Origin of the sequence: Pseudomonas sp. QTF5 (assembly GCF_000512695.2) — a bacterium.
In the GTDB taxonomy this organism is placed as follows: Bacteria; Pseudomonadota; Gammaproteobacteria; order Pseudomonadales; family Pseudomonadaceae; genus Aquipseudomonas.
The window spans coordinates 1-56,479 of sequence record NZ_AZRW02000034.1 but is presented as its reverse complement, the minus strand read 5'-3'; the positions used below and the strand labels follow the sequence as shown (position 1 = coordinate 56,479).

The 56,479-nt window shown below is 58.3% G+C and carries 51 protein-coding genes and 4 pseudogenes (1 of these 55 cut by a window edge); 32 read left to right on the top strand and 23 right to left on the bottom strand.

What is annotated here, in order from left to right; all coding sequences use genetic code 11:
* Both IC37_RS22245 and IC37_RS22240 read right to left on the bottom strand, forming a co-directional pair.
* Window positions 1-65 (bottom strand): annotated as a pseudogene (locus IC37_RS22245) (PIN domain-containing protein) (its annotated part extends 61 nt beyond the left edge of the window); the annotation flags it as partial.
* Window positions 62-529: a helix-turn-helix domain-containing protein gene (locus IC37_RS22240; RefSeq protein ID WP_030131751.1), complete on the bottom strand. Its 468-nt coding sequence runs from the start codon at window positions 527-529 to the stop codon at window positions 62-64. The pseudogene IC37_RS22245 and the gene IC37_RS22240, both read right to left, overlap by 4 nt.
* Before the next feature lie 263 nt (window positions 530-792).
* Between IC37_RS22240 and IC37_RS22235 the strand changes: the two genes are divergently transcribed.
* Window positions 793-1,005 carry a type II toxin-antitoxin system HicA family toxin gene (locus IC37_RS22235; protein WP_030131750.1) on the top strand — a complete coding sequence of 71 codons (213 nt, stop codon included), beginning with the start codon at window positions 793-795 and terminating at the stop codon, window positions 1,003-1,005.
* A complete protein-coding gene (locus IC37_RS22230) occupies window positions 1,005-1,409 on the top strand; it encodes a type II toxin-antitoxin system HicB family antitoxin (protein ID WP_030131749.1) in 405 nt (134 codons plus the stop codon). Before IC37_RS22235 ends, IC37_RS22230 begins: the two co-directional genes overlap by 1 nt.
* A 98-nt stretch (window positions 1,410-1,507) precedes the next feature.
* Here the strand turns inward: IC37_RS22230 and IC37_RS22225 are convergent, their stop codons facing one another.
* The 9 genes from IC37_RS22225 to gcl all read right to left on the bottom strand — a co-directional run bounded on the left by IC37_RS22225 (window position 1,508) and on the right by gcl (window position 12,491).
* A complete protein-coding gene (locus tag IC37_RS22225; protein ID WP_030131748.1) occupies window positions 1,508-2,713 on the bottom strand; it encodes an MFS transporter in 1,206 nt (401 codons plus the stop codon).
* A 191-nt stretch (window positions 2,714-2,904) separates the two neighbouring features.
* Window positions 2,905-3,903, bottom strand: a complete 999-nt coding sequence (locus IC37_RS22220; protein ID WP_030131747.1) for a sulfate ABC transporter substrate-binding protein — start codon at window positions 3,901-3,903, stop codon at window positions 2,905-2,907.
* A 107-nt stretch (window positions 3,904-4,010) separates the two neighbouring features.
* Window positions 4,011-4,835 (bottom strand): ion transporter, encoded by an 825-nt coding sequence (locus tag IC37_RS22215; RefSeq protein WP_030131746.1) that lies wholly within the window; start codon window positions 4,833-4,835, stop codon window positions 4,011-4,013.
* Window positions 4,836-4,856: 21 nt separating this feature from the next.
* The gene (locus IC37_RS22210) at window positions 4,857-5,771 is read right to left on the bottom strand and encodes an urea transporter (protein ID WP_030131745.1); all 915 of its coding nucleotides are present in this window, start codon (window positions 5,769-5,771) and stop codon (window positions 4,857-4,859) included.
* A gap of 129 nt (window positions 5,772-5,900) precedes the next feature.
* The gene (gene pyk / locus IC37_RS22205) at window positions 5,901-7,316 is read right to left on the bottom strand and encodes a pyruvate kinase (protein ID WP_030131744.1); all 1,416 of its coding nucleotides are present in this window, start codon (window positions 7,314-7,316) and stop codon (window positions 5,901-5,903) included.
* The gene (locus IC37_RS22200; RefSeq protein WP_030131743.1) at window positions 7,306-8,586 is read right to left on the bottom strand and encodes a glycerate kinase; all 1,281 of its coding nucleotides are present in this window, start codon (window positions 8,584-8,586) and stop codon (window positions 7,306-7,308) included. The genes pyk and IC37_RS22200 overlap by 11 nt, the downstream gene beginning before the upstream one ends.
* A gap of 161 nt (window positions 8,587-8,747) precedes the next feature.
* Window positions 8,748-9,638, bottom strand: a complete 891-nt coding sequence (locus IC37_RS22195; protein ID WP_030131742.1) for a 2-hydroxy-3-oxopropionate reductase — start codon at window positions 9,636-9,638, stop codon at window positions 8,748-8,750.
* A gap of 149 nt (window positions 9,639-9,787) precedes the next feature.
* Window positions 9,788-10,567, bottom strand: a complete 780-nt coding sequence (gene hyi, locus IC37_RS22190; protein ID WP_030131741.1) for a hydroxypyruvate isomerase — start codon at window positions 10,565-10,567, stop codon at window positions 9,788-9,790.
* A 148-nt stretch (window positions 10,568-10,715) separates the two neighbouring features.
* Window positions 10,716-12,491 carry a glyoxylate carboligase gene (gcl, locus tag IC37_RS22185; protein ID WP_030131740.1) on the bottom strand — a complete coding sequence of 592 codons (1,776 nt, stop codon included), beginning with the start codon at window positions 12,489-12,491 and terminating at the stop codon, window positions 10,716-10,718.
* Between the two features lie 266 nt (window positions 12,492-12,757).
* Here gcl and IC37_RS22180 point away from each other — a divergent pair, with 266 nt between their 5' ends.
* Both IC37_RS22180 and IC37_RS22175 read left to right on the top strand, forming a co-directional pair.
* Complete coding sequence (locus IC37_RS22180; RefSeq protein ID WP_030131739.1) at window positions 12,758-13,198, top strand: heme-binding protein; 441 nt, start codon at window positions 12,758-12,760, stop codon at window positions 13,196-13,198.
* A gap of 209 nt (window positions 13,199-13,407) precedes the next feature.
* Window positions 13,408-13,866 (top strand): annotated as a pseudogene (locus tag IC37_RS22175) (transposase).
* 133 nt (window positions 13,867-13,999) lie between these two features.
* Here the strand turns inward: IC37_RS22175 and IC37_RS22170 are convergent.
* Window positions 14,000-14,605, bottom strand: a complete 606-nt coding sequence (locus IC37_RS22170) for a TetR/AcrR family transcriptional regulator (protein ID WP_030131738.1) — start codon at window positions 14,603-14,605, stop codon at window positions 14,000-14,002.
* A 134-nt stretch (window positions 14,606-14,739) separates the two neighbouring features.
* Here IC37_RS22170 and IC37_RS22165 point away from each other — a divergent pair, with 134 nt between their 5' ends.
* Complete coding sequence (locus IC37_RS22165; protein WP_030131737.1) at window positions 14,740-15,654, top strand: DUF808 domain-containing protein; 915 nt, start codon at window positions 14,740-14,742, stop codon at window positions 15,652-15,654.
* Window positions 15,655-15,830: 176 nt separating this feature from the next.
* Here IC37_RS22165 and IC37_RS22160 read toward each other — a convergent pair whose 3' ends face one another.
* Window positions 15,831-16,619 (bottom strand): VacJ family lipoprotein, encoded by a 789-nt coding sequence (locus IC37_RS22160; protein ID WP_030131736.1) that lies wholly within the window; start codon window positions 16,617-16,619, stop codon window positions 15,831-15,833.
* Window positions 16,612-17,910, bottom strand: coding sequence for a serine/threonine protein kinase (locus IC37_RS22155; protein ID WP_030131735.1), 1,299 nt, complete (start codon window positions 17,908-17,910; stop codon window positions 16,612-16,614). Before IC37_RS22155 ends, IC37_RS22160 begins: the two co-directional genes overlap by 8 nt.
* A gap of 223 nt (window positions 17,911-18,133) precedes the next feature.
* Between IC37_RS22155 and IC37_RS22150 the strand changes: the two genes are divergently transcribed.
* Both IC37_RS22150 and IC37_RS22145 read left to right on the top strand, forming a co-directional pair.
* A complete protein-coding gene (locus IC37_RS22150) occupies window positions 18,134-18,502 on the top strand; it encodes a hypothetical protein (RefSeq protein ID WP_030131734.1) in 369 nt (122 codons plus the stop codon).
* Window positions 18,503-18,649: 147 nt separating this feature from the next.
* On the top strand, window positions 18,650-19,705 hold the full coding sequence (locus tag IC37_RS22145) for an RHS repeat-associated core domain-containing protein (protein ID WP_051414872.1): 1,056 nt from the start codon (window positions 18,650-18,652) through the stop codon (window positions 19,703-19,705).
* A 28-nt stretch (window positions 19,706-19,733) separates the two neighbouring features.
* On the opposite strand, the gene IC37_RS22140 is transcribed toward IC37_RS22145, so the two are convergent.
* Window positions 19,734-21,332, bottom strand: a complete 1,599-nt coding sequence (locus tag IC37_RS22140) for a beta-1,6-glucan synthase (protein WP_030131732.1) — start codon at window positions 21,330-21,332, stop codon at window positions 19,734-19,736.
* A gap of 286 nt (window positions 21,333-21,618) precedes the next feature.
* Between IC37_RS22140 and IC37_RS22130 the strand changes: the two genes are divergently transcribed.
* The 4 genes and pseudogenes from IC37_RS22130 (at window position 21,619) to IC37_RS22110 (ending at window position 26,123) form a co-directional block, all read left to right on the top strand.
* Complete coding sequence (locus IC37_RS22130) at window positions 21,619-22,470, top strand: glycine betaine ABC transporter substrate-binding protein (RefSeq protein ID WP_030131731.1); 852 nt, start codon at window positions 21,619-21,621, stop codon at window positions 22,468-22,470.
* 297 nt (window positions 22,471-22,767) lie between these two features.
* Complete coding sequence (locus IC37_RS22125) at window positions 22,768-23,079, top strand: DUF485 domain-containing protein (RefSeq protein ID WP_030131730.1); 312 nt, start codon at window positions 22,768-22,770, stop codon at window positions 23,077-23,079.
* Window positions 23,076-24,734, top strand: coding sequence for a cation acetate symporter (locus IC37_RS22120; protein ID WP_030131729.1), 1,659 nt, complete (start codon window positions 23,076-23,078; stop codon window positions 24,732-24,734). The genes IC37_RS22125 and IC37_RS22120 overlap by 4 nt, the downstream gene beginning before the upstream one ends.
* Window positions 24,735-25,308: 574 nt before the next feature.
* Window positions 25,309-26,123: pseudogene (locus tag IC37_RS22110) on the top strand (reverse transcriptase domain-containing protein).
* Between the two features lie 295 nt (window positions 26,124-26,418).
* On the opposite strand, the gene gltA reads toward IC37_RS22110, so the two are convergent.
* Window positions 26,419-27,708 carry a citrate synthase gene (gltA, locus tag IC37_RS22105; RefSeq protein WP_007898998.1) on the bottom strand — a complete coding sequence of 430 codons (1,290 nt, stop codon included), beginning with the start codon at window positions 27,706-27,708 and terminating at the stop codon, window positions 26,419-26,421.
* A 363-nt stretch (window positions 27,709-28,071) separates the two neighbouring features.
* Here gltA and sdhC point away from each other — a divergent pair, with 363 nt between their 5' ends.
* From sdhC to IC37_RS22040, 12 genes are all read left to right on the top strand, one after another.
* A complete protein-coding gene (sdhC, locus tag IC37_RS22100; RefSeq protein ID WP_030131728.1) occupies window positions 28,072-28,446 on the top strand; it encodes a succinate dehydrogenase, cytochrome b556 subunit in 375 nt (124 codons plus the stop codon).
* Window positions 28,440-28,808, top strand: a complete 369-nt coding sequence (sdhD, locus tag IC37_RS22095) for a succinate dehydrogenase, hydrophobic membrane anchor protein (protein ID WP_003446906.1) — start codon at window positions 28,440-28,442, stop codon at window positions 28,806-28,808. Before sdhC ends, sdhD begins: the two co-directional genes overlap by 7 nt.
* A 3-nt stretch (window positions 28,809-28,811) precedes the next feature.
* Window positions 28,812-30,584 (top strand): succinate dehydrogenase flavoprotein subunit, encoded by a 1,773-nt coding sequence (gene sdhA / locus IC37_RS22090; protein ID WP_030131727.1) that lies wholly within the window; start codon window positions 28,812-28,814, stop codon window positions 30,582-30,584.
* Between the two features lie 11 nt (window positions 30,585-30,595).
* Entirely contained in the window at window positions 30,596-31,300 is a 705-nt protein-coding gene (locus tag IC37_RS22085) for a succinate dehydrogenase iron-sulfur subunit (RefSeq protein WP_007898989.1), read from the top strand.
* A gap of 262 nt (window positions 31,301-31,562) precedes the next feature.
* On the top strand, window positions 31,563-34,394 hold the full coding sequence (locus IC37_RS22080) for a 2-oxoglutarate dehydrogenase E1 component (protein ID WP_030131726.1): 2,832 nt from the start codon (window positions 31,563-31,565) through the stop codon (window positions 34,392-34,394).
* 42 nt (window positions 34,395-34,436) lie between these two features.
* A complete protein-coding gene (gene odhB, locus IC37_RS22075; RefSeq protein ID WP_030131725.1) occupies window positions 34,437-35,651 on the top strand; it encodes a 2-oxoglutarate dehydrogenase complex dihydrolipoyllysine-residue succinyltransferase in 1,215 nt (404 codons plus the stop codon).
* Window positions 35,652-35,761: 110 nt separating this feature from the next.
* Entirely contained in the window at window positions 35,762-37,198 is a 1,437-nt protein-coding gene (gene lpdA / locus IC37_RS22070) for a dihydrolipoyl dehydrogenase (protein WP_030131724.1), read from the top strand.
* A 179-nt stretch (window positions 37,199-37,377) separates the two neighbouring features.
* Window positions 37,378-38,544, top strand: coding sequence for an ADP-forming succinate--CoA ligase subunit beta (sucC, locus tag IC37_RS22065; RefSeq protein ID WP_007898980.1), 1,167 nt, complete (start codon window positions 37,378-37,380; stop codon window positions 38,542-38,544).
* Complete coding sequence (sucD, locus tag IC37_RS22060; protein ID WP_007898976.1) at window positions 38,544-39,425, top strand: succinate--CoA ligase subunit alpha; 882 nt, start codon at window positions 38,544-38,546, stop codon at window positions 39,423-39,425. The genes sucC and sucD overlap by 1 nt, the downstream gene beginning before the upstream one ends.
* A gap of 405 nt (window positions 39,426-39,830) precedes the next feature.
* Window positions 39,831-41,144 (top strand): branched-chain amino acid transport system II carrier protein, encoded by a 1,314-nt coding sequence (gene brnQ, locus IC37_RS22055; RefSeq protein WP_030131723.1) that lies wholly within the window; start codon window positions 39,831-39,833, stop codon window positions 41,142-41,144.
* Window positions 41,145-41,421: 277 nt separating this feature from the next.
* A complete protein-coding gene (locus IC37_RS22045) occupies window positions 41,422-42,159 on the top strand; it encodes a DUF599 domain-containing protein (RefSeq protein ID WP_030131722.1) in 738 nt (245 codons plus the stop codon).
* Complete coding sequence (locus tag IC37_RS22040; protein WP_030131721.1) at window positions 42,159-42,560, top strand: MAPEG family protein; 402 nt, start codon at window positions 42,159-42,161, stop codon at window positions 42,558-42,560. Before IC37_RS22045 ends, IC37_RS22040 begins: the two co-directional genes overlap by 1 nt.
* Before the next feature lie 66 nt (window positions 42,561-42,626).
* On the opposite strand, the gene IC37_RS22035 is transcribed toward IC37_RS22040, so the two are convergent.
* Entirely contained in the window at window positions 42,627-42,896 is a 270-nt protein-coding gene (locus IC37_RS22035) for a hypothetical protein (protein ID WP_030131720.1), read from the bottom strand.
* Between the two features lie 157 nt (window positions 42,897-43,053).
* On the opposite strand from IC37_RS22035, the gene IC37_RS22030 reads away from it, so the two are divergent.
* From IC37_RS22030 to htpG, 3 genes are all read left to right on the top strand, one after another.
* The gene (locus IC37_RS22030) at window positions 43,054-43,530 is read left to right on the top strand and encodes a PaaI family thioesterase (protein WP_030131719.1); all 477 of its coding nucleotides are present in this window, start codon (window positions 43,054-43,056) and stop codon (window positions 43,528-43,530) included.
* Entirely contained in the window at window positions 43,527-43,979 is a 453-nt protein-coding gene (locus IC37_RS22025) for a PaaI family thioesterase (RefSeq protein ID WP_030131718.1), read from the top strand. Before IC37_RS22030 ends, IC37_RS22025 begins: the two co-directional genes overlap by 4 nt.
* An 81-nt stretch (window positions 43,980-44,060) precedes the next feature.
* A complete protein-coding gene (gene htpG, locus IC37_RS22020; protein ID WP_030131717.1) occupies window positions 44,061-45,965 on the top strand; it encodes a molecular chaperone HtpG in 1,905 nt (634 codons plus the stop codon).
* A 257-nt stretch (window positions 45,966-46,222) separates the two neighbouring features.
* Here htpG and IC37_RS22015 read toward each other — a convergent pair whose 3' ends face one another.
* Together IC37_RS22015 and IC37_RS22010 are read right to left on the bottom strand one after the other, a co-directional pair.
* Complete coding sequence (locus tag IC37_RS22015; RefSeq protein ID WP_030131716.1) at window positions 46,223-47,083, bottom strand: pirin family protein; 861 nt, start codon at window positions 47,081-47,083, stop codon at window positions 46,223-46,225.
* A 61-nt stretch (window positions 47,084-47,144) separates the two neighbouring features.
* The gene (locus IC37_RS22010) at window positions 47,145-47,561 is read right to left on the bottom strand and encodes an OsmC family protein (RefSeq protein ID WP_030131715.1); all 417 of its coding nucleotides are present in this window, start codon (window positions 47,559-47,561) and stop codon (window positions 47,145-47,147) included.
* Window positions 47,562-47,735: 174 nt separating this feature from the next.
* On the opposite strand from IC37_RS22010, the gene IC37_RS22005 reads away from it, so the two are divergent.
* Window positions 47,736-48,200, top strand: a complete 465-nt coding sequence (locus IC37_RS22005) for a DUF3859 domain-containing protein (RefSeq protein WP_030131714.1) — start codon at window positions 47,736-47,738, stop codon at window positions 48,198-48,200.
* A gap of 127 nt (window positions 48,201-48,327) precedes the next feature.
* Here the strand turns inward: IC37_RS22005 and IC37_RS22000 are convergent, their stop codons facing one another.
* Genes IC37_RS22000 through purM form a run of 3 tightly spaced genes read right to left on the bottom strand, consistent with a single transcriptional unit; the run spans window position 48,328 to window position 50,758 of the window.
* Entirely contained in the window at window positions 48,328-49,041 is a 714-nt protein-coding gene (locus tag IC37_RS22000) for a DUF3108 domain-containing protein (RefSeq protein ID WP_030131713.1), read from the bottom strand.
* 8 nt (window positions 49,042-49,049) lie between these two features.
* Window positions 49,050-49,700, bottom strand: coding sequence for a phosphoribosylglycinamide formyltransferase (gene purN / locus IC37_RS21995; protein WP_030131712.1), 651 nt, complete (start codon window positions 49,698-49,700; stop codon window positions 49,050-49,052).
* Window positions 49,700-50,758 carry a phosphoribosylformylglycinamidine cyclo-ligase gene (gene purM, locus IC37_RS21990; RefSeq protein WP_030131711.1) on the bottom strand — a complete coding sequence of 353 codons (1,059 nt, stop codon included), beginning with the start codon at window positions 50,756-50,758 and terminating at the stop codon, window positions 49,700-49,702. Before purM ends, purN begins: the two co-directional genes overlap by 1 nt.
* Before the next feature lie 390 nt (window positions 50,759-51,148).
* Between purM and IC37_RS21985 the strand changes: the two genes are divergently transcribed.
* From IC37_RS21985 to IC37_RS21965, 5 genes are all read left to right on the top strand, one after another.
* The gene (locus IC37_RS21985) at window positions 51,149-52,207 is read left to right on the top strand and encodes a DUF2066 domain-containing protein (RefSeq protein WP_030131710.1); all 1,059 of its coding nucleotides are present in this window, start codon (window positions 51,149-51,151) and stop codon (window positions 52,205-52,207) included.
* 30 nt (window positions 52,208-52,237) lie between these two features.
* Window positions 52,238-53,311 carry an AI-2E family transporter gene (locus IC37_RS21980; protein ID WP_030131709.1) on the top strand — a complete coding sequence of 358 codons (1,074 nt, stop codon included), beginning with the start codon at window positions 52,238-52,240 and terminating at the stop codon, window positions 53,309-53,311.
* Between the two features lie 230 nt (window positions 53,312-53,541).
* Window positions 53,542-54,246, top strand: a complete 705-nt coding sequence (hda, locus tag IC37_RS21975; RefSeq protein ID WP_007898944.1) for a DnaA regulatory inactivator Hda — start codon at window positions 53,542-53,544, stop codon at window positions 54,244-54,246.
* A 228-nt stretch (window positions 54,247-54,474) separates the two neighbouring features.
* Complete coding sequence (locus tag IC37_RS21970) at window positions 54,475-55,125, top strand: C40 family peptidase (protein ID WP_030131708.1); 651 nt, start codon at window positions 54,475-54,477, stop codon at window positions 55,123-55,125.
* A gap of 164 nt (window positions 55,126-55,289) precedes the next feature.
* Entirely contained in the window at window positions 55,290-55,826 is a 537-nt protein-coding gene (locus tag IC37_RS21965; protein WP_030131707.1) for a C40 family peptidase, read from the top strand.
* 280 nt (window positions 55,827-56,106) lie between these two features.
* Here the strand turns inward: IC37_RS21965 and IC37_RS30005 are convergent.
* Window positions 56,107-56,479, bottom strand: a pseudogene (locus IC37_RS30005) (lipase family protein); the annotation flags it as partial.

Here is a 56,479-nt window from a genome sequence, read left to right as displayed (position 1 = left end):
TCTCTCAAGGGAGCGGGGTACAAAACACATGCGTCATATACAGCGGTAAAAGGGGAATGCCTCACTCGTATCCTGTCCTTAACGCTTGTGCTTGCTCGGCGAGAAGCGTCATTGCTTGCTCGCTGGCGGTGTCGCGCCGGTTTTTATAGTCCATCAAATCGGCAAAGCGCACACGTCGGTGCTTGCCGGTTTTGTGGTAGGACAACTCGCCGCACTCCAGCAGTTTGATCAGGTGCGGGCGTGAGACATTGAGCAAGTCCGCCGCTTCCTGGGTGGTCAGTTCCGCGTGAACCGGGACGACCTTTACCGCATTGCCTTCTGCCAATGCAGCCAGTATGTCGACCAGCAATCGAAGGGCTGAAGTGGGCAGTTCGACGCTGTGAGCTTCATTTTGCTCGTCGAAAATCTGGATGCGTTGGGTTTCGAATTGAGTCGCGAGATAGGCCGCGAGCGCGCGTTGGCCTTCGATTGCGGCCTGAACTTCGCGCGCCATGGGCAGGTTGATCGGTGGGTGGATGATTAAGGACATGATGAAATTCCAACATTCTGAGTAACAATGCTGGAAGGCTATTCGAATCAAACGAAAATCGCAATAAACGAAAATCGAGCTTGTTTATGACTCTTTTGCCAGCAAGATCCAGAGGAAATTGACAAATGTCCGAGTCTTCGAGCTGATTACGACCCGATTATCAACACCCTGTAAAACAACCGAACGTCGCACTCCGAATTTTTGTGCTTGAGTAAATATAACCCTAGGGTTATTTTTGTTGGGCCGGAGCAAGGAGGCTGGTGGTGCAGAGCAGGTTATTGATCAAAGAGCTGATAGAGGCGGGCTGGGCACTGGACCGGGTCACCGGCAGTCATCACATCTTCACTCACCGTTACAACCCTTACACGATACCCGTCCCTCATCCGAAGAAGGGTTTGCCGATCGGGACGGTCAAAAGCATCAGGAGGCGAGCCGGGCTTTATTGCCCGGGAGCCAGTTTGGCAGGAGATCCATAATGCAATACCCAATCTGTATCGAGTGGGGCGACGAGAACACCGCCATCGGTATTCAGATCCCCGATATTCCTGGTGCCGTTACGGCCGGGGATACGTTTGAAGATGCTTACAACGCGGCGGTCGAAATTGCCCACATCATGCTGCAGGAGATCATGGCAGACGGGGAGTCAATTCCGATGCCGACCTCAGCGGCTGCGCACCGCGAGAATCCGGAATTTGCCGAGATGGGGTGGGGGATGCTGGAACTCGACATCTCGCCCTACCTGGGCAAGACCGAAAAGGTCAACGTGACGCTGCCTGGCTACGTTATCCAGCGCATTGACCGCTATGTGCGAGAGCACAATGTCAAAAGCCGCTCCTCCTTTCTCGCGGATGCGGCGATGGAGAAACTGGTTCGGCATTGAGGGGTATCAGTCGAATCGCCTTCGCGGGCAGGCCTTGCTCCTACAGGGATAATGCAAGACGTGTAGGAGCGAGGCTTGCCCGCGAAGCTTTTAGCGTCCTAAGCCGTCGCCAACGAACGCCTCTCTGAAACGCTCAAAAACCGCAACAACGCCAGCAACGGAAACGCACTACCCACAATCACGATCCACAACCAGCCACCATGTTCATACACCGCACTGGCCACCGATGAACCGAATGCACCACCGATAAAGATGCTGGTCATGTACAGCGCATTCAGACGGCCGCGGCTTTTGGCGTCGAGGGCGTAGACCGCGCGCTGGCCGAGGACCATGTTCATCTGCACACAGAAGTCGAGCACCACGCCGGTGACGGCAAGGCCGATGACACTGTAAATCGGATGGATGAACGCTGGCAGGAAACTCAGGCTGGCGAATAGCAGGGCCAGCAGCGAGGCGATGCGGGTATGGCCGGCATCGGCCAGTCGACCGGCGATGGGGGCGGCAATCGCGCCGATGGCGCCGACCAGGGCGAAGATCGCGATCTGGGTTTGCGACAAGCCATGATTGCGCGACAGTTCCAGCGGCACAGCAGTCCAGAACAGGCTGAAGGTGGCGAACATGCAGGCTTGGTAAAACGCGCGCTGACGCAACACTGGCTGCTGACGCAACAGCGTCCAGAGCGAAGCCAACAACTGGCCATAAGAAGCGCTGTGATCAGGCTGGCGCTTGGGAATGGTCAGGGCCAGCACGATGCTGATCGCCGCCATCAATGTCGCGGCGATGACGAACATCGCACGCCAGCCGAAGTGGTCGGCTATTACGCTGGATACCGGTCGAGCCAGCAGAATCCCCAGCAGCAAACCACCCATGATGCCGCCGACCACGCGGCCGCGCGATTCTTCCGGCGTCAGGTGGGCGGCCAGTGGAATCAGGATCTGCACCGACACCGAGCTGAACCCCACCAGCAACGAGATCAGCAGAAACACGTTCGGCTGATCGGTGAACGCCGCGCCCAGCAAACTGGCAATCGCCACCACGGTGGTGATAATCATCAAGCGGCGGTTTTCCAGCAGATCACCCAACGGCACCAGGAAGAACAAACCCAACGCATAACCAATCTGCGTCAGCGAAACGATCAGGCTGGCCATGGTGTCGGTCAGGCCGATGTCCGGCGCGATCAGGCCGATGATCGGCTGGGCGTAGTAGATATTGGCCACGATGGCGCCACAGCAGAAGGCGAAGAGCAGCACCATGCCTCGGGTCATTGTCGCAGTGCCGTGGGGCACCTGAGTCACTGGGTTCATAACGTGCTCGCTGAAGAAGAGTGCGCAGAGGGTAATCGGCGAGTTAGAGCGGCGGAAGAGGGTTTGGAGTGATAGTAATTATTCATTTACGCAGCAGTTATCGGGGCCGCTTCGCAGCCCAGCGGGAGCAAGCTCCCTCCCACAAAAAAAGGCGACCTTCGCAAGTCGCCTTTTTCATTGCAGCTCAGCGATTACTGACCGCTGTAAATCTGATCAAAAACCCCACCATCATTGAAGTGGGTCTTCTGCACAGTGCGCCAGTCACCAAAGGTCTTCTCCACCGAAAGGAAATCCACTTTCGGGAAGCGATCAGTGTACTTGGCCAATACCGCCGGATCACGCGGACGCAGGTAATTGGCAGCCGCAATCTCCTGACCTTCCGGCGACCACAGGTACTTCAAATATTCCTCGGCGGCAGCGCGAGTACCTTTTTTCTCGACCACTTTGTCGACCACGGACACCGGCGGTTCAGCTTCAGCGGAAACACTCGGGTAAATCACTTCAAACTGATCACGACCAAACTCACGCGCAATCATTTCCGCTTCGTTTTCGAAAGTCACCAGCACGTCGCCGATCTGGTTGGTCATGAACGTGGTGGTGGCGGCACGGCCGCCGGTATCCAGCACTGGCGCTTGTTTGAACAGTTTGCCGACGAAGGCTTTTGCCTTGTTCTCGTCGCCGCCGTTTTTCAGCACATAGCCCCAGGCCGAGAGGTAGGTGTAGCGGCCGTTGCCCGAGGTTTTCGGGTTGGGGACGATCACTTGTACGCCGTCCTTGAGCAGGTCCGGCCAGTCTTTCAGGGCTTTCGGGTTGCCTTTGCGCACGATGAACACGGTGGCCGACGTGAACGGTGCGCTGTTGTTTGGCAGGCGCGTGACCCAGTTGTCCGGGACCAGTTTGCCGTTGTCCGCCAAGGCGTTGATGTCGGTGGCCATGTTCATGGTGATGACATCGGCCGGCAGGCCATCGATTACTGAGCGTGCCTGCTTGCTGGAGCCGCCGAAGGACATTTGCAGCGTGATGTTTTCGTTGTGCTCGGCTTGCCAGTGTTTCTGGAAGGCGGCGTTGTAGTCCTTGTAGAAATCTCGCATCACGTCGTAGGAAACGTTAAGCAGGGTCGGTGCAGCCTGAACCGCGCTGCTTAAGGCCAGGCCAGCGGCGAGAAGTGAGGCGCCAAAGAGTTTTTTCACTGCGCATTCCTTGTTTTATCAACCATGTTCTATGGTAAGTGTTGGCAATTTGCCAGCGACTATAGCCCGGGCTCGCATAGTCCTTTAAAGATTAAAAAGCACTTTGCTTATTCCAGTTTCTTGAACAGCGCATTGCCGCAACGGGAGCAAAATGCTGCGCCGTGTTCGTGACTGTTTTTCTGGCAGGTCGGGCAATCGTGTTGCAATTGTTCGCCGCGCATGGCGTTGGCCAGTTCCGCGGTAAAAATCCCCGTCGGGACGGCGATGATCGAGTAACCGGTGATCATCACCAGCGACGAAACCACCTGACCCAATGGCGTCTTGGGCACGATATCGCCAAAGCCCACGGTGGTCAGTGTGACGATGGCCCAATAGATGCCTTTGGGAATGCTGGTGAAGCCGTGTTCCGGGCCTTCGATCACGTACATCAAGGTGCCGAACACCGTCACCAGAGTGCTGACGCTGAGCAGAAACACCACGATCTTCTGCTTGCTGCCGCGCAGCGCCGTCATCAAATAGTTGGCTTGCTTCAGATAGGGGCTGAGCTTGAGCACGCGGAAAATCCGCAGCATCCGAATGATTCGAATGATCAGCAGGTACTGCGCATCGCTGTAATACAGCGCGAGAATGCCGGGCACGATCGCCAGCAAATCCACCAGCCCATAAAAGCTGAACGCGTAGCGCAGCGGCTTGGGCGAGCAGTACAGGCGCAGGCCGTATTCGATGGCGAAAACGATGGTGAAGCCCCATTCGATGTACGCCAGTATGTCGGCGTAGTTCTGGTGAACGCTGTCGATGCTGTCCAGAATCACGATCACCAGGCTGGCGAGGATGATCAACAGCAGAATGCTGTCGAAGCGGCGACCGGCCGGGGTATCGGATTGGAAGATGATGACGTAAAGGTCTTCACGCCAGTTTTTATTGCTGTCCATGGAAAACGCCTGAACCAAGAATCAGCGAAGCCTAGGTCGATTCTCCCCGGTAGCGCAAGGCGCGCTGTCCATGGCGGCCTGACGCAGCACCCGGATGCCTGCGCGAATCAGCCAGCAGGCGAGGATAAAGGGCGCCGTCAGCGTTGCCAGCCCCAGTGCGGCGAACCCCGGTGTGAGCAACACCGCCAGCAGGATTGCCAACAATGGCAGCCAAGGTTGGCGACGATTCTGGCTGAAGGCGAGGGCGGCGAGCACGGCGTTGTAGCCGCTCAAACCCAGAAGCGCGGTTGATGTTTCGTGATGCAGCAGGGCGAAACCGAGACCGGCAACGGAGCCGAGCAGCGCCCACAGGAAGGCGCGACGGTCAGCGATCAGCAAACCCGTGGCAATCAGAGCACCGGCCAGCGGATGACCGAGAAACAGCACCTGACCGAGCCCTTTCAATGACGCGGCGAGCAAGTTGAATGTGGTCATTTCGATCAGCGGCGCGGGTTGCTGGGGTGCGGCAAAGCCGAGCAACAACCAACTCAACCCAACGAAAGGTGCGGTGTAGGCCGGTAGACAATGATGATCACGGGCGCCTTTGAGCCATTGCTGAGTGAGCATCGCGCTCAGGCCCCCAGCGGCAATGATCAGCGGTGGCAACAGCACCGACCACGGGAAATAAAGGCTCAGCAGCAGACCAAGCAGAATTCCGTTGTAACTGAACAGCCCGGCCTGACGATCAGCCTTGGCGTACCCGCGACGTTGCGCGGTGAGCAACCCGGCAACCCCTCCCAGCAACGCACCGCCGAGCAGGGCCGGCGCGCTGAACAGAATCGCCAACAGACACAGCAGGCCGCACAGCGGATGGCACTGGAGAAAGATCTGGCTGAAGCCGTTGAGCAGGGCAGTGGCCCAGTCGGGGCAGTGGGTGTTGAAGTGGTTGGCGGGCATGATGGGGTCTGTGTGTCTGGGGGGACCGAGTTGCCTGCTTCGCGAGCAAGCCCGCTCCCACATTTAATCTGTGATCGACGCAAGACTAATGTGGGAGCGGGCTTGCTCGCGAAGAGGCCGGTACAGGCGCTAAATCAACGTCTCAATGCGCAACGAATTGGTCGAACCCGGCTGCCCAAACGGCACTCCCGCCGTGATCAACAACGTATCGCCCCGCTGAGCCATCCCCTGTGCCTGGGCAATCTCCAACGCCGTCGAGCACACTTCATCCACCTGGCGCAGCCGATCATTGACCACCGAATGCACGCCCCACGCCACCGTCAATCGCCGCGCGGTTTGTAGGTTCGGCGTCAGGTTGAGGATCGGCACCGTCGGCCGTTCCCGCGCCGCACGCAGACTCGACGTGCCCGACTCGCTGTAGTTCACCAGCACCGCCACCGGCAGCACGTTGCTGATGCGGCGGATGGCGCAACTGATCGCGTCCGACACCGTGGCCTCGGCTTTCGGTCGGCTCACGTCCAGTTGGGCCTGATAGTCCGGGCCGTTTTCCACCTGACGGATAATCTTGCTCATCATCTGCACGGCTTCCAGCGGATACTCGCCGGACGCGGTTTCCGCCGACAGCATCACCGCGTCCGCGCCTTCGGCCACCGCGTTGGCGACGTCGGTGACTTCAGCGCGGGTCGGCGCCGGGGAGAATCGCATCGACTCCAGCATCTGCGTCGCCACCACCACCGGTTTGCCGAGTTGGCGGCAGGTGCTGATGATGTTTTTCTGAATCTGCGGCACGCTTTCGGCCGGGACTTCCACGCCCAGGTCACCGCGAGCGACCATGATCGCATCGCTCAATTCGGCGATTTCCCGCAGTTGAGTCACGGCCGATGGCTTCTCGATCTTCGCCATCAAATACGCCTTGTCGCCGATCAGTGCGCGAGCTTCGCGGATGTCTTCCGGGCGTTGCACGAACGACAGCGCAACCCAATCCACACCCAGCTCCAGACCGAAGCTCAAATCGCGACGATCCTTGGCGGTCAGGGGGCTCAGATCCAGCACTGCTTGCGGCACGTTGACGCCTTTGCGATCCGACAGCTCGCCGCCATTGAGCACCGTGGTGTCGATGGCGTCGGCATACTTGGTCACCACCCGCAGGCGCAGCTTGCCGTCGTCCAGCAGCAGGTCCATGCCTGGCTCCAGTGCTGCGATGATTTCCGGGTGAGGCAGGTTGACCCGGCGCTCATCGCCCGGCGTGGTATCCAGATCAAGGCGCAAGGCCTGGCCGCGATGCAGCTGCACTTTGCCTTGAGCGAATTTGCCGACCCGCAGTTTCGGGCCTTGCAGGTCCATCAGAATTCCCAGCGGGTAATTCAGCTGGCGCTCGACTTCACGAATCCACTGATAGCGCTGTGCATGGTCGGCATGATCGCCGTGGCTGAAGTTCAGGCGAAAGATATTGACTCCGGCCTGCACCAGCTCACGGATGTCGTCGATCCCGTTGGTGGCCGGGCCAAGGGTGGCGAGGATTTTGACCTTCTTGTCAGGTGTCATGTTTAGGGCTCTCGAGAATCAGGATGGCGCGGAAGTCGTTGACGTTGGTGCGGGTCGGCTCGGTGACGATCAGCGCATCCAGCGCGGCGAAATAGCCGTAGCCATTGTTGTTGTCCAGTTCATCGCTGGCGCTCAGGCCGAGGGCGGCGGCGCGGGCGTAACTGCCTGGGGTCATGATGGCGCCGGCATTGTCTTCGGAACCGTCGATACCGTCGGTGTCACCGGCCAGCGCGTAGACGCCGGGCAGGCCTTTGAGGCTGTCGGTCAGGCTCAGCAGGAATTCGGCGTTGCGCCCGCCACGGCCATTGCCGCGCACGGTGACGGTGGTTTCGCCGCCGGACAGAATCACGCACGGTGCTGCCAGCGGCTGGCCGTGCTGGACGATCTGCCGCGCAATGCCGGCGTGGACTTTTGCCACGTCCCGGGATTCGCCTTCCAGATCGCCGAGAATCAATGGACTGAAGCCGGCCTGACGGGCTTTCACCGCTGCTGCTTCCAGCGATTGCTGTGGGCGGGCGATCAATTGGAAATGACTGCGGGCCAGGCTCGGATCGCCGGGTTTGACCGTTTCCGATTCCGGGTTTTGCAGCCAGTTGCGCACCGAGACCGGGACTTCAATGCCATAACGCTTGAGGATCGCCAGCGCTTCGGCCGAGGTGCTCGGGTCGGCCACGGTGGGGCCGGACGCGATGACCGTGGCGAGATCGCCCGGTACATCGGAAATCGCATAGGTATAAACCGTGGCCGGCCAGCAGGCTTTGCCCAGACGTCCACCCTTGATCGCCGAGAGGTGCTTGCGCACGCAATTCATCTCACCGATGGTCGCGCCGGATTTGAGCAGGGCTTTGTTGATCGACTGTTTGTCGGTGAGGGTGATACCGGCGGCCGGCAGTGCCAACAATGCCGATCCACCGCCCGAGAGCAGGAAGATCACGCGGTCGTCTTCGCTCAGGTCGCTGACCAGTTCCAGTACTCGTTTCGCGACAACCAAACCAGCCGCATCCGGCACCGGGTGAGCGGCTTCGACCACTTCGATTTTTTCGCACGGGGCGCCGTGGCCGTAACGGGTCACCACCAGGCCGGACACTTCGCCCTGCCAGCAGCGCTCGACCACCTGGGCCATGGCGGCTGCGGCTTTACCGGCGCCGATGACGATCACCCGACCGCTGCGATCTTTGGGCAAATGGGCTTCGAGAACGTGCTGCGGATGGGCCGCATCGATGGCTGTGGCAAACAGCTCGCGCAGCAGTTGTTGCGGATCGACCGACATGGCGGGCTCCCAATTTTATTGTTCTTGGTTTAAGCAGATGATCGTTCCCACGCTCCGCGTGGGAATGCATCTATGGACGCTCCGCGTCCGCTTTGGGACGCAGAGCGTCCCGGGCTGCATTCCCACGCGGAGCGTGGGAACGATCAGTGCCGAGGCAGGGTTTACTTATCGCGAATCGAGAAATTCGCCATGTGTTCCAGGCCCTTGATCAGCGCCGAGTGGTCCCAGTTGCTGCCACCAATAGCCGCGCAGGTGCTGAACACCTGCTGGGTATTGGCGGTGTTCGGCAGGTTGATGCCCAGTTCGCGAGCGCCGGCCAGGGCCAGGTTCAAGTCCTTCTGGTGCAGGCTGATGCGGAAGCCCGGGTCGAAAGTGCCCTTGATCATGCGTTCGCCGTGAACTTCAAGGATCTTCGACGACGCGAAACCGCCCATCAGCGCTTCACGCACCTTGGCTGGATCGGCACCGTTTTTCGAGGCGAACAGCAGCGCTTCGGCCACAGCCTGGATGTTCAGCGCGACGATGATCTGGTTCGCCACTTTCGCGGTTTGACCGTCGCCGTTGCCACCGACCAGGGTGATGTTTTTGCCCATGGCCTGGAACAGCGGCAGGGCGCGTTCGAACGCATCGGCATCGCCGCCGACCATGATGCTCAGGGTCGCAGCCTTGGCGCCGACTTCGCCACCGGACACCGGCGCGTCGAGGTACTGCGCGCCTTTCTCGTTGATCTTGGCCGCGAAGGCTTTGGTGGCAGTTGGCGAGATCGAGCTCATGTCGATCACGACTTTGCCTTTGCTCACGCCTGCCGCAACACCGTCGGCGCGGAACAGCACGTCATCGACCTGCGGGGTATCCGGGACCATGACGATGATGAATTCAGCTTCCTGGGCCACTTCTTTCGGGTTTGCCAGCGCGACGGCGCCAGCGGCGATCAGGTCGGCAGGGGCTGGGTCGTGGTGCGCCGACAGGAACAGGCTGTGACCGGCTTTCTGCAGGTTCAACGCCATTGGGTGGCCCATGATGCCGGTGCCGATAAATCCGATTTTAGCCATGAGAAAATCCTCTTGTTTTTGTATTGCTCAAGCAAATAGGGGAGCGCTTTTGGTGGGAGCGGGCTTGCTCGCGAAGAGGCCATAACATTCAGCATCTATGTGACTGTTACACCGCTTTCGCGAGCAAGCCCGCTCCCACATGGATTGCGTCAAATCGCGTTATGGGTTTTCAACCATCCCAGACCCGCTTCAGTGGTGGTCAGCGGCTTGTATTCACAGCCAACCCAACCCTGATAACCGATTCGGTCCAGGTGTTCGAACAGGAAGCGGTAGTTGATTTCACCCGTGCCCGGTTCGTTGCGCCCTGGGTTGTCGGCCAACTGGATGTGGTTGATCTCGCCCAGGTGCGCAGCCATGGTCCGGGCCAGGTCGCCCTCCATGATTTGCATGTGATAGATGTCGTATTGCAGGAACAGATTGGCGCTGCCGACCTGTTCGCGAATCGACAGGGCTTGCGCCGTGTTGTTCAGGTAGAAGCCTGGAATGTCACGGGTGTTGATCGCTTCCATCACCAGTTTGATGCCCGCCGCTTGCAGCTTCTCGGCCGCGTACTTGAGGTTGGCGACAAAGATCTCCACGGTGGCATCGTCGACGCCTTGTGGACGAATACCGGCCAGGCAGTTGATCTGGGTATTGCCCAGCACTTTGGCGTAAGCGATGGCCAGATCGACACCAGCGCGGAATTCTTCGACCCGATCCGGCAAGCACGCAATACCGCGCTCGCCCTTGGCCCAGTCACCGGCTGGCAGATTGAACAGCACCTGGGTCAAGCCATTGGCATCGAGCTTGGCCTTGATTTCGGCGGAGCTGAAATCGTAGGGGAACAGGTATTCGACACCACTGAAGCCGGCCTTGGCGGCAGCGTCGAAACGGGCAAGAAAATCCTGCTCGGTGAACAGCATGGACAGGTTGGCTGCGAAACGCGGCATGGTGGTCTCCCGTATAGGTGTAGTCGTCGTTCCCAGATCCCTGTGGAAGCGGGCTTGCTCGCGAAAGCGGTGTGTCAGGCGATATCAATGTTGACTGTGCCGCCGCCTTCGCGAGCAAGCCCGCTCCCACACTGGGAGCGATCAGCAGTTAATCGAGCAACGAAATCGCCGTTGGCGCATCGTTGCCGACCAGCGCCAGGTCTTCGAATTCGTTGACGGCGTTGATCTCGGTGCCCATGGAAATGTTGGTCACGCGCTCCAGAATGATCTCGACGATCACCGGCACCTTGAACTCCTCAATCAGTTCCTGAGCCTTGCGCAGGGCAGGCTGGATCTGAGCCGGTTCGAACACCCGCAGTGCCTTGCAACCCAGGCCTTCGGCGACAGCCACGTGGTCGACACCGTAACCGTTGAGTTCCGGAGCGTTGAGGTTGTCGAAGGACAGCTGCACGCAGTAGTCCATGTCGAAACCGCGCTGGGCCTGACGGATCAGCCCCAGGTACGAGTTGTTCACGACAACGTGGATGTACGGCAGCTTGAACTGCGCGCCCACCGCCAGTTCTTCGATCATGAACTGGAAGTCATAGTCGCCCGAGAGCGCCACCACTTTGCGGGTCGGATCAGCCTTGACCACGCCCAGTGCTGCCGGAATGGTCCAGCCCAACGGGCCGGCCTGGCCGCAGTTGATCCAGTGACGCGGTTTGTAGACGTGCAGGAACTGCGCGCCGGCAATCTGCGACAGACCGATAGTGCTGACGTAGCAGGTGTCCTTGCCGAATACCTGGTTCATCTCTTCGTAAACGCGTTGCGGCTTGACCGGCACGTTGTCGAAGTGAGTTTTGCGCTGCAGACTGGCTTTGCGTTGCTGGCAGTCTTGCAGCCAGGCGCTGCGGTTTTTCAGCTTGCCGGCGGCTTGCCATTCGCGAGCGACTTCGATGAACACAGTCAGCGCGGCAGCGGCGTCGGACACGATGCCCAGGTCCGGGGTGAACACGCGGCCGATCTGGGTCGGTTCGATGTCGACGTGAATGAACTTGCGGCCTTCGGTGTAAACGTCGACCGAACCGGTGTGGCGGTTAGCCCAACGGTTACCGACGCCCAGCACCAGGTCCGACTTCAACATCGTGGCATTGCCATAACGGTGCGAGGTTTGCAGACCGACCATGCCAACCATCAGCGGGTGATCGTCCGGGATGGTGCCCCAGCCCATCAGGGTCGGGATCACTGGAATACCGGTCAGCTCAGCGAACTCCACCAGCAACTCGCTGGCGTCGGCATTGATGATGCCGCCACCGGCGACCAGCAATGGACGTTCAGCCTGATCGAGCATGACCAGAGCCTTCTCGATTTGCACGCGGTTAGCGGTCGGCTTGGCCAGTGGCAGCGGTTCATAGGCGTCGATGTCGAATTCGATTTCAGCCATCTGCACGTCGAACGGCAGGTCGATCAGCACTGGGCCTGGGCGGCCGGAGCGCATTTCATAGAAGGCTTTCTGGAACGCGTAAGGCACCTGGCCCGGCTCCATAACGGTGGTCGACCACTTGGTGACCGGCTTGACTATGCTGGTGATGTCGACGGCCTGGAAGTCTTCCTTGTGCATCCGGGCCCGCGGTGCCTGACCGGTGATGCACAAGATCGGGATCGAGTCGGCCGAGGCGCTGTAGAGCCCGGTGACCATGTCGGTGCCGGCCGGGCCGGAGGTGCCGATGCAAACGCCGATGTTGCCGGCCTTGGTGCGGGTGTAGCCCTCGGCCATGTGCGAGGCGCCTTCAACGTGGCGAGCGAGGACGTGATCGATGCCACCGACCTTCTGCAAGGCGGAGTACAGCGGGTTGATCGCAGCGCCGGGGATGCCAAAAGCGGTATCAACCCCTTCACGGCGCATCACCAGAACGGCGGCTTCGATTGCTCTCATTTTGCTCATTGTTTTGTGCCTCTTACGTTTTGTAATTGTATACAAGTGGCTTTGCGCAGAGTGTATTCACGGCGGACGGCGCAGGTCAATCCATTTTCTCAAGCAGCTGTTTCATTCGTCGGAAGCCCGAAGGACTGTGGCTTTTCGTCGCATGTGGCGCTTTTCTAGAATTATTGTATACAAAAAAATAATTCATTGTGTTCTATTTGTTGCATTGGATTGCGCAACAGAAAGCAATCCCACGGCTTTCCCAATAACTAAATGAGGACGGCACCATGAGCGCTTTAACCTTGAACGTCGCAGTCAACCTGGCCAATCAGGCCCTCTCCGCAGGCCGCGCAATCTCCGCCGCGCCCTTGACCGTTGCCGTGCTGGACGCCGGTGGGCATTTGATAACGCTGCAACGCGAAGACGGCGCCAGCCTGCTGCGCCCGCAGATCGCCATTGGCAAAGCGTGGGGCGCGATTGCCCTGGGCAAGGGCTCACGCCTGTTGGCCCAGGATGCCCAACAACGCCCGGCTTTCTTCGCCGCACTGAATAGCCTGGGGCAGGGCAGCGTCGTCTCGGTACCGGGCGGCGTGCTGATTCGGGATCAGGACGGGAATGTGTTGGGGGCGGTGGGCATCAGCGGTGATTTGTCTGATGTTGATGAGCAATGTGCGATCACGGCGGTTGAGGCGCAGGGGTTGAGGGCGGATGCTGGGGTGACGGCTTGATTATTTGGTGACTGATCTACCGCTTTCGCGAGCAAGCCCGCTCCCACACTGATCGTCGATGGACACAGTGTGAACACCGCAGATCAACGGTGGGAGCGGGCTTGCTCGCGAAGGCGATGTTCCAGACACATCCAGCTAAAAGTCTGCCCCACTGTCCGGTATTCGCTGATCTAGCCTTTTCATGATTTCATCCATGAAGGGGCAAAGGAATGCCTGAACTGTCAGCATCACATCGCCTGCGCATTGGTCGCTATGCAGAGCAAAACCGCATCTACCTACTGACGGCCAATACCCTTGGGCGGGAGCCTGTTTTCAAGGATTACACTTTGGGCAGGATGGTCGTACATCAATTCAAGCAAGCACAGAACGAGGGTTTTGCCGACTCATTGGCCTGGGCTGTCATGCCCGATCATTTTCATTGACTTGTTCAATTGCAAAAGGGGTCGCTGGGTCAGTTGATGTGTCAGGCGAAATCCTTGAGCACTCGATCAATCAATTCGGCGACTGGACGGACAGGTAGTCTTTGGCAGCAGAGCTTTCATGATCATGCACTGCGGCAAGAGGAGAGTTTGGTGAGAGTGGCCCGGTATGTCGTTGCCAACCCATTACGGGCGGGACTGGTTGAGAAGTTGGGTGACTATCCGTTGTGGGATGCCATTTGGGTTTGATGGGGAATCGAGTTGCCCCATTCGCGAGCAAGCCCGCTTCCACAGTTGATCTCGGTTGCTCACGGATTTTGTGTACGCAGTAGATCCAATAATGTGGGAGCGGGCTTGCTCGCGAAGGCCGCACCGCGGTCTTTCAGTCCAGCTCGCACCCCTTGAGCACCAACCGGATAATCGTCTGCGCCGCCGCTTCATAGTCGGCCTCATCCAGTTTGGCCTTGCCGGTAACCGCAGAGATCTGCCAGTCGAAATCGGCGTAGGTCTGGGTTGCGGCCCAGATGCTGAACATCAGGTGGTTGGGGTCGATCGGGGCTATCTGGCCGCGGTCGATCCAGGTCTGGATGCAGTCGATGTTGTGCCTGGCCTGGCCGTTGAGTTGCTCGACCAGGTCGGGGCTCAGGTGCGGGGCGCCGTGCATGATTTCGCTGGCGAATACCTTGGAGGCGAAAGGCAGGTCACGGGAGATGCGGATTTTCGAGCGAATGTAACCGCTCAGCACTTCGCTGGGCACGCCATCGGCGTTGAACGGCGTCGAGGCCTGCAGGATCGGCTCGATGATGCTTTCCAGGACCTCGCGGTAGAGATTTTCCTTGGATTTGAAGTAGTAGTAGACGTTGGGCTTGGGCAGCCCGGCCTTGGCCGCGATGTCACTGGTTTTGGTCGCAGCGAAGCCCTTGTCGGCAAATTCTTCACTGGCGGCACGCAGGATCAGTTCTTTGTTGCGCTCGCGGATAGTGCTCATAAACCAAGGGGTTCCTTGCCTGTTCTGGCGGTTGCGCATGGTAGCACCGGCCTCGCGCGGCGCTCAAGAATGCCCCGTGTGGCCTCGGGTCGCGCTATGCTGCGCAGCATTCATTCAAGAAGGAAACCTGATTCATGGCAGGAAGCAGTTTGCTGGTGCTGATCGACGACATCGCCACCGTACTGGACGATGTGGCGTTGATGACCAAAATGGCCGCGAAGAAGACCGCCGGTGTGCTTGGCGACGATCTGGCGCTCAACGCCCAGCAGGTTTCCGGCGTGCGTGCCGAGCGGGAAATCCCGGTGGTATGGGCGGTGGCCAAGGGTTCGTTCCTCAACAAATTGATCCTGGTGCCATCGGCCTTGGCCATCAGCGCGTTCATTCCGTGGCTGGTCACGCCGTTGTTGATGGTCGGTGGCGCTTACCTGTGCTTCGAAGGCTTCGAGAAACTCGCCCACAAATTTCTGCACAGCAAAGCTGAAGATCAGGCCGAACACGCAGAGCTGGTCGAGGCCGTGGCCAACCCGGCGGTCGATCTGGTGGCGTTCGAGAAGGACAAGATCAAAGGTGCGATTCGTACCGACTTCATTCTCTCGGCGGAAATCATCGCCATCACCTTGGGCACCGTGGCTGCCGCTTCGCTGACCCAGCAAGTGATCGTGCTTTCGGGCATCGCCATCGTCATGACTATTGGTGTCTACGGCCTGGTGGCCGGCATCGTCAAGCTCGATGACCTCGGTCTATGGCTGACCCAGAAGCCCGGCCAGATGGCCAAAAGCATCGGCGGCGGGATTCTGCGTGCGGCGCCGTACATGATGAAAAGCCTGTCGGTGATCGGCACAGCGGCGATGTTTTTGGTCGGCGGCGGGATTCTGACCCACGGCGTGCCGGTGGTTCATCACTGGATCGAGAGTGTCAGCGCGGGTGCTGGTGGGGCCGGGTTTATCGTACCGACGTTGCTGAATGCGGTGGCCGGGATTGTGGCGGGTGCGGCGGTGTTGGTTGTGGTGATGGCTGTCAGCAAGGTTTGGAAAACGGTGAAGGGCTGAACTTGTGGGAGCGGGCTTGCTCGCGAAAGCGGTGTGTCAGTCAACATTGATATTGGATGTGATGGCCTCTTCGCGAGCAAGCCCGCTCCCACAGTTGATTGGTGGTGTTTGAGACACCGCGCATAAAAAAGGCCATTCGATCTGCATCGAATGGCCTTTTTTGTTTGCCGTCGGAGTTACTCGGCAACCTGCAGCTTGCGTGACTCGGTGTACACGTAACGCACTTTTTCATATTCGAACGGCGTGTTCAGCTGGCCGTAGCGGAAGCTGTTCTGATAGCGCTTGTCGATGACGCGCAGTGCCAAGACTTCCGGGTGGTTGGAGCTGACTTCGGAAACGTTCAGGAAGTTGATCGCCGATTCGGCCGTGTAATCGACCGCCAGGCCTGCGGTGTCACGCAGGTTTGACGGGCCGAGGATCGGCAGCACGAAGTAGGCGCCGCCCGGTACGCCGTAGAAGCCTAGCGTCTGGCCGAAGTCTTCGCTCTGACGCGGTAGCCCCATGGCGGTGGCCGGGTCCCACAGACCAGCGACACCGATGGTGGTGTTGAGCAGCAAGCGCGCGGTGGTTTCCATCGAACGCTGACCCTTGAATTGCAGCAGGCTGTTCATCAGGTTCGGCACATCACCGACGTTGTTGAAGAAGTTGCTGACGCCGGTACGCAGGAGGCCTGGGGTGACGTAGCGATAGCCGTTGACCACGGGCAGAAACACCCATTGGTCGAAACGGTAGTTGAAGTGGTAGACGCGGCGGTTCCATTCTTCCAGTGGGTCGTAGACATTCAGCGCGTTGAGCGTCGAGCGTTCGAACTCGCGCTGATCCAGTCCGGGGTTGAATTTGAGTTTGCTCAGCGGTTCCTTGAAGCCGTCACTATCGACCACCACAGGTGCATTGGCTTTGCTGTTGTCGGCGTTGGCGACGCCTGCACAGAGTAACGCTGCGATCAGCAGGGGGTATTTAGCCACGGAAAAACTCCAGCATGGCGTCGCTGTTGACGCGATAGTTGAGGTTGCCGCAATGGCCGCCCAATGGATAAACAGTCAAACGGTCGCCGAAGGTCCGGCGCAGAAACCCCAGGTCGCCAGGGCCGAGGATCACGTCGTCGGCGTTGTGCATGACGGCGATTTTCGGGCTGTCGTGCAGGTAGTCCTTGAGTGCATACAGGCTGACTTGATCGATCAGTTGCAGCAGGCTGCCGCCGTCGGTGCGGGCGCGCCACATCGGAATGACCTGTTCGGTCAGGTAGCAGTCGAAGTCGCATTGCAGCGCGCGTTTGAGGAACGGCGTGAGGGTGGTGCCTTCGGTGATCGGGTATTTCGGTGGCGTGATCAGGCCGCGGCGGTTGATCAGGTCCGAGGTGAAGGCGATGTCCGCTGCCGAGAAACGGAACGAAGTGCCAATCAGCATGGCCATCTGTTCGTTGCTCAAGTGCTGCTTGGACTGCTGGAAGTCGTAGAGCAGGGCATCGTTGAGGTCGATGTAGCCCTTCTGCTGGAAGTAGCGGGTCAGTTTGTCCAGCACCAGCTCATAGAAGGTGGTGCTGTTGTTGATGCCCTTCACCTCTGTTTGAACCAGCTTGTCCAGGTTGGTGATCGAGGTGTAAAGGTTGACCGGCGGGTTGAGCAGCAAGACTTTCTTGAAATTGAAGCTGCGACGGGTTTCATCCAGGTGCGCCACAAAGGCCGCATCCAGGGCGCCGAGGCTGTAACCGCTCAGGAAATAGTCGGTGACCGGCAGTTTCGGGTTTTGCGCCCGCACAGCCTGCATCACCCGGTACATGTCTTCGGCATCTTCCTTGGTCACGCCGGGGGTGGCGAAACGCGAAGCGGCGGTCATGAAGTCGAAGCTGGTCGGCGACGACAGCTGCACCACGTGATAGCCGGCTTTGTAGTAGAGCTTTTTCAGGTATTCGTTGAGGGTACTGTCATAGCGTGCACCCGTGCCGGAGATCAGGAAGATCAACGGTGCCGCTTGATCTTGTGTGGCGATGCGGTAGGTGAGTTTCTTAACCGGCCAGAAGTTGTCCGGCAGGCTGAACTCACGCTCGGGGCGCAACGTGACGCTGCGGTCCGACTGATTGATGTCGTCGTCCAGCGGCAGTTCCGGGCGTAACTCCGGCGGTGTCGTGGCGATGGTCGCCTCGAACGGGTTGGTCAGGGGGTAGCCGTAACTGGCGGCATCAATGTCGGCCGCCAGTGCGGACGCACTTAAAATCAAGCCGCCAAACAGGGCGGCGCAGCGCAAGGAACGGAGCATGACTAGATCCCTTAGAGGAAGGTGCCGAATGAAGTTCGCAGGCTATGACCACAGGATTTGCGCCAAAGTGCCATGATGAACACTAAACAGGCCAGATTTCGGAGCAACGGTAGCGGGACGATACACTTTGCAGTGATTGGCTGACCAGTTAACTGTTGTTAGCGCTTGCGTAAGGCTGTCGGGGGATTAAGCTGGCCGCCGATTTCGTTTATTGGAGTGCTTCATGTCCCGCCGTCTGCCCGTGATTCTGCTGCTCGTTCTTCTACCATTGTGGCTGGCCGCCAGTTATGGCGCGCGTTATGGCTTCATGGAGGATGCTCAATGGGTCGGCATTTGCGTTGATGAGGCCAGTCGCTGGGAGTGCCAGATGCGTTCGAGTCTGGGCTTGATGATTCACTTCAAGGTGTTGGGCTGGTCGGCACTGGTCGCGGCCATTATCGGTTTCGTGGTTCCGGGCCGGGCAGGGTGGTGGTTGGCGGTATTGGCGCTGGTGTTCGGGTTTCCGGCGTTGGCGTTGTACAACACCACGTTGGCGGTGTTTGCGGTGGTGATTGCTGCTTTGCGGTTGGTCCGGGCTTCTCGTAGCGCTTGATAGTCCGTCATCGCGAGCAGGCTCGCGATGAGGCCGGCAAGGTTGCCGAAGTTTCTTCTGTCTACCTAGCAGTTTTGATAGTAGACAGTCATCTTGATAACTCCGAATCTAACGGTCCAGGCTTTTGGATACAAAACGGAGTAAGCCATGGGTGTCCGGCGTGAGACGTTGCTCTGCCGCTATCAATACGACCCGTTGGATAGGGTTGCGAATTGGGCGCCGCTGAATCAGGAAAGCGTTCAGCGTTATTACCGAAAAAAACGTTTGGCCACAGAGATACAGGGTCAGGTGCAATACTCGGTATTTGAGCACGAGGCGCAGCTATTGGCTCAGCAACAGCGTGAGGCGGGTGAAGTTGACTCCGCTTTACTGGCCACTGACCTGCAACGTTCGGTTTTGCACTCCCTTGCCATCGGTCAGCACCAACGACCTGTTTATTCCCCCTACGGTCATCACTCCCCCGAAAGTGGCTTGCTCAGTCTGCTGGGTTTCAATGGTGAGCGTCGGGATCCGGTCACTGGGCATTACCTGCTCGGGAATGGGTATCGGGCGTTCAATCCGGTGTTGATGCGGTTCAATAGCCCGGACAGTTTGAGCCCGTTTGGGAAGGGGGGGGTGAATGCGTATGCGTATTGCCTGGGGGATCCGGTAAATCGGGTGGATCCGACGGGACATCATTTTGCCGTAGTACTTTTCTCGGGGGTGACTCCACGGGTGTTGGCGCAACGTGTCTATAGTATCGTGGACTCAACCGCGCGCAGGTGGATAGGCGAGACGGTCAATGCTTTTAGCAAGCTTCGCCCGTCCTATCGAGCTGCCAAGGTTGATGAGCTAATTCAGACTACCAATACTGAAAGACTTGCTCGCATTGATGAATACAACAAAATTCGCAGTCATATGACGGATCATCCACCTTTTACCGCGACCAAAAACCATGTCTCGGCCCAGAAGTCTGCGGTTGAAAATTTTGTGGGACCGCGCAACCTGGAAAATCGCCCAACCCAGGATTTCAATCAGTTACTTGAGCGCTCGGCTTTGGCAGATGCAACACTGAAAAGGGTTTATACGGATAATCAGGCGCTTCAACATGCACGAGTTCGAATGGATGAGGCCGTTCAAAAATGGCAGGGTGCCACGGGGTTTGGGGCGGAGGAATTCAAGCGCATTGGTCAGCTAGCGCAAACTGTCCGAAGGACATCCTGATTTTCCTTCGGATGGCCCGGTGCCGGTTTCAGCCCTTGCGAACCCGCAAACACCGCCACAACGCCGCCACCATCATCAACCCACTCACCAGCGCCCACCCCCAAGCCTGCTGGTTCTGCAAACCTTCTTGATACAGCTGCGGCGCAATACCGGCGCCGATGATGAAGGTCAGCAGGGCAATTTCTCGGCGCGGCACGCTCACCGGACGGCACAGATACACCAGCGCCGGCACGATGAACGCCACGCTCGGGAAACTGCGATAACGCGGGTCGAACACCAGTTCCAGCATCGTCACGGCCGCGGCAAAACCGGTCACCGCGACCAGCCATCCAGCCCTGCGCTCAAAGGCGTTGAATGCCTGTGCACGCCAACCAGTGCGAGTGCTCAAGGTCAGCGCAGCATGGGCCAGCACCAATAGATTCAACCCCGTCAGCAACGCCACCCACAACCATTCACTAGCAAATCGCGTGGTGACCCGAGCCAGATCGCCCCAGGCACCAATTGAGCAGGCCGCCAACGCACCGAGCAATGGCAGAACCAACGCCGCGCGGGTGCTGCGAACGCGACCGCCGAGGATCAGCGTACCGATGAAGATCAAGCCTCCCACCACCAACCACTGCGACCAGTACGGCACGTTCGACACCGGACCGGCTAGCACGCCCTTGTCTTGGCGATCGGCGTCGAACAGTCCCCAATACCCCCCGACCGCACCTTCGCTGGCGCGTTTCCACGGTTGGTCGAAAGCCTCGATCAGGTTGTAGTGCCAGCCTTGCTGCTCGGCCATGGCGACAAAACCGCGAATGAACTTGGCTTCATTGACCCGGCTCGGCAGCGCTGTTTCGCGCTGACGGCCTTCGCTCGGCCAACCGGTTTCGCCAATCATCACGTCCTTGGGCGCAAATTTGTTGCCGAACACCTGACGCACTTCGGCCACATGCTGCAGCGCGGCGTCGATGTTCGACGGATCGTCTTCCCAGTACGGCAGCAAATGGATGGTCAGGAAGTCCACCGCCGGAGCGATTTCGGGGTGCTTGAGCCAGAATTCCCAGACGTCGGCGTAGGTCACCGGTTGCTTGACCTGGCTTTTTACTTTGTTAATCAGTATCGCTAACTGTGCGCCGGTGACTTCCTTGCGCAGCAGGGTTTCATTACCTACGATCACCGAGGTCACTACATCGGCGTTGGCATTGGCCGAGGCGATCAGCAGGTCGACTTCCTTGGCGGTGTCCACCGGGTTGCTGTTGACCCAGGCGCCGATCATCAGCTTCAAGCCATGCTTGCGCGCCAGATCGGGCAGGGCCTCGAGGCCGGTCATGGAATAGGTGCGGATGCATTCGAAACGAGTCGCCAGCAGGGCGAGGTCAGCGTCCATGCGCTCGGGGCGCAGTTTGAACGGCACATCGAACGGCGATTGGTCTTTGTCGAACGGGGTGTAGGAGGCGCATTGCAGCTTGTGCGTCGCGCTGACCACGTCCGGCAGGATCACCGGTTTGCCGAGGCCATACCAGAAGCCGCCGAGGGCAAAAAGCCCCAGCAGGCAGGCGAATAAATAGGCAAAAAAAGGAAAGCGGGATGTCACGGGCATGGTCAGGCCGTCTGGGAACAAAGCCGCGCATGTTACCTGCATTTGTCCCGCGCTTGGTGGCCTGCATGATTTTGACATGCAAAGTTTGGGCGGGGTGGCGGATGGATTTGCGACGGTTGCAATTAATGGCCTTCTGATGTCGTTTCTCGATGCCTTGAGGTCGCTGGTAGAGCAGGTCGTCCTGGGCGTCAGGTTGATCATCCAATCGTCAGTACTCCGCTGATGTTTGAACGAGTTTGCAGTGAGGCGTGATGGGGGCGCTGTGCACCATAACAATACGTTGAGCGGCTCGGCATCCGTCGAGCGCAGCACTTTCGGGGAAGTAACGATGAAGATGCGACGACTCTTGGGCGCAGGTGCCGCTTTGGTGCTGGCGATCAGTTCTACGGTGGCCAGCGCTGAAGGCAAGGCAGTGACGATCGGTTATGTAGATGGCTGGTCGGACAGTGTCGCCACGACCAACGTGGCTGCCGAGGTGATCCGGCAGAAACTCGGTTATGACGTGAAGCTGCAAGCGGTTGCCACCGGGATCATGTGGCAGGGCGTGGCCACTGGCAAACTCGACGCCATGCTGTCGGCGTGGCTGCCCGTGACTCACGGTGAATACTGGACCAAGAACAAGGATCAGGTCGTCGATTACGGCCCGAACTTCAAGGATGCGAAAATCGGCCTGATCGTGCCGGAGTACGTCAAAGCCAAGTCTATTGCCGATCTGAAAACCGACGACAGCTTCAAAAATCGCATCGTCGGCATCGACGCCGGTTCAGGCGTGATGCTCAAATCCGAGCAGGCGATCAAGGACTATGGCCTGGACGGCTACACGCTCAAGGCCAGTTCCGGCGCCGGCATGATTGCCGAGCTGACCCGTGCCGAGAAGAAAAACGAATCCATTGCCGTCACCGGTTGGGTGCCGCACTGGATGTTCGCCAAGTGGAAACTGCGCTTCCTGGAAGATCCAAAAGGCGTTTATGGCGCAGCTGAAACCGTGAACAGTATCGGCAGTAAAGAACTGGCAACCAAAGCGCCGGAAGTTGCGAAGTTCCTGAAGAACTTCCAGTGGGCGTCGAAAGACGAAATCGGCGAGGTCATGTTGGCGATTCAGGACGGCGCCAAGCCTGAAGCCGCAGCGAAGGATTGGGTGGCTAAACACCCGGAGCGCGTTGCCGACTGGACCAAATGATTTGACCTGAAGCGTCTAGTCAGTACCTCTAAAGGCCCCTTGGCATAAATGCCAAGGGGCCTTTTGCTTTTTTTTTATGTGGGAGCGGGCTTGCTCGCGAAAGCGGTGTGTCATTCAGCATCGATGTTGGCTGACACTCCGCCTTCGCGAGCAAGCCCGCTCCCACATTGTTTGATGCATGCTGAAAAATGGCGACTCTGTCATGTCGTTCTAATACTAAGGTCGTCTGGAACCTGTCCGGCAGCCGCATAGAGTGGATACCGTTCCAACTAAATCTGTGCTGCGAGGATAAAAACAATGAACGACAGCATTTACCTCTCGATTCAAAACAGCTCGCGTTTCAAAGAGCTGGTCAGCAAGAGAGAACGATTCGCCTGGATTCTTTCAGCGATCATGCTTGGGCTGTACTCCGGATTCATCCTTCTGATTGCCTACGGGCCGCATATTCTGGGCGCGAAAATCAGCCCCGAGTCTTCGATTACCTTGGGCATTCCGATCGGTGTCGGGCTGATTGTCTCGGCCTTTATCCTGACGGGCATCTACGTGCGACGCGCCAACGGCGAATTCGACGACTTGAACAATGCGATTCTCAAGGAGGCTCAGCAATGATCCGGCGTCTAATGGCTCTATTGAGCATCGCAGCGTTCGCACCTGGCGCCTGGGCGGCTGACGCCTTGACCGGTGCAGTGACCAAACAACCCCTGAACGTCGCGGCGATCCTGATGTTTGTGGCGTTCGTCGGCGCGACTTTATATATCACTTACTGGGCTTCCAAGAAAAACAACTCGGCCGCCGACTACTATGCGGCGGGCGGCAAGATCACCGGTTTCCAGAACGGTCTGGCGATTGCCGGTGATTACATGTCCGCGGCGTCCTTCCTGGGTATTTCCGCCCTGGTGTTCACCTCTGGCTACGACGGCCTGATCTACTCGATCGGCTTCCTGGTGGGCTGGCCGATCATTCTGTTCCTGATCGCCGAGCGCCTGCGCAACCTGGGCAAGTACACCTTTGCCGACGTGGCGTCCTATCGGCTGGGGCAGACCCAGATCCGCTCGCTGTCGGCCTGCGGTTCGCTGGTAGTGGTGGCGTTTTACCTGATCGCGCAAATGGTTGGTGCCGGCAAGCTGATTCAGCTGTTGTTCGGTCTGGACTACCACGTTGCGGTGATCCTGGTGGGGATCCTGATGTGCCTGTACGTGCTGTTCGGCGGCATGCTGGCGACCACTTGGGTACAGATCATCAAGGCGGTGTTGTTGCTGTCCGGTGCCTCGTTCATGGCGCTGATGGTGATGAAGCACGTCAACTTCGACTTCAATGCGCTGTTCTCCGAGGCGATCAAGGTTCACCCTAAAGGTGAAGCGATCATGAGCCCGGGCGGCCTGGTGAAAGATCCGGTCTCGGCGTTCTCCCTGGGCCTGGCGTTGATGTTCGGTACCGCTGGCTTGCCACACATTCTGATGCGTTTCTTCACCGTGAGTGACGCTAAAGAAGCGCGTAAAAGCGTGCTGTATGCAACCGGCTTCATTGGCTACTTCTACATTCTGACCTTCATCATCGGCTTCGGCGCGATCCTGCTGGTCAGCACCAACCCGGCCTTCAAAGATGCGGCCGGCGCGCTGTTGGGCGGCAACAACATGGCGGCGGTGCATTTGGCCAACGCGGTGGGTGGCAGTATCTTCCTGGGCTTCATCTCGGCGGTGGCGTTCGCAACCATCCTGGCGGTGGTTGCTGGTCTGACCCTGGCCGGTGCTTCGGCGGTGTCCCATGACCTGTATGCCAGCGTGATCAAGAAGGGCAAGGCCAACGAGAAGGACGAGATCCGCGTCTCGAAAATCACCACCATCGCCCTGGCGGTGCTGGCGATCGGTCTGGGGATTCTGTTCGAGAAACAGAACATCGCGTTCATGGTGGGCCTGGCGTTCTCCATCGCGGCGAGCTGCAACTTCCCGGTGCTGCTGCTTTCGATGTACTGGAAGAAGCTGACGACGCGCGGTGCGATGATCGGCGGCTGGCTGGGTCTGATCAGTGCTGTTGGCTTGATGGTGTTGGGGCCAACCATTTGGGTGCAGATACTGGGTCACGAGAAGGCGATCTTCCCGTATGAATACCCGGCGCTGTTCTCCATGGCCATCGCTTTTGTCGGGATCTGGTTCTTCTCGATCACCGATAAGTCGGCCGAGGGTGTGAACGAACGTGCGCTGTTCTTCCCGCAGTTTGTTCGTTCGCAGACTGGGTTGGGGGCGAGTGGGGCGGTTTCGCACTAAGGCTTCTATATATAGCCGCGTTAAAACGAATGCCCCGGTCGAGAGATTGGGGCATTTTTTATTGGGCGGTTATCGCCCTGTAGGAGCGAGGCTTGCCCGCGAAGGCGGTCTGATAGCCGACCGGGATTTTTGATGGTGTACATATCCGTTTCTGCGGTTATGGCCGCCTACGGTTTCGCTCTTACAGCGAGTCACTTGTGCGCCCAGCATGGGCGCCATCCTAGAGGTGAAAGTCCTCTCTTGAGCTGGCCACAGCGAATGAAGCGAAGCGCAACTGCATGAGGGCGACCGAGTGTGGGAAGGAAGCGTGGAGCATAAACCGCGAGCCGAGGTACACGAATCGCATCTGAGGCGTCACCGGTCAGGGCGAGCAGCCAAGTGTCTGCGAAGCTCTTGTGGCCAAAGTGCCGGGGACGTAAATGCGGCGGTTGTGCGGTGAAGGATGGCGTTCTTACCTGGGGAGATCTCGCCTCATGCCTGAAAGGGCGACGGCGCAAGCCGGAGCGAGAAGTCAGCAGAGGTCGTAGTAGCTGCGTTGCAGCGAAGGGCCGAACGAGAAGGAGTGAGGTTCACCATGGCGATACAACAGGCCTTGCATCAGATGCCCGGGAAATCGGGGCGGGACGGAGCTGCGACGGGTGAAACCCGACGCGAAGCGTCCAGCGATGAAGCTGGTTGTCCGCGCCATGACCTGAACCACATGGGGTCAGGGCTTCTGCAAGAAGCCCTGACAAGAGAGAACCTGCAACTGGCGCTTAAGCGAGTCCGGTCAAACAAAGGTGCTGCGGGCGTCGACGGTCTTGGGATCGACGAGACGGTCGAGCATCTGAGAACGACCTGGCCCGTGATACGGACGCAGTTGCTGGCGGGGACGTACCGGCCAAGCCCGGTGCGTAGAGTTCTGATCCCCAAACCGGAGGGCGGCGAGCGCAAGCTGGGCATCCCGCCGGTGACGGACAGACTGATCCAGCAGGCGCTGTTACAGGTTTTACAGCCTCTGCTGGACCGGGATTCAGTGATCATAGCTATGGTTTTCGTCCCGGTCGCAGCGCTCACCAAGCGGTACTGGCGGCGCAGCACTACATTCACTCGGGGCGGGACATTGTGGTGGACGTCGATCTGGAACAGTTCTTCGATCGCGTTGATCATGACCTTTTGATCGCTCGACTGAGCAGAACAGTTGGACTGGGTACATCCGGGGAAGATTGGTCGGCTGTCAGGTCGCTATCGCAGGCAAGCCAGCTCCCACAAGGCGTATCGCTGCGCTTTTCACCATTCAACAGGCCGAGCGTTAGCTCGCCTGCAGCTTTTGATCTTGATGCACCGCCCCCTCGAGAGGCCGAGAGGAGGTTCTGCGTAGTGGGCAACCCGGCATGGATGCCGGGTTAGCCGCGCACGGCCATGGATGGCCGATCGCGGCGGGCCCACGGAGCAGGACCGGAGCGAGGGCATGCCGAGCCTAGGCGAGGCACCGAACGAAAGGGGCAGAAGCCTTTTGGTTACTTTGGGGCTTTTCCAAAGTGACTCGCTGTAAAAGCGAAACCAATAGAAGCCGTAACCGCAGAAACGGATATGTACACAACCAAAGAGCCGGGAAGGCCCGCAAGGCCCACAAACAAAAACGGCCCCTATCTAGATAGAGGCCGTTCCCGGTACAGCTCAAGACATTATCGCAAGACAGGTCTTATTCGCGGTCTTCCAGCTTGGTGATATCACGCGACTCATAGCCAGTGTACAACTGGCGCGGACGGCCGATCTTGTACGGGCTGGAGAGCATTTCTTTCCAGTGGGAAATCCAGCCGACGGTCCGCGCCAGGGCGAAGATCACGGTGAACATGCTGGTTGGAATACCGATCGCCTTGAGAATGATCCCCGAGTAGAAGTCGACGTTCGGGTACAGCGAGCGTTCGATGAAATACGGGTCAGTCAGTGCGATCTCTTCCAGGCGCATGGCCAGTTCGAGTTGCGGATCGTTGGTGATGCCCAGTTCTTTCAGTACTTCGTCGCAGGTCTGCTTCATGACGGTGGCGCGTGGGTCGCGGTTTTTGTAAACCCGGTGACCGAAGCCCATCAATTTGAACGGATCGTTCTTGTCCTTGGCCTTGGCGATGTACTTGTCGATGTTCGAAACATCGCCAATCTCGTCAAGCATGGTCAGAACGGCTTCGTTCGCACCGCCGTGGGCAGGGCCCCACAGTGCAGCGATACCGGCGGCGATACAGGCGAACGGGTTGGCACCCGACGAACCGGCCAGACGTACGGTAGAAGTCGATGCGTTCTGCTCGTGGTCGGCATGGAGGATGAAGATCCGGTCCATGGCCTTGGCGAGTACCGGGCTGATCGGTTTGATCTCGCACGGGGTGTTGAACATCATGTGCAGGAAGTTTTCCGCGTACGACAGGTCGTTGCGCGGGTACATCATGGGTTGGCCCATGGAGTACTTGTAAACCATTGCGGCCAGGGTCGGCATCTTGGCAACCAGGCGGATCGCGGAGATTTCGCGATGCTGCGGGTTATTGATGTCGAGGGAGTCGTGGTAGAAGGCCGAGAGGGCGCCCACTACGCCGCACATGACGGCCATCGGGTGGGCGTCGCGACGGAAGCCGTTGAAGAAGGTCTTCAACTGCTCGTGAACCATGGTGTGGTTCTTCACGGTGCCGACGAACTGGGCCTTCTGCTCTGCGGTCGGCAATTCGCCGTTGAGCAGCAGGTAGCAGGTTTCCAGGTAGTCCGACTTTTCAGCCAGCTGTTCGATCGGGTAGCCGCGGTGCAGCAGAATGCCGTTGTCGCCGTCGATATAGGTGATCTTCGACTCGCAAGAGGCAGTCGACATGAAACCAGGGTCAAAGGTGAAACGGCCCGTGGCCGTCAGGCCCCGAACGTCGATAACATCGGGACCAACGGTGCCGGTTAAAATGGGCAGCTCGACGGGGGCTGCGCCCTCGATGATCAACTGCGCTTTTTTGTCAGCCATGTGGCCTCCTATTTATGCTTGAAATCATCAGACAGACCCCCCACGCAGGGCCCGCACCACTATAGTGAGATAAATTCGAATGTCAATTTGCCTAAAGTCTTGCTCCAGAAGGCTTTAACCGGACTTTTTCCTCGAAATTGACTGCCATTTACGCCTTTTATCTCTCTTGTGCAATCAGCTATTAGGGGAAGGTGAACGCGTTGTCATTAGTAGCCTAACTGTCTATACTCGGCCACCGACCGCCAGGGGCTTTTGGGCCAGCTTTATTGGGGGTCGCATCCCTGGGTGGTGGTTACCTGACCAGTGCACTCCCCAACAACTTTGCCCTGATTGTTAGGGGCTCTTCAGTGTGAAAAAAAAGCCGTGAAAAGCCAACGACCTGTAAACCTAGACCTAAGGACCATCAAACTCCCCATCACCGGCGTTACGTCGTTCCTTCACCGTGTTTCCGGCATCATCCTCTTCCTGGGCCTTGGCTTCATGCTGTATGCATTGGGCAAGTCTCTGGGTTCCGAGGAAGGTTTTGCCGATGTGAAGGCATGCTTGACCAGCCCGCTGGCCAAGTTCGTAGCATGGGGCCTCCTGTCCGCTCTTCTGTATCACCTGGTAGCCGGTGTGCGCCATTTGATCATGGATATGGGCATCGGTGAGACGCTGGAAGGCGGCCGCCTGGGCTCGAAAATTATCGTCGCCGTATCCGTGGTGTTGATCGTTCTGGCAGGAGTTTGGATATGGTAACCAGCGTTACAAACCTTTCGCGTTCGGGCCTCTATGACTGGATGGCACAGCGTGTGTCTGCGGTTGTTCTCGCGGCTTATTTCATTTTCCTGATCGGATACCTCGTTGCGAACCCCGGCATTGGCTACGCCCAATGGCACGAACTGTTCGCAAGCAACTGGATGCGTATCTTCAGTCTGCTGGCCCTGGTGGCCCTGGGCGCTCACGCCTGGGTCGGCATGTGGACCATCGCGACCGACTACCTGACGCCAATGGCGCTGGGCAAGTCCGCGACTGCAGTACGTTTCCTTTTCCAGGCAGTATGCGGCGTTGCGATGTTCGCTTACTTCGTCTGGGGTGTGCAGATTCTCTGGGGTATCTGATCCATGGCTAACATTCCAACTATTTCTTTCGACGCCATCATTATTGGTGGCGGCGGTGCCGGCATGCGCGCAGCGCTGCAACTGGCACAGGGCGGTCACAAGACTGCCGTGATCACCAAGGTTTTCCCGACTCGTTCGCACACCGTATCGGCCCAGGGCGGCATCACCTGCGCCATCGCGTCTGCCGATCCGAACGATGACTGGCGCTGGCACATGTACGATACCGTCAAGGGTTCCGACTACATCGGTGACCAGGACGCTATCGAATACATGTGTCAGGAAGGCCCGGCCGCGGTCTATGAGCTGGACCACATGGGTATGCCGTTCTCCCGTACCGAACAAGGTCGCATCTATCAGCGTCCATTCGGCGGTCAGTCGAAGGATTACGGTAAAGGTGGCCAGGCTGCCCGTACCTGCGCCGCTTCCGACCGTACCGGTCACGCGCTGCTGCATACCCTTTATCAGGGCAACCTGAAAGCCGGTACCGTGTTCCTGAACGAATACTACGCTGTCGATCTGGTGAAGAACCAGGACGGCGCGTTCGTCGGCGTAATCGCTATCTGTATCGAAACTGGCGAAACCACCTATATCCGCGCCAAGGCTACGGTTCTGGCAACCGGCGGTGCAGGTCGTATCTACGCATCCACCACCAACGCCCTGATCAACACCGGTGACGGCGTCGGCATGGCTCTGCGTGCTGGCGTGCCGGTACAAGACATCGAAATGTGGCAGTTCCACCCGACAGGCATCGCCGGCGCCGGTGTACTGGTCACCGAAGGTTGCCGTGGTGAAGGTGGTTACCTGATCAACAAGCACGGCGAGCGTTTCATGGAGCGTTATGCTCCGAACGCCAAAGACCTTGCCGGTCGTGATGTGGTTGCCCGTTCGATGGTTAAAGAAATCATCGCCGGCAACGGTTGCGGTCCGAATGGCGACCACGTGATGCTCAAACTCGACCACCTGGGCGAGGAAGTGCTGCACAGTCGTCTGCCAGGCATCTGCGAACTGTCGAAGACTTTTGCGCACGTTGACCCGGTTGTTGCTCCGGTTCCGGTTGTTCCGACCTGCCACTATATGATGGGCGGCGTTCCGACCAACATTCATGGCCAGGCGATCACCCAGGACGCCGACGGCGTCGACGCCATCATCCCTGGCCTGTTCGCGGTCGGTGAAGTGGCTTGCGTATCGGTTCACGGTGCCAACCGTCTGGGCGGCAACTCGTTGCTCGACTTGGTGGTCTTCGGCCGTGCGGCGGGTCTGCACCTGGAAAAAGCGCTGACCGACGGTATCGAATACGACGAAGCCACCGACGCCGACATCAATGCGGCCCTGGCGCGTCTGTCCGCTCTGAACGAGCGTACCGAAGGTGAAGACGTCGCTACTCTGCGTCGCGAGCTGCAAAACTGCATGCAGAACTACTTCGGTGTATTCCGTACCGGCGAATACATGCAGAAGGGTATTGCCCAGCTGGCCGATCTGCGCAAGCGCATCGCCAACGTCAAGATCAATGACAAGTCGCAGGCGTTCAACACTGCACGTATCGAAGCTCTTGAGCTGCAAAACCTGCTGGAAGTGGCCGAAGCCACCGCCATCGCCGCAGAAGTGCGCAAAGAGTCCCGCGGTGCTCACGCCCGTGAAGACTTCGAAGACCGTGACGACGAAAACTGGCTGTGCCACACCCTGTACTTCCCGGGTGACAAGCGCGTAACCAAGCGTGCTGTGAACTTCTCGCCGAAGACTGTTCCGACTTTTGAACCTAAGATTCGGACTTATTAAGGGTGGCCGCCATGTTGCAAGTCAGTGTTTATCGTTACAACCCTGATCAGGACGCTGCGCCGTTCATGCAGGAATTCCAGGTTGATACCGGTGGTAAAGACCTGATGGTGCTGGACGTGCTGGCCCTGATCAAAGAGCAGGACGAAGGTTTCTCCTATCGTCGCTCTTGCCGTGAAGGTGTTTGCGGTTCCGACGGCATGAACATCAACGGCAAGAACGGTCTGGCGTGCATCACGCCGCTGTCTGCCGTCGTAAAGCGCAACAAGCTGATCGTTCGTCCGCTGCCAGGTTTGCCGGTTATCCGTGACCTGGTCGTCGATATGAGCATCTTCTACAAGCAATACGAAAAGGTTAAGCCATACCTGCAGAACGACACGCCGGCTCCGGCCATCGAGCGTCTGCAGTCCCCTGAAGAGCGTGAAAAGCTCGATGGTCTGTACGAGTGCATCCTGTGCGCTTGCTGCTCGACTTCGTGCCCGTCCTTCTGGTGGAACCCGGACAAGTTCCTGGGTCCGGCTGCTCTGCTGCAAGCCTATCGCTTCCTGGCAGACAGTCGCGACAACAAAACATCCGAGCGTTTGGCTTCGCTGGATGACCCGTTCAGTGTATTCCGCTGCCGGGGCATCATGAACTGCGTCAACGTTTGTCCGAAAGGCCTGAACCCGACTAAGGCCATCGGTCACATCCGTAACATGCTGCTGCAAAGCGGCGTGTGATTCAGCTGCTGTACCCGTAGGACCGCAATACCCGTAGATGCTACGGCGCAGGCTTCAACCGGCGCCGTAGTTTTAACCTGAGCAGCAGCTTATAAGGCTGCAGCTCTTATTTTGAAGAAATGAGACAAGCAGGGGCATCCGGGCTGGTACCCGGACTATCAGCGTGATCCTAAGTGGCTTGTTTTAGTCGCTGCATTCGGACTTCTGCAAGTTTTCTCGGTGTCGACGCCGGTGGTGTTCCCCTAACCGAGGGTGACCAAGCATGCAAGAAAGCGTGATGCAGCGCATGTGGAACAGCGCCTACCTATCCGGTAGTAACGCTGCCTATGTGGAAGAGCTCTACGAGCTCTACCTGCACGACCCTAACGCTGTGCCAGAAGAATGGCGCACCTACTTCCAGAAGTTGCCTGCTGATGGCAACACTGCCACCGATGTTTCGCACTCCACAATTCGCGATCATTTCGTCTTGCTGGCAAAGAACCAGCGCCGCGCCCAACCGGTTTCCGCCGGTAGCGTGAGCAGTGAGCACGAGAAGAAGCAAGTTGAAGTGCTGCGATTGATCCAGGCCTACCGTATGCGTGGCCACCAGGCAGCCCAGCTTGACCCGCTGGGGCTGTGGCAGCGTCCTGCACCTGCAGACCTGTCGATCAATCATTACGGCTTGACCAATGCCGATCTTGATACGACCTTCCGTGCCGGCGACCTGTTCATCGGCAAAGAGGAGGCGAGCCTACGCGAAATTCACGAAGCGTTGCAGCAGACATATTGCCGCACCATCGGCGCTGAATTTACGCATATCACCGATTCCGAGCAGCGCCAGTGGTTCCAGCAGCGTCTGGAAAGCGTGCGCGGCCGTCCGACGTACTCCGCCGACATCAAGAGCCACCTGCTCGAACGCGTCACCGCCGGCGAAGGTCTGGAAAAATACCTCGGGACCAAATACCCGGGTACCAAGCGTTTCGGTCTGGAAGGCGGCGAGAGCCTGATTCCGATGCTCGACGAGCTGATCCAGCGTTCCGGCTCCTACGGCACCAAGGAAATCGTGATCGGCATGGCCCACCGTGGCCGTCTCAACGTACTGGTCAATACCTTCGGCAAGAACCCGCGCGAGCTGTTCGATGAGTTCGAAGGCAAGAAGAAGGTCGAGCTGGGGTCCGGTGACGTTAAATATCACCAGGGCTTCTCGTCCAACGTGATGACCACTGGCGGTGAAGTTCACCTGGCCATGGCGTTCAACCCGTCCCACCTGGAAATCGTTTCCCCGGTGGTCGAGGGTTCGGTTCGCGCCCGTCAGGATCGTCGTAACGACCCTACCGGCGAGAAGGTTCTGCCGATCTCCATCCACGGTGACGCGGCATTCGCCGGTCAGGGTGTGGTGATGGAAACCTTCCAGATGTCGCAGACCCGCGGTTTCAAGACCGGCGGCACCGTGCACATCGTGATCAACAACCAGGTCGGTTTCACCATCAGCAACCCGTTGGACTCGCGCTCCACCGAGTACGCGACCGACGTTGCGAAGATGATCCAAGCGCCGATCCTCCATGTAAATGGTGATGATCCGGAAGCCGTGTTGTTCGTGACCCAGCTGGCCATCGACTACCGCATGCAGTTCAAGCGCGACGTGGTGATCGACCTGGTCTGCTACCGTCGTCGCGGCCACAACGAGGCCGACGAGCCTAGCGGCACCCAGCCAATCATGTATCAGCAGATCACCAAACAGCGCACCACCCGTGAGCTGTATGCCGATCGTCTGACCCAGGGCGGTGTGCTGGACGCAGAGCGTGTTCAGGCGAAAGTCGACGAATACCGCAATGCGCTGGACAACGGTCTGCATGTTGTAAAAAGCCTGGTCAAAGAGCCGAACAAAGAGTTGTTCGTGGACTGGCGTCCGTATCTGGGCCACGCCTGGACCGCGCGTCACGACACTCGCTTCGATCTGAAAACCTTGCAGGAACTGTCCGCCAAGCTGCTGGAAATTCCGGAAGGCTTCGTGGTTCAGCGCCAGGTCTCGAAAATCTACGAAGACCGTCAGAAAATGCAAGCCGGCGGCCTGCCGATCAACTGGGGTTACGCCGAAACCATGGCGTACGCGACCCTGGCGTTCGAAGGTCACCCGATTCGCATGACGGGTCAGGACATCGGTCGCGGTACGTTCTCGCACCGTCACGCTGTCTTGCACAACCAGAAAGACGCGGGTACCTACGTCCCGCTGCAAAACCTGTACAAGGGCCAGCCACGTTTCGACCTGTACGATTCGTTCCTGTCCGAAGAAGCCGTGCTGGCGTTCGAATACGGTTACTCGACCACCACGCCTGAGGCGCTGGTGATCTGGGAAGCCCAGTTCGGCGACTTCGCCAACGGTGCCCAAGTGGTTATCGACCAGTTCATCACCAGTGGCGAGCACAAGTGGGGTCGTCTCTGCGGTCTGACCATGCTGCTGCCGCACGGTTATGAAGGTCAGGGTCCGGAGCACTCTTCGGCTCGTCTGGAGCGTTACCTGCAGTTGTGCGCCGAGCACAATATTCAGGTAGCCGTGCCGACTACGCCGGCTCAGATCTACCACTTGCTGCGTCGTCAGGTGATTCGCCCGCTGCGCAAGCCGTTGATCGTTCTGACTCCGAAGTCGCTGCTGCGTCACAAACTGGCCATCTCGACTCTGGAAGATCTGGCTGAAGGTTCGTTCCAGACCGTTATCCCGGAAATCGATGCCCTGGACCCGAAAAAGGTCGAGCGCGTTGTTCTGTGTAGCGGCAAGGTCTACTACGACCTGCTGGAAAAACGCCGTGCCGAAGGTCGTGATGACATCGCCATCGTGCGTATCGAGCAGCTGTACCCATTCCCTGAGGACGACTTGAACGAAGTCCTGGCTCCGTACACCAACCTCAAACATATCGTTTGGTGTCAGGAAGAGCCGATGAACCAGGGTGCCTGGTACTGCAGCCAACACCACATGCGCCGCATCGTTGGCAATCACGACAAGTCTCTCGTACTCGAGTACGCGGGCCGTGATGCTTCTGCTGCACCTGCTTGTGGTTATGCATCGATGCACGCTGAGCAGCAGGAACAACTGCTGCAAGACGCCTTTACTGTTTAACGCCTTCGCGCACCTGAAACCGAATTTAAGGACCCACAGATAATGGCTATCGAAATCAAAGCCCCCACTTTCCCGGAATCGGTTGCCGATGGCACCGTTGCCACCTGGCACAAAAAACCGGGCGACGCCGTCAAGCGTGACGAACTGATCGTCGACATCGAAACTGACAAAGTCGTACTGGAAGTGTTGGCTACCGCTGATGGCGTGCTGGGCGCTATCGTCAAGAACGAAGGCGACACCGTTCTGTCCGACGAAGTTCTGGGCTCCATCGGTGAGGGCAGTGCTGCTGCCGCTGCTCCAGCCGCCGCTGCTGCACCTGCTGCCGCTGCTCCTGCCGAAGCGGGTGAAGATGATCCTGTTGCTGCACCGGCTGCTCGCAAGCTGGCTGAAGAAAACGGCATCAACATCGCTTCCGTTGCCGGCACTGGCAAAGGCGGTCGTGTAACCAAGGAAGACGTTGTTGCCGCTGTAGCTGCCAAGAAAGCCGCTCCGGCTGCCGCACCTGCCAAGGCTGCTGCTCCTGCCGCTGCTGCTCCAGTGTTCGCTGCTGGCGACCGCATCGAGAAGCGCGTACCGATGACCCGCGTGCGGGCCACCGTTGCCAAGCGTCTGGTTGAAGCTCAGTCGAACATGGCGATGCTGACCACGTTCAACGAAGTCGACATGACCGAAGTCATGGCCCTGCGTTCGAAGTACAAGGACCTGTTCGAGAAGTCCCACAACGGCGTGCGCCTGGGCTTCATGTCGTTCTTCGTCAAGGCTGCCACCGAAGCGCTGAAACGCTTCCCGGCTGTCAACGCGTCGATCGACGGTGCTGACATCGTTTATCACGGCTACGCTGACGTCGGTGTTGCTGTTTCCAGCGACCGCGGCCTGGTTGTACCGGTTCTGCGTAACGCCGAACTGATGAGCCTGGCTGAAATCGAAGGCGGCATCGCCACCTTCGGCAAGAAGGCTCGTGACGGCAAGCTGTCGATGGACGAAATGACCGGTGGTACGTTCACCATCACCAACGGTGGTACCTTCGGTTCGATGATGTCGACTCCGATCGTCAACCCGCCACAAGCGGCCATCCTGGGCATGCACAACATTCTGCAGCGTCCTATGGCGATCAACGGCCAAGTCGTTATCCGTCCGATGATGTACCTGGCTCTGTCCTACGATCACCGTTTGATCGACGGCAAAGAAGCTGTGACCTTCCTGGTTACCATCAAGAACCTGCTGGAAGACCCGGCTCGTTTGCTGCTGGATATCTGATTTCGTTGCACGGGCCGCTCAGCGATGAACGGCCCTTCTGTAATGACCAGCTTCGTCCCACGACGGTCCTCAAAAGGGGCCGTCCGGTTTGATTCGAGAAGGAATGACACATGACTCAGAAATTCGACGTGGTAGTGATTGGCGCGGGCCCTGGCGGCTACGTGGCTGCCATTAAAGCAGCGCAACTGGGCCTCTCCACTGCCTGCATCGAGAAATACACCGACAAGGAAGGCAAACTGGCCCTCGGCGGTACTTGTCTGAACGTCGGCTGCATTCCATCCAAGGCGCTGCTGGACAGCTCCTGGAAATACAAGGAAGCCAAAGAAGGCTTCGCGATCCACGGTATCAACCACGCTGGCGTGACCATGGATGTGGCAGCGATGGTCGGCCGTAAATCCACCATCGTCAAAGGCCTGACCTCTGGCGTTGCGACCCTGTTCAAGGCTAACGGTGTGACCTCGATCCAGGGCCACGGCAAACTGCTGGCCGGCAAGAAAGTCGAAGTCACCAAGCCTGACGGTTCGGTAGAAATCATTGAAGCCGAGAACGTGATTCTGGCTCCAGGTTCGCGTCCGATCGACATTCCACCGGCCCCGGTCGACCAGAATGTGATCGTCGACTCCACCGGCGCTCTGGAATTCCAATCGGTTCCGAAACGTCTGGGCGTGATTGGCGCTGGCGTGATCGGTCTGGAGCTGGGTTCGGTCTGGTCCCGTCTGGGAGCAGAAGTTACCGTTCTTGAAGCGCTGGACACCTTCCTGATGGCCGCTGACGCTGCCGTTTCCAAGGAAGCGCTGAAAACCCTGACCAAACAAGGTCTGGACATCAAGCTGGGTGCTCGCGTTACCGGTTCCAAAGTGAACGGCGACGAAGTCGTTGTGAACTACACCGATGCCAACGGCGAACAGAACATCACTTTCGACAAGCTGATCGTAGCCGTTGGTCGCCGTCCGGTGACCACTGATCTGCTGGCTGCTGATTGCGGCGTGACCCTGGACGAGCGCGGTTTCGTGCACGTTGACGATCACTGCGCTACCACCGTACCGGGCGTTTACGCCATTGGTGACGTGGTTCGCGGCATGATGCTGGCACACAAAGCCTCGGAAGAGGGCATCATGGTCGTTGAGCGCATCAAGGGCCACAAAGCCCAGATGAACTATGACTTGATCCCGTCAGTTATTTATACTCACCCGGAAATCGCGTGGGTCGGCAAAACCGAGCAGACCTTGAAGGCTGAAGGCGTTGAAGTTAACGTTGGCACCTTCCCGTTCGCAGCCAGTGGCCGTGCCATGGCAGCCAACGACACCGGCGGTTTCGTGAAAGTCATCGCCGATGCCAAGACTGACCGCGTATTGGGCGTCCACGTGATTGGCCCGAGCGCTGCAGAACTGGTTCAGCAGGGCGCGATCGGTATGGAATTCGGCACCAGCGCTGAAGACTTGGGCATGATGGTTTTCTCCCATCCGACCCTGTCTGAAGCCTTGCACGAAGCAGCTTTGGCAGTGAATGGCGGCGCCATCCACATCGCCAACCGCAAGAAGCGTTAAGACAATAAGAAACCACGGCGGTACGGCCCGTCGTGAGCCTTGCATGCAAGACTCACCGCGGAATGTCCGCTGGACGCAGTCTTGTGTAGCTCTGCTACGCAAGCAGCAGTCACAGGTGGTGCGGCACTTCAACTAGTGCAGCACCGAATGCGCAGTACCTAACGAAGACGGTAATAAGCATGAATCTTCACGAGTATCAGGGTAAGCAGCTGTTCGCTGAGTACGGCCTGCCAGTTTCCACCGGCTACGCAGTAGACACCCCGGAAGCAGCAGCAGAAGCTTGCGACAAAATCGGCGGCACCGAGTGGGTTGTCAAAGCCCAGGTCCACGCTGGTGGTCGCGGTAAAGCGGGCGGCGTAAAGCTGGTTCGCAGCAAAGAAGACGCCAAAGCATTCGCTCAACAGTGGTTGGGCAAGCGTCTGGTGACTTACCAGACTGATGCCAATGGCCAGCCAGTCACCAAGATCCTGGTTGAATCGTGCACTGATATCGCTAAAGAGCTGTACCTGGGCGCTGTCGTTGACCGTTCGAGCCGTCGCATCGTGTTCATGGCTTCCACCGAAGGTGGCGTGGACATCGAGAAAATCGCTCACGACACCCCTGAGAAAATCCTCAAGGCCACTATCGATCCACTGGTTGGCGCTCAGCCATTCCAGGGTCGCGAGCTGGCATTCCAGCTGGGTCTGGAAGGCAAGCAAGTTGCTCAGTTCGCCAAGATCTTCGTAGGTCTGGCCAAGCTGTTCAAGGATCACGACCTGGCTCTGCTGGAAGTGAACCCGCTGGTGATCAAGGCTGACGGCGATCTGCATTGCCTCGACGCCAAGATCAACATCGACGCCAACGCCATGTACCGTCAGCCTAAGCTGAAGACTTTCCACGATCCGTCGCAAGACGATCCGCGCGAAGCGCACGCTGCCAAGTTCGAACTGAACTACGTAGCGCTGGAAGGCAACATCGGTTGCATGGTCAACGGTGCTGGCCTGGCCATGGGTACCATGGACATCGTCAACCTGCATGGCGGCAAGCCAGCCAACTTCCTCGACGTGGGCGGCGGTGCTACCAAAGAACGCGTTACCGAAGCGTTCAAGATCATCCTGTCCGACACTAACGTCGCTGCAGTATTGGTCAACATCTTCGGCGGCATCGTTCGTTGCGACATGATTGCCGAAGGCATCATCGGCGCTGTGAAAGAAGTCGGCGTGAAAATCCCGGTTGTTGTTCGCCTTGAAGGCAACAACGCTGAGCTGGGCGCTAAAGTACTGGCAGAAAGCGGTTTGAACATCATCGCTGCTACCAGCCTGACCGACGCTGCTCAACAAGTCGTTAAAGCTGCGGAGGGCAAATAATGAGCGTCCTGATCAATAAAGACACCAAAGTTATCTGCCAGGGTATTACCGGTTCGCAAGGTAGTTTCCACACCCAGCAAGCCATCGAGTACGGCACCAAGATGGTGGGTGGTGTAACTCCTGGTAAAGGCGGCACCGAGCACCTGGGTCTGCCAGTGTTCAACACCGTGAAAGACGCTGTAGCTGCCACTGGCGCCACCGCCAGCGTGATCTACGTTCCAGCTCCTTTCTGCAAGGACTCCATCCTGGAAGCAGCCTTCGGCGGCATCAAGCTGATCGTTTGCATCACTGAAGGCATTCCTACCCTGGACATGCTGGATGCCAAGGTCAAGTGCGACGAGCTGGGCGTAGTCCTGATCGGTCCTAACTGCCCAGGCGTGATCACTCCAGGCGAATGCAAGATCGGCATCATGCCAGGTCACATTCACTTGCCAGGCAAGGTCGGTATCGTTTCCCGTTCCGGCACCCTGACCTACGAAGCTGTGAAGCAGACTACTGACGCCGGTTTCGGTCAGTCGACTTGCGTCGGCATCGGTGGTGACCCGATCCCGGGTTCGAACTTCATCGACATCCTGAAGCTGTTCCAGGAAGACCCGAAGACCGAAGCGATCGTTATGATCGGCGAGATCGGCGGTTCGGCTGAAGAAGAAGCGGCTGCCTACATCAAGGCAAACGTGACCAAGCCGGTTGTTTCCTACATCGCTGGTGTGACTGCCCCTGCGGGCAAGCGTATGGGCCATGCTGGCGCAATCATCTCTGGCGGCAAAGGCACTGCAGACGAGAAGTTTGCTGCCCTGGAAGACGCAGGCGTTAAAACCGTGCGTTCGCTGGCAGACATCGGCAAGGCTTTGTCCGAGCTGACCGGTTGGGCGATCAAGTAAGCCTCGCGCTTAACTGACGCTTCACCAAACAAAGGCCACCTTCGGGTGGCCTTTGTCGTTTCCGGGGTTTGTGCGCGTCAGTGAAGGCCTCTTCGCGAGCAAGCCCGCTCCCACATTTGACCGCATTCCAATGTGGGGAGCGGGCTTGCTCGCGAAGACGGAATTACAGACGACGACGCAATTACATGTAAAAACGCGACATTGAAGTGTCGCGTATCGCAAAGTTCGCACCCTAACAGTGCGTTTGTCGTGCAAATTCGTTAGGCTAGCAGCCATTTTTGCGTCCGCGGCCCACAAGGCAGCGGCGCGCTAAACGGGTCAGTCCTATACGGGCCGACAGCATTTCCCTCACCCATAAGGGAAATCCCTCTCTAAATTCCGATTCAGTAGTGTGGTATTTCCTTAATGAAAGTGTTGAAAGGCCAGGACATCCTGGCACTGGGTTTTATGACGTTTGCCCTGTTCGTCGGGGCTGGCAACATCATCTTCCCGCCTATCGTCGGTTTGCAGTCCGGGCCTAATGTCTGGATGGCGGCGCTGGGTTTTCTGATCACCGCGGTTGGTTTGCCGGTGATCACCGTTGTTGCCCTGGCCAAGGTCGGTGGTGCAATGGATGCCTTGAGCAGCCCGATCGGTAAAGTCGCCGGTGGCCTGTTGGCAGCCGCGTGCTACCTCGCTGTCGGCCCGTTGTTCGCGACGCCGCGCACCGCGACCGTGTCGTTTGAAGTAGGCCTGGCGCCGTTGACCGGCGAGAGCCCGCTGGCGCTGTTTCTTTATAGCTCGGTGTACTTCCTGGTGGTGTTCTTCATTTCGCTCTATCCGGGCCGTCTGCTGGACACTGTAGGACGTTTCCTTGCGCCGCTGAAGATCATCGCCCTGGCCGTTCTCGGCATCGCCGCGTTCGCGTTGCCGGCCGGTGACATCGGCGTGGCCACTCCTGAATATGTCGCTGCACCGTTCTCTCAAGGCTTTATCAATGGTTATCTGACCATGGATACCCTGGGTGCGCTGGTATTCGGCATTGTCATCGTCAATGCGATCCGCTCCCGAGGCGTGGAATCGCCGGCGTTGATCACCCGCTACGCGATCATCGCCGGGCTGATTGCCGGCGTGGGTCTGGCGCTGGTTTACGTCAGTCTGTTCCGTCTCGGTTCGGGCAGCCATGAAGTAGCCGCTGGTGCTGCCAACGGCGCAGCGGTATTGCACGCGTACGTTCAGCACACGTTTGGTTCGCTGGGCAGCGGTTTCCTTGCGGTGCTGATCTCTCTGGCCTGCCTGGTGACAGCGGTCGGTCTGACATGTGCCTGTGCCGAATACTTCAGCCGTGTGTTGCCACTGTCCTACAAGACGCTGGTGATCATCCTGGCTGCGTTCTCCCTGTTGGTGTCCAACCTGGGCCTCACCAAGCTGATCGCGTTCTCGATCCCGGTGCTGACCGCCATCTACCCGCCGTGCATCGCCTTGGTCGCCCTGAGCTTCTGCAAGGACTTCTGGCATGAGCAGGGTCGCATCGTCGGTCCGGTGATGCTGGTGTCGTTCATCTTCGGTCTGATCGATGCCCTCAAGGGCGCCGGTCTGGCCGACTGGATGCCGACTCAACTGACTCATCTGCCGCTGAGCGAGCAGGGTCTGGCGTGGCTGGTGCCGTCGGTCATGACCCTGGTGGTTGCCGTGGCTTGTGACCGTCTGCTGGGCAAGCGCGAAGAAGCGCTGGCTTAAGCTGCTTCATGGCCCGTCACAAGCGGGCCTTGAGCTGCTTCCTGGCAAAAAATAGAAATGCCCCGTATCAATCGATACGGGGCATTTTTTTATGGGTGGGATGCGGTGTCTTTTTCCTTGCGCTAACGTCGAAGCATTGCCAAATCTAATGTGGGAGCGGGCTTGCTCGCGAAGACGGCTTATCATTCAACATTGATGTCGACTGACCCACCGCCTTCGCGAGCAAGCCCGCTCCCACAGGGTTTCAGTTCTCCGAAAACACCTCACAAGGACCTGCATGTCGTTCATCCACGCCAATCTGATCCACATCCTCGCCGCGCTCTGGTTTGTCGTCTGCTGGGGTGGCTACACCCGTTATGCCTCATGGAAGGGCCGCGACACCGCTTGCCTGGCCAGCGTGCTGCACCTGTATCGCGAAGACTGGATGCGCCGCATGCTGTTGCGCGACAACCGCATTGCCGATGCCAGCGTGATCGGTAACCTGGAGCGTAATGCCTCCTTCTTCGCTTCCAGTACGCTGATTATCCTGGCCGGTATTCTCACGGTGTTGGGTGCGTCCGACAGAGCCGTGTCGTTGCTGGCGGATATCCCGATGGTGCAACAGGCCTCCCAAGGCATGTCGGAGATCAAGTTGTTGTGCCTGGCGCTGGTGTTTGTCTATGCGTTCTTTACGTTCAGCTGGTGCATGCGTCAGTACAACTTTGCGGCGATTCTCGTGGGTTCGGCGCCGATGATTGGCGAGCGCCATGTGTCCGAGCAAGAACGCAAAGCCTTCGCTTCCCGAGCCGCCCGTGTCATCTCCATGGCGGCCAACCAGTTCAACTTCGGTCTGCGCTCCTATTACTTTGGCATGACCATGCTGGCGTGGTTTGTCAGCCCTTGGTTGTTCATGTTGATGAGTGCCGGCGTCGTGCTGGTGTTGTATCGCCGCGAGTTTCACTCCGACGTTCTTGATGTGATGGTCTATACCCCTACAGAGGCGCCATTGCCTGAAGCAAACAAGGAAGCTGCTTGATGAGTATTCCGTTCTGGTGTGTGTTTATCAGCGCATTGTTGATTTACGTGGCGAAGATTCCGGTGGCCAAAGCCATGAACGAGCAGGGTGGTTACAACAATCACCTGCCGCGCCAGCAGCAGGCGCAACTTACCGGCTTTGGTGCCCGTGCATTGGCGGCCCACCAGAACAGTTTCGAGGCGTTCCTATTGTTTGCGGTTGGGGTGTTGATGGCGCACACCACGCAGACGGCTGGATGGCTGATCGATGCGCTGGCAATCATCTTCGTGATCACGCGCGTCATTTACTTGCTGTGCTATTGGGGAGATCTGGCCTGGCAGCGCAGTCTGGTGTGGTTTGTGGGTTTAGTGTGTTCGTTGTTGCTGATGATTAGTCCGACTTTTAGAGCGGTTTTGCTCTAACACTTATCGCCAATAAAAAGAAAACCCGCACTTGGCGGGTTTTCTTTTATCACACTAAAAACGGTTTTAGTTTTTAGGGGCTTCTGGCGCTGGAACCGGAGCTGCAGCTGGAGCAGCTTCTTTGGCCGCTGCTGCGTTCGATTCGGCCTGAGCTTTGGCAGCTTCGGCGTTTTCTTTTGCGGCCTCGTTCACTTTATCCTGAGCTTCGCTCATTTTTTCCTGAGCTTGCTCGGAATGTTTGGCGGCATCTTGAGCTTTGTCCTCGGATTTTTTATCGCAGGCAGCGAGACCGAGGGAAGCGGTCAACATCAAGGCAATAGCTAAAGTCTTACGCATGGGGTGTTTCTCCTTATGGAAATATCTACTTGGCCTTTCGAGCACGGCGATCAGGGTTAAGTTCCTTAATTCGCACAGATATATAAGTTTGTTTTGCAGCGGAACTTTTGCCCTCTAGCCTGCTATTTTGGCCCGACACTGAGAAGAGTTTTATCCAATGGCCGAAAACCCCGTTTTTGAGCGTGCGACGCGATTCCTGTCGGCATTGCGGCATTGTCAGGTGCTCGGCATGCGCGTTCACAGCGCCAGCAGCGAAGGGTTGACGGTGATTCTGCCGTACAGCCCGCAGATCGTCGGCAACCCGCGAACCGGAGTGATTCATGGCGGTGCGCTGACCTCGCTGATGGACACCGCCTGCGGCATGGCCACCCTTTGCGTGCTGCCTGAGTTCGAAGTCTGTCCGACGCTCGACTTGCGCATCGATTACATGCACGCCGCCGAGCCATACAAGGACGTCTACGGCTTCGCCCAATGCTACCGGGTGACCACCGACGTGATCTTTGCGCGCGGTTTTGCCTATCAGGACGACCCCGAACAGCCCATCGCCCATGTGGTGGGCACCTTCATGCGCATGGGCAAGAGCATCAAAGGCACCAAAGGTTTTGCCGGTGCCATAGCCGGAGGTGCGAAATGACCGACACGTTCAAGGAGCAACTTCAACAGGCCCATGCGCAGGGGGACTACGCCTCGCTGCTGGACCTGATTCCCTACGCCAGGCTGATTGGCGTTGAATGTTCGCGGGTCGGGGATGAGCTGCTGTTTCGTCTACCGGCCAACAAGGACAACATTGGTAATCCTTTATTGCCGGCGATTCATGGGGGGGTGATTGCCGGGTTCATGGAACTCTCGGCGGCATTGCACCTGCTGATTTTCACCGGCTCGCCCGGCGTGCCGAAAATTATCGACTTTTCCCTCGATTACCTGCGCGCGGGTCAGTTTCGCGATACCTGGGCCAGATGCCAGGTATGCCGTCAGGGGCGTCGGGTAGCCAATGTGGCGATTACCGCCTGGCAAAGCACTGAAGCCGAGCCCATTGCCACGGCCCGCGCTCACTTCAAAATCGAAGAGCCCTTGAAATCCTGATCTCAGCCCCCAACTCTGAGGACAACCCGCCGCCGACCCTCAAGGTCGCGGCCACTGCCATCTGATTGGAGTTTGATGACCATGAGTGTGGAAACTCAAAAGGAAACCCTGGGCTTCCAGACCGAGGTGAAGCAACTGCTGCACCTCATGATCCATTCGCTGTATTCCAACAAGGAAATTTTCCTTCGCGAATTGATCTCGAACGCCTCTGACGCTGTCGATAAATTACGCTTTGAAGCGCTGGCCAAGCCTGAGCTGCTGGAAGGTGGCGCTGAACTGAAAATCCGTGTGAGCTTCGACAAAGACGCTAAAACCGTCACCCTCGAAGACAACGGCATCGGCATGAGCCGTGACGACGCCGTCACCCATCTGGGCACCATCGCCAAATCCGGCACTGCCGATTTCATGAAACACCTGTCTGGCGATCAGAAAAAAGACTCGCACCTGATCGGTCAATTCGGTGTCGGTTTCTACTCGGCCTTCATCGTCGCCGATAAAGTCGACGTATTCAGCCGCCGTGCCGGCGTCGCTGCCAGCGAAGGCGTGCACTGGTCGTCCAAGGGCGAAGGCGAGTTCGAAATTTCCACTGTCGAGAAAGCCGACCGTGGTACTCGCATCGTCCTGCACCTGAAGTCCGCTGAAGACGAATTCGCCGATGGCTGGCGTCTGCGCAACATCATCAAGAAGTACTCCGACCACATCGCCTTGCCGATCGAGTTGCCGAAAGAAGTGGCAGCCGTCGAAGGTGAAGAGAAACCTGCCGTTGAATGGGAAACCGTCAACCGCGCCAGCGCCCTGTGGACTCGCCCTCGCACTGAAGTGAAAGACGAGGAGTATCAGGAGTTCTACAAGCACGTCGCTCACGATTTCGAAAACCCGCTGAGCTGGAGCCACAACAAGGTCGAAGGCAAGCTCGAGTACACCTCGCTGCTTTATGTGCCGACCCGTGCTCCGTTCGACCTGTACCAGCGTGAAGCGCCGAAAGGCCTGAAGCTGTACGTGCAGCGTGTGTTCGTCATGGATCAGGCCGAGTCGTTCCTGCCGCTGTACCTGCGCTTCATCAAAGGCGTGGTCGATTCCAACGACCTGTCGCTGAACGTGTCGCGGGAAATCCTGCAGAAAGACCCGATCATCGACTCCATGAAGTCGGCGTTGACCAAGCGTGTTCTGGACATGCTGGAAAAACTGGCGAAGAACGAGCCTGAGCAATACAAGGGCTTCTGGAAGAACTTCGGTCAGGTCATGAAAGAAGGCCCGGCAGAAGACTTCGCCAACAAAGAGAAAATTGCCGGCCTGCTGCGTTTCGCGTCCACTCAGGGCGACGACGGCGAGCAAGTTGTGGGCTTGGCCGATTACCTGGCTCGCGCCAAGGAAGGTCAGGACAAGATCTACTACCTGACCGGCGAAACCTACGCCCAAGTCAAAAACAGCCCGCACCTGGAAGTCTTCCGTAAGAAAGGCATCGAAGTGCTGCTGCTGACCGACCGCATCGACGAGTGGCTGATGAGCTACCTCAACGACTTCGACGGCAAGAGCTTTGTCGACGTGGCACGCGGTGACCTGGACCTCGGCAATCTGGATTCGGAAGAAGACAAGAAAGCCGCGGAAGAAGTCGCCAAGTCCAAAGAAGGCCTGGTTGAGCGTCTCAAGACTGCTTTGGGTGAGTCCGTCGCTGAAGTGCGGGTTTCCCACCGTCTGACCGATTCCCCGGCGATTCTGGCCATTGGCGAGCAGGACCTGGGCCTGCAAATGCGTCAGATCCTGGAAGCCAGCGGTCAGAAGGTTCCGGATTCGAAGCCGATTTTCGAATTCAACCCGGCTCACCCGCTGATCGAGAAACTTGACAACGAGCAGAGCGACGAGCGCTTCGGCGACCTGTCGCACATTCTGTTCGATCAGGCGGCCCTGGCGGCCGGCGACAGCTTGAAAGACCCGGCGGCTTACGTGCGCCGTCTGAACAAGCTGTTGGTTGAACTGTCGGTTTAACTGCGTTGTAAAAAAAACCCGCTTCGGCGGGTTTTTTCATTCTGGGGCTTTTTTACTGGGAGTTTGTCATGAGCCAAATCACTGTTCGTTCCGTCCTCATCGATGCATAACCTGCTGGATGAAGTGTTAGTGCCGGCCCCTTCGCGAGCAAGCCCGCTCCCACAGTGGATCGGCGTCGACCGTAAATTTTGCGTACGACACGATCAAATGTGGGAGCGGGCTTGCTCGCGAAGGCAATCTAATAGGCGACTCAGGATCTAAGGCAACTCGATCCGCTCACTTTCCCCCGGCACTGTCGGCCAATCCCCGGTCGCCCAGCGCCGACGTGCTTCATCGATCAATGCCGGATCGCTGGCCACGAAATTCCAGTTGATCCGTCGCGGTCCATCCAGTGGCGCTCCGCCAAACAGCACGGCATGACAGTCGCTCTCGGCGAACAGTGTCATCTCTTTCCCGGCCGGCAGCACCACTAGCGTGTAGCGCTCCAGCAGCTCGCCATCAAGCTGCGCCTCGCCGCTCAACACATACAGCGCCCGTTCTTCATGCTCGGTGGGAATCAGTAGCGTGGTCGCCGTTTGCAGGTTTAATTCGGCATACAACGTAGGAGAAAGCACCGGGACTGGCGATTCGAGGCAAAAGCCTGACCCGGCGATCATCCGTATCTTCACGCCAAGGTTATCGCTGACTGGCAGTGTGGCAGCCGGATGGTGACTGTAATGTCCCGGGCCGTGTTCGCGATCCTTGGGCGAAGCCAGCCAGATCTGTAATCCGTGCATGCTAAAGCCGCTTTCTTTCAAGGCTTCGGGCGTGCGTTCGACGTGGGCAATTGCGCTACCCGCCGTCATCCAGCTGACATCGCCGGCATTCACCACCTGATCGGAACCGAGGCTGTCCTTGTGCTGGATTTGCCCTTCGAACAGGTACGTGAGGGTAGACAGGCCGATGTGCGGATGCTGACGGATGTTCATGCCTTTGCCCGCCGGGTAACGGGTTTCGAGCATGTGGTCGAAAAACACGAAAGGCCCGACGTTGCGGCATTTGGCTGACGGCAACGGGCGAAGAATCGGCTGGCCTTCGACATCTTCGGCGCGAGGGCGGATCACGAGTGGCGTGTTCATGGTGCGTTCCAGGCTGAGCGGGTGACGCAGGGAGCATAACCCGCTTGTGCAGCCCGTGCCGCTATTGGCTGAAGGCACCTTCGGACAGATGGGTTTCGATGCTGATGTCGGAAGTGGTCATCAGCTTGTGGACCGGGCAGCGGTCGGCCACGCGGTGCAGCTCGTCGCGCTGGGCATCGGTGAGCACACCCTTGAGCGTGAGTTCGACGTGCAGGGCGTATTTGCCTTTCTGTTCTTCACTGTTGTCGCGCGTGACCTCAACTTCGACGCCCGTCAGCGGGATGTCCTTTTTCCTGGCATACATTTTCAGCGTCAGGGCCTTACAGGCACCGAGGGCTGCATCGAAGTAGTCGTGTGGTTCAGGCGCAGTGCCTTCGCCGCCAGAGGTTTTCGGCACATCGGCAAAAAGTTCGTGGTCATCGATCTGGACGCTGTGACGAAAACCTTCGGCGGAGACGGTATTGACGGTAACAGTCATGGGAAACCTCGCGGGTAACAGGGAAAAGTCATTCGATCAAAAAAGACCCTGAAGTTATAGAGCATTCCTGTAGGAGCTGCCGAAGGCTGCGATCTCATGTTGTCCCGCCGATCTGTCATTAACCTGTCACTCCCGCGTCATACCCTCGCGCTCATCTCAATCAAGGAGCGCACCATGCACCTCACCCGTTTAGCCACCCTGGCCACAATGATGTTCGTCAGTGGTCTGGCCAGTGCCGAAGTCCGCGTTGAAGGCCCGGTGGAATACGGCGTGTTCGCTGGCCCAAAAGCCGAACTGCAATCGGGCGAGCGCGTTTTGCGCCGCAGCAATGAACAGATCCAGCAGACCGAAATCATCCCGGCGAAACTGGGCATCAAGTTCGGGATGCGTTACCAGTTGGCCGGCAAGGTCGCCGAAGACCAGCCGCTGACGTTGCTCTATTTCACACCGGGCATTCGTACTTCAGATGGCGTGCGTCACGACAAACTGGAAGTAACCCAGAAACTGGTGCCAGGCGCTCCGCAAGACTTGATGGCTTTCGAGTTCACCGAAAGCCACGAAGTCGTTCCTGGGGAATGGCGTTTCATGGTGTTCCAAGGCGACCGTCTGCTGGCTCAGCAACGCTTTACCGTGCGCTGATCGTTCCCGTCCAACGAAGCGCGGGCAAGCGCTGGGCAAGCCCGCTCCCACAGGGGGATCTGGGGTGCCAAGTTAACCGACGAAAAAAAGCCCCGCATTTGCGGGGCTTTCATGTCGTTGCTGCGGATCAGCTGCCTTTGACCGTCTTGCCGTTGACGATACCGTCGAGGAGCATGATGTTGTACTCCTTGCCATCGGTTTCGACCTGTTGCAGACGGACCAGCAGGTAATCCCAGTCCTTGGCGAACCACAGCACGGTGATGCGTTTGCTTTGTGTCGGATCGCGCACGCGCTCGACCTTGATCGCATCGATCTGGCCAGCCTTGGTGTCGACTTTCTCCGAGCCCAGCACACGGAAGTCATAGGTATCGACTTCGCCGTCATCGACGACCTGATAGCTCATGCTTTTCTTGCCGGCGGCAACGTCATGCTGCAGCGCCAGTTGATAGGTGGATTTGTCGACCATGCCGCGGTTGAGCGGCAGTTTGACCGCGTCGCCGCGATCGGTGCCGGTGACCATCTTGTTGGCCCAGTCGAAGTCCAGATCCGCCTTCTTGGCTTTGCCCAGGCCACCGCGTTCGAAGTGGTAGGACTGCGGCAGCAGCGTGTCCTTGTCCAGGGTCAGGGTGCTTTCTTCGGTCAGGCTGGCGATCATCATCGACGCCTTGAAGCTGAGTTTCCAGACGCCGTTGGCTCCCTTGGTCAGGCTGCGTTCGGCGGTGCCGCTCATGGGCAGCTGTTTCCAGTCGGCGGTGTAGCTGGCGGAGAAGGGTTGAAGGTCTGCGGCCTGCGCAAACGGCAGGGCGAACAGAGCGCAAGCGAAGAGCAGGGCGCGACGCATAAAATCTCCTAGGTTCGAATCAAGTGGCCGCTGGCCGCGAGTAACTGTCCGTCCAGTAAAGCACCTTGTTCACCGAGTGATAAACGACCTTCAGCAAACCAGCGTACGGCCATCGGGTAGATCAGGTGTTCCTGGGTATGGACTCGCTGCGCCAGACTCTGCGGCGAATCGTGCAACTCTACCGGTATTACTGCCTGTACGACCAGTGGTCCACCATCGAGTTCCTCGGTGACGAAGTGCACGGAGCAGCCATGTTCAGTATCGCCGGCCTCCAGCGCGCGCTGATGGGTGTGTAACCCTTTGTATTTGGGCAGCAGCGAGGGATGGATATTGAGCAGGCGACCCTGATAGTGGCGCACGAAATCAGCGCTGAGAATGCGCATGAAGCCGGCCAGTACCACGAGTTTGGGGTTGAAGGCGTCGATCAGTTCGATCAGCGCGGCATCGAAGGCCTCGCGACCTTCGAACGCCTTGTGATCCAGGGTGCGGGTGTCGATACCCGCGTCCCTGGCGCGTTGCAGGCCGTAGGCGTCGGCGCGGTTGGAAATCACCGCAGCGATGCGGGCCGGGCTGTCGCCGGTCCGCGCGCTGTCGATCAAGGCCTGCAAGTTACTGCCGGTGCCGGACAACAGCACCACCACATCACAGGTTTTAGGCATTAGTGCGCCTTAAGGTTCTTCAGTTCGACCTGAGCCGCGCCTTCGGCAGCGGTGGCGATCTGACCGATGACCCAAGGCTGCTCGCCGGCTTCACGCAGCACGTTCAGCGCGGTTTCAACGTGCTCCTGGCCAACGCAGATGACCATGCCGACGCCACAGTTCAGCACGCGGTGCATTTCGTTTTCGTCGACGTTGCCTTTCTCTTGCAGCCAGTCGAACACGGCAGGGCGAGTCCAGCTAGCAACGTCAACCACCGCTTGTGCGCCTTTTGGCAGAACGCGCGGAATGTTGTCCAGCAGGCCACCACCGGTGATGTGGGCCATGGCTTTGACGGCACCGGTGTCCTTGATCAGCTTGAGCAACGGCTTCACGTAGATGCGGGTCGGGGCCATCAGCAGGTCGGTCAGCGGTTTGCCGTCGAGCTGGATGTTTTCGATGTCTGCACCGGACACTTCGATGATCTTGCGGATCAGCGAGTAGCCGTTGGAGTGCGGGCCGGAAGACGGCAGGGCGAGCAGGGCATCGCCGGCAGCGACTTTGGAACCGTCGATGATTTCGGCTTTTTCCACGACGCCGACGCAGAAGCCGGCCAGGTCGTAGTCTTCGCCTTCGTACATGCCAGGCATTTCAGCGGTTTCGCCGCCGACCAGGGAGCAGCCGGACAGTTCACAGCCAGCGCCGATGCCGGTCACGACCTGGGTCGCGGTTTCGACGTTCAGTTTGCCGGTGGCGTAGTAGTCGAGGAAGAACAGCGGCTCGGCGCCGCAGACCACCAGGTCGTTCACGCACATGGCAACCAGGTCGATGCCGATGCTGTCGTGCTTGTTCAGGTTCAGCGCCAGGCGCAGTTTGGTGCCGACGCCGTCAGTGCCCGATACCAGTACCGGTTGCTTGTAACCGGCCGGGATTTCGCAGAGGGCGCCGAAACCGCCCAGGCCGCCCATGACTTCCGGGCGCGCAGTGCGCTTGGCGACGCTCTTGATGCGTTCGACCAATGCTTCACCGGCGTCGATGTCTACACCGGCGTCCTTGTAGCTCAGGGAGGGTTGCTTGCTCATGATCCAGGCCTTTAGGGGGGATTCAGGGGTAACGACCGAGTCCAGTGGGGCCACTGAAGCTGGCGAAGGGCAATTGCCGTACGCGAATTTCAGGGCGCCCGGCTGTTGCCGGTCTGCGAAGGCGCGCGATTTTATCAGGCTTGAGGGGCAGCGGCCATCCTCGTGCCGACGGGCAGAGGCATATCGCGTTAAAAAAACCGATATTGCTCGTATTGGTGGCGTCCCGCATGGCTGTATAAGGTATCGACGCTAACCGTCTATCGTTATGTCAATGCGAAAACTTAACGTGATCGTGTGAATGTTTTGCTTGAGCGTGTGGTCACAGCCTAGCTCAATCGTCTTCATGTTCATGCGGTTTGTTCCAGCCGCTCTTGTCGTCAGGAATCTCTTATGCGTTTTCTTAAATGCTTGTTCGTAGGCTGTTTATCCATGGTCAGCCTGACCAGCCATGCCGAAACAATCAAAAGCCTCTATCAAGTGCGCGAACCTGTCAGCAGCCAGACGCCGGAGGAGCGCGATCAGGCGACTCAACGGGCGCTGGATACGTTGGTGTTGCGCCTGACCGGCGATCCCAAGGCTGCGCAGAACCCGGGTCTGGCGGCCGTGCGCAAAGATCCTCAGCAAATCATCAGTCAGTTCGGTTACGACGCCGGGCCGCCGCAAGTGCTGAAAGTCGATTTCGATCCGGCCACCACCGAACAGGCCTTGCGGCGTGCAGGGTTGGCCGTATGGGGCGCCAACCGGCCATCGATTCTCGGTTGGTGGCTGAACGATTCCGCCGAAGGGTCGAGCCTGGTCGGCGATGGTCAGGCCAGCGCTACGCCACTGCGTCGAGCGGCTCAACATCGTGGGCTGCCGCTGCGCTTGCCGCTGGCGGACCTGGATGAGCAGATTGTCGCCACGGCGCCGAATCTGGAAAGTGCAGACCCGGCACCGCTGCGTGGCGCATCCGACCGATACAATGCCGACGCCTTGCTGGCGGTGCATGCCCGTGAAGAGGGTGGCCAATGGCAAGCCAAGTGGCGTTTGTGGTTGGGCGATCAGAAAGAAGCGGGTAGCGTGCAGGGTGCCGATACCGCAGCGCTGGCCGATGCGGTGATGCTGGCGGTCAGCCAACGCCTGGCGCCGCGATTTGTCGCCAAACCGGGTGCATCGAGCGAGCAATTGCTGGAGGTGCAGGGGATGAACCTGGAACGTTATGCGACGCTCGGGCGTTTGCTTGAGCCTTTCGGCGCTCGCCTGCAAAGCGTTGATGGTGACCGCGTGCTTTATCGGGTCAACGGCAGCTCCGATCAGCTGCGGGCGCAGTTGTCTTTGGCCAAGTTGCAGGAAATTCCGGCTGGTGAGGCGCCTGCCCCCACGGCGCCTGTTCAACCCGTAGCGGTTGGCTCAACACCGACCGCAGCGCCAGCCCTGGCACCGACGCCGCAGTTACGTTTTCGTTGGTAGTTTTTCTTTATATAGAAGCAGGAGTGGTACATGGCCGATACACGGCGTTGGTTCTGGCTCGGTGGGGTGGTCCTGCTTTGCGCGTTTGTTTACCTGTTGCACCCGATCCTGACGCCGTTCCTGGTGGCGCTGCTGTTGGCCTATCTGTTTGACCCGTTGGTGGATCGGCTGGAGAAGTACGGTCTGTCACGGTCCTGGGGCGTGGTGGCGGTGTTCGCGTTGTTCACGCTGATTGTCACCGCGTTGCTGTTGGTGTTGGTGCCGATGCTCGCCAAGCAGCTGTTTCGTTTGTATGAACTGGCGCCGCAGATGCTCGACTGGTTGCAGCATACCGCTGTGCCGTGGGTGCAATCGAAGATGGGGTTGTCGGACGGCTTCTGGAAGTTCGACAAGCTCAAGGCGGCATTCAGCGAGCACATGGGCCAGACCACCGATGTGGTCGGTGTGGTACTGAGTCAGGCGACAGCTTCAGGCCTTGCGTTGATCGGCTGGCTGGCCAATCTGGTGCTGATTCCGGTGGTGAGTTTTTATCTGCTGCGCGACTGGGACTTGATGATGGTCAAGATCCGTAGCCTGCTGCCCCGCGATCGTGAAGAACGCGTGATGTCCCTGGCGGCTGAATGTCATGAAGTGCTCGGGGCGTTTATCCGCGGGCAATTGCTGGTGATGCTGGCGCTGGGCGTAATCTATGCCGCAGGTTTGATGATCGTCGGGCTGGAGCTGGGGTTGTTGATCGGTCTGATTGCCGGTCTGGCGGCAATCGTGCCGTACATGGGATTCGTCATCGGGATTGGTGCGGCATTGATCGCCGGTCTGTTCCAGTTCGGTGGCGATCTGTATCCCATGATCGGTATCGTCGCGGTGTTCATGGTCGGCCAGGCGCTGGAAGGTATGGTCCTGACGCCGTTGCTGGTGGGCGACCGGATCGGCCTGCACCCGGTGGCGGTGATTTTCGCCATCCTGGCCGGCGGCGAACTGTTTGGTTTTACCGGTGTGCTGCTGGCGTTGCCGGTGGCGGCGGTGATCATGGTTCTGGTGCGGCATGTGCATGATTTGTATAAGGATTCGGATATCTACGGCGGAGTCGACGAATCCGAGCTGTAAGGTTTTTTGATCGCTCGTGGCGGGCAGTCTGGTTTCATGCCAGGTTTGCCCGACTCTCTCGTGCGGCTGTCACATGCGCCGCCAAAGAAACTGTCATAAAACCAGAGTGTTAACGCAAACCTTTGATTTTGCTTGTGGTCTGTCGCATTGTGCGGTCAGCCTCACGGGTATAAACTTCGCAAACTTTACACAGAGGCCACTAACGGTTCCTTTGGAACTGTTCAGTCAGCATGAAACCGATTCAGCTGCCCCTAGGTGTGCGTCTGCGTGATGACGCTACCTTTATCAATTACTACCCAGGCGCCAATGCCGCTGCACTCGGCTATGTCGAGCGGCTCTGCGAAGCCGACGCCGGCTGGACGGAAAGCCTGATTTACCTCTGGGGCAAGGACGGGGTAGGGCGCACGCATTTGTTGCAGGCGGCCTGTCTGCGCTTCGAGCAACTGGGGGAGCCTGCGGTGTACCTGCCGTTGGCCGAGTTGCTGGACCGCGGCATCGAAATCCTCGATAACCTCGAACAATACGAACTGGTTTGCCTGGACGATCTGCAGGCGGTCGCCGGCAAGGCGGACTGGGAAGAGGCGCTGTTCCATCTGTTCAATCGTCTGCGTGACAGCGGCCGGCGTCTGCTGATCGCCGCCTCGACATCTCCGCGCGAGCTGCCGGTGAAGCTGGCAGACCTCAAGTCGCGGCTGACACTGGCGCTGATTTTTCAGATGCGTCCACTCTCTGACGAAGACAAATTGCGTGCCTTGCAGTTGCGCGCATCCCGTCGCGGCCTGCACCTGACTGACGAAGTCGGGCATTTTATTTTGACCCGCGGTACCCGCAGCATGAGTGCGCTTTTCGAGCTGCTTGAACGGCTCGATCAGGCCTCTCTTCAGGCTCAGCGCAAGCTGACAATCCCGTTCCTGAAAGAAACCCTTGGTTGGTAAAAAAACCTGATCAAGCTCAGGTTTTACGCGGGTTTCGGCATATTCAAGGCGTCAAAAAATCCGCTTTCCTGCAAGAAGGCAGGCTGCGCAAAAGTTCAAAATTGGCTTAAGCGCTTAGATGTAAACGAGAAACCGATAAGTCACATAAAGATCGATTGAATTTGCAAATGAGGTTGATAGCGGGCATAGTCGCGGCTTCTTTTAAAACTATCAGCCACGGTCGTGCCCATGCTAAAGCGCTTCGCACCCCTCGTGCCTCTCGCACTCGTCACCCTGTTGTTCGGTTGCGCTGCTCACTCTCCAGTGTCCCAGCAAGAGCCAAAACAGCAGGTTTCAAATTCAGTTACCGCGCAGTCTTCTTCCGTACTTTTCCAGGAAGCTCTTTACCAAGACGGCGTAGCTACCGATAAAGAACTGGCAGACTTCGCCGGCGGCAAGTCATACCAGCTTCCAGTTCTGGCCGACAGCATCCTCGAACGTGGCATGTCCCTGATCGGTACCCGTTACCGTTTCGGCGGCACCTCCGAAGCTGGTTTCGACTGCAGCGGCTTCATCGGTTATCTGTTTCGTGAAGAGGCCGGCATGAACCTGCCGCGCTCGACCCGCGAAATGATCAACGTTGACGCTCCTCTGGTTGCTCGCAGCGCCCTCAAGCCGGGTGACCTGCTGTTCTTCGCCACCAATGGTCGTCGCGGTCGTGTCAGTCACGCCGGGATCTACCTGGGTGACAATCAGTTCATCCACTCCAGCAGCCGCAAAAGCGGTGGTGTCCGGATCGATAGCCTGGGCGACAGCTACTGGAGCAAAACCTTTATCGAAGCCAAACGCGCACTCGCGATGGCGCCGGCTGCGGCTCCTATCGTCACTGCACGCAAGTAAACGTACGACTTGTAAGGCGAACTTAAAGTCTTACTTGAAGTTTGCCGCGTAGCCGCTAGAATCCTGATCTATTATTGATGGCAAACCGCCTGCGTTCTTCGCAGGCGGTTTTCTTTCTGCCTTTTCGGTGGAAAAAGCCGCAGCCAGATCAGGATGTTCTGTTTATGACGATGTCGGCCCGCCTCGCACTCATGTTCTTCGCAGCGCTGCTCAGCGCCTGCGCCAGCCGCCCACCACCCCCTGCGCCAGTGGTTCGCGCTCCGATTGTTTTCGGTCCTTCCCAAACCTTTTCCCCTGAGGCAGAAGACGTGCTGTTTCGCGCGCTGGGCCTGGTGGGAACGCCTTATCGCTGGGGCGGCAATACGCCGGATTCCGGGTTCGATTGCAGCGGTCTGATCGGTTATGTGTATCGCGATGTCGCAGGCATTTCCTTGCCACGCTCCACCCGCGAGATGATCGGCATGCAAGCCCCCAATATTGGCAAGGAAGGCCTGCAAACCGGTGACTTGATTTTCTTCGCCACCAATGGCGGCTCCCAGGTCAGCCACGCCGGGATCTACGTCGGCGAAGGCCGCTTCGTCCACGCGCCAGCCACGGGCGGCACGGTCAAGCTGGACAGCTTGTCCAAAGCTTACTGGCAGAAAGCCTATCTGAGCGCCAAACGCGTCTTGCAACCCGAGCACTTGGCACATAATCCGTAGCGGGGGTGGTTATGACCGCTCGCACGCTCTGTCGTAAACGCTGTGGGAGCGGGCTTGCCCGCGCGTCGGCACATTCAACATCGATGTAGTCTGGGCTGTCGCTATGCCCCGCCATTCGGTGGCCCCCTGCGCAACGCCTGCAACCCGCTGATATCGATGCGGTTCGGAGATTGAGTCATGCATCGGAGAGTCCTTTAAAAGGTTGGCCACACTCAGCTGATCGAATCGATATCCAGCGGCTCGCGGGCCAGCAAAAATCCATCATCCAATTGCCTTGGAATCATTGCGTACTGCTCCAGACGGCGATTTTCAGCTGTTTGCTCCAGCGTTCCACGCTACCGGGGAACTCCGGTAACCGGGCAGCACTGCCGTACACATCCGCCAGGGTAAGGCGGCGATAGCGCAGGGTTTGCAAACGTTTATGGGTTTTTTCCAGTCGACCTCGCTCTCCGTACAGGGCACTCATCGCGGCCTTTTCTTTCGTCGTCGCACCATCCGGCCCCTCGTTATGGCGCACCTGGCGGGCATACTCATAAAGCTTCTCCCTGAGCGTTGCCAAGGCGTGTTCGACGACGCGGTACTCGCGCTCGGTGACCACGGTTGCGCCGGTTTCCTGGGCTTGTTGCCAGCGGCGCAAGGTCGCCCAGGCAAAA

Coding starts and splice junctions, on each gene's coding strand:
- IC37_RS22240 (WP_030131751.1), bottom strand. CDS start 529: ATGTCCTTAATCATCCACCCACCGATCAACCTGCCCATGGCGCGCGAA.
- IC37_RS22230 (WP_030131749.1), top strand. CDS start 1,005: ATGCAATACCCAATCTGTATCGAGTGGGGCGACGAGAACACCGCCATC.
- IC37_RS22225 (WP_030131748.1), bottom strand. CDS start 2,713: ATGAACCCAGTGACTCAGGTGCCCCACGGCACTGCGACAATGACCCGA.
- IC37_RS22215 (WP_030131746.1), bottom strand. CDS start 4,835: ATGGACAGCAATAAAAACTGGCGTGAAGACCTTTACGTCATCATCTTC.
- IC37_RS22210 (WP_030131745.1), bottom strand. CDS start 5,771: ATGCCCGCCAACCACTTCAACACCCACTGCCCCGACTGGGCCACTGCC.
- pyk (WP_030131744.1), bottom strand. CDS start 7,316: ATGACACCTGACAAGAAGGTCAAAATCCTCGCCACCCTTGGCCCGGCC.
- IC37_RS22200 (WP_030131743.1), bottom strand. CDS start 8,586: ATGTCGGTCGATCCGCAACAACTGCTGCGCGAGCTGTTTGCCACAGCC.
- IC37_RS22195 (WP_030131742.1), bottom strand. CDS start 9,638: ATGGCTAAAATCGGATTTATCGGCACCGGCATCATGGGCCACCCAATG.
- hyi (WP_030131741.1), bottom strand. CDS start 10,567: ATGCCGCGTTTCGCAGCCAACCTGTCCATGCTGTTCACCGAGCAGGAT.
- gcl (WP_030131740.1), bottom strand. CDS start 12,491: ATGAGCAAAATGAGAGCAATCGAAGCCGCCGTTCTGGTGATGCGCCGT.
- IC37_RS22180 (WP_030131739.1), top strand. CDS start 12,758: ATGAGCGCTTTAACCTTGAACGTCGCAGTCAACCTGGCCAATCAGGCC.
- IC37_RS22170 (WP_030131738.1), bottom strand. CDS start 14,605: ATGAGCACTATCCGCGAGCGCAACAAAGAACTGATCCTGCGTGCCGCC.
- IC37_RS22165 (WP_030131737.1), top strand. CDS start 14,740: ATGGCAGGAAGCAGTTTGCTGGTGCTGATCGACGACATCGCCACCGTA.
- IC37_RS22155 (WP_030131735.1), bottom strand. CDS start 17,910: ATGCTCCGTTCCTTGCGCTGCGCCGCCCTGTTTGGCGGCTTGATTTTA.
- IC37_RS22150 (WP_030131734.1), top strand. CDS start 18,134: ATGTCCCGCCGTCTGCCCGTGATTCTGCTGCTCGTTCTTCTACCATTG.
- IC37_RS22145 (WP_051414872.1), top strand. CDS start 18,650: ATGGGTGTCCGGCGTGAGACGTTGCTCTGCCGCTATCAATACGACCCG.
- IC37_RS22140 (WP_030131732.1), bottom strand. CDS start 21,332: ATGCAGGTAACATGCGCGGCTTTGTTCCCAGACGGCCTGACCATGCCC.
- IC37_RS22130 (WP_030131731.1), top strand. CDS start 21,619: ATGAAGATGCGACGACTCTTGGGCGCAGGTGCCGCTTTGGTGCTGGCG.
- IC37_RS22125 (WP_030131730.1), top strand. CDS start 22,768: ATGAACGACAGCATTTACCTCTCGATTCAAAACAGCTCGCGTTTCAAA.
- IC37_RS22120 (WP_030131729.1), top strand. CDS start 23,076: ATGATCCGGCGTCTAATGGCTCTATTGAGCATCGCAGCGTTCGCACCT.
- gltA (WP_007898998.1), bottom strand. CDS start 27,708: ATGGCTGACAAAAAAGCGCAGTTGATCATCGAGGGCGCAGCCCCCGTC.
- sdhD (WP_003446906.1), top strand. CDS start 28,440: ATGGTAACCAGCGTTACAAACCTTTCGCGTTCGGGCCTCTATGACTGG.
- sdhA (WP_030131727.1), top strand. CDS start 28,812: ATGGCTAACATTCCAACTATTTCTTTCGACGCCATCATTATTGGTGGC.
- IC37_RS22085 (WP_007898989.1), top strand. CDS start 30,596: ATGTTGCAAGTCAGTGTTTATCGTTACAACCCTGATCAGGACGCTGCG.
- IC37_RS22080 (WP_030131726.1), top strand. CDS start 31,563: ATGCAAGAAAGCGTGATGCAGCGCATGTGGAACAGCGCCTACCTATCC.
- odhB (WP_030131725.1), top strand. CDS start 34,437: ATGGCTATCGAAATCAAAGCCCCCACTTTCCCGGAATCGGTTGCCGAT.
- lpdA (WP_030131724.1), top strand. CDS start 35,762: ATGACTCAGAAATTCGACGTGGTAGTGATTGGCGCGGGCCCTGGCGGC.
- sucC (WP_007898980.1), top strand. CDS start 37,378: ATGAATCTTCACGAGTATCAGGGTAAGCAGCTGTTCGCTGAGTACGGC.
- sucD (WP_007898976.1), top strand. CDS start 38,544: ATGAGCGTCCTGATCAATAAAGACACCAAAGTTATCTGCCAGGGTATT.
- brnQ (WP_030131723.1), top strand. CDS start 39,831: ATGAAAGTGTTGAAAGGCCAGGACATCCTGGCACTGGGTTTTATGACG.
- IC37_RS22045 (WP_030131722.1), top strand. CDS start 41,422: ATGTCGTTCATCCACGCCAATCTGATCCACATCCTCGCCGCGCTCTGG.
- IC37_RS22040 (WP_030131721.1), top strand. CDS start 42,159: ATGAGTATTCCGTTCTGGTGTGTGTTTATCAGCGCATTGTTGATTTAC.
- IC37_RS22035 (WP_030131720.1), bottom strand. CDS start 42,896: ATGCGTAAGACTTTAGCTATTGCCTTGATGTTGACCGCTTCCCTCGGT.
- IC37_RS22030 (WP_030131719.1), top strand. CDS start 43,054: ATGGCCGAAAACCCCGTTTTTGAGCGTGCGACGCGATTCCTGTCGGCA.
- IC37_RS22025 (WP_030131718.1), top strand. CDS start 43,527: ATGACCGACACGTTCAAGGAGCAACTTCAACAGGCCCATGCGCAGGGG.
- htpG (WP_030131717.1), top strand. CDS start 44,061: ATGAGTGTGGAAACTCAAAAGGAAACCCTGGGCTTCCAGACCGAGGTG.
- IC37_RS22015 (WP_030131716.1), bottom strand. CDS start 47,083: ATGAACACGCCACTCGTGATCCGCCCTCGCGCCGAAGATGTCGAAGGC.
- IC37_RS22010 (WP_030131715.1), bottom strand. CDS start 47,561: ATGACTGTTACCGTCAATACCGTCTCCGCCGAAGGTTTTCGTCACAGC.
- IC37_RS22005 (WP_030131714.1), top strand. CDS start 47,736: ATGCACCTCACCCGTTTAGCCACCCTGGCCACAATGATGTTCGTCAGT.
- IC37_RS22000 (WP_030131713.1), bottom strand. CDS start 49,041: ATGCGTCGCGCCCTGCTCTTCGCTTGCGCTCTGTTCGCCCTGCCGTTT.
- purN (WP_030131712.1), bottom strand. CDS start 49,700: ATGCCTAAAACCTGTGATGTGGTGGTGCTGTTGTCCGGCACCGGCAGT.
- purM (WP_030131711.1), bottom strand. CDS start 50,758: ATGAGCAAGCAACCCTCCCTGAGCTACAAGGACGCCGGTGTAGACATC.
- IC37_RS21985 (WP_030131710.1), top strand. CDS start 51,149: ATGCGTTTTCTTAAATGCTTGTTCGTAGGCTGTTTATCCATGGTCAGC.
- IC37_RS21980 (WP_030131709.1), top strand. CDS start 52,238: ATGGCCGATACACGGCGTTGGTTCTGGCTCGGTGGGGTGGTCCTGCTT.
- hda (WP_007898944.1), top strand. CDS start 53,542: ATGAAACCGATTCAGCTGCCCCTAGGTGTGCGTCTGCGTGATGACGCT.
- IC37_RS21970 (WP_030131708.1), top strand. CDS start 54,475: ATGCTAAAGCGCTTCGCACCCCTCGTGCCTCTCGCACTCGTCACCCTG.
- IC37_RS21965 (WP_030131707.1), top strand. CDS start 55,290: ATGACGATGTCGGCCCGCCTCGCACTCATGTTCTTCGCAGCGCTGCTC.